Genomic DNA, 55,645 nt, shown 5'->3' with positions numbered 1-55,645 from the left:
TCAGGAAGTGTCCGCCGAGGCCCGCCGTGGTGAGCGCTTCGACCCGCCGCTCAACCAGGCTGAGCTTGCCTTCTACGACGCTGTGGCCCACCGCGACATGGCCGAGCTCATGGCTGGCGGCGACGAGACGCTGGCGGAGATCGCCCGCGCCCTGGTCGCCGACATCCGCAAGAACCTGTCCGTCGACTGGCTGTCCCGCGAGCCGGTCCGTGCCAAGCTTCGCAGCCGTATCCGCCGGGTCCTCGCGAAGTTCGACTACCCGCCGGAGGAGGAGCGCGAGGCTGTCGACCTCGTCCTCAAGCAGATGGAGACGTTCGCCCAGGAATGGGCTCCCAAGGCCAAGGTGTGAAGGCAACGCCGAGCCGCGTCGAGGTCGGTGCCTCCAACGTGCGCCAGGCGATCTTGACGTCGAGGCCGTCGGATTGTTCAGGGGGCGTGGTGGGCGGCGATGAGCAGAGGCCGAGCACCGTCCCCAGTCAGCCCAGCGTTCCTACCGGCGCACGGGGAGCGCCGTGGAAGACCTGTCGGGTGTGCCATTCGCGGTGCCATTCAGCAACGGATGGAAGACCCGACTGTGGGCCTATTAACGGCCGCCCAGCCAGCGCGAGCACATGCTGCCGGCTCGCCTCACTGCGGCCGACGAAGCACTGCGAGACGAGGATGCGGTGCCCCTCGCCCAGGCCCAGGATGCCCTTGTCGAAGAGCTTGTGGTGCAGCGAGCAGAGACAGAGGCCGTTGTTGACCTCGTCCGGCCCGTCGTGGGACCACCACCGTACGTGCGCGGCCTCCAATCCGACGCTGCTCGCGCCGAGCATCCCGTCGTAGCCGCAGAAGGCGCCCTGGAACTCATACGCCGTCAGGACAAGCTCGCGCATCCGACGGTCACGCTTCCGCCGCGCAGCAGTCTCCGCTTCACCCAGCAGCCCAGCCACGGGCGAGGTCTCGGCCAGCTCCAGGTCGAGACCAACGGCCTCGCACAGATCGGTGTGCAGCGACGGCGGGAAGTTGACGTCCAGCAGCACGCTGGCCGGCCGCCTCAGCAGCGAAGGCTCCCTGCTGAGTGCTGTCCGCAACTCGGGGACGAGCCTGCCGGTGACGCCGCTGGACCGGAGGACCCGGACCCCGCTCCCCCGGACTGCCTTGCCCGCGGTCGTTCCTGACCTCCCACACGCCGTCAGTGACCAGATGGTGGAATGGATAGGCGGGCGACGTCGGGTTCGGTGGTCCGTACTCGACCAGCAGCTGCTTCAGCTCCTCCTCGACCACGCTGTAACGCAGTTCGCTGTCGGCATCCTGCTGGAAGCTGCCGAGCGCGTACAGCAGTAACAACGGCTTGTGTGGAGCGCGGACCTCGTTGTTCTTCCACTGCCGGAGCTTCGCCACCTGATCGAGCCAGTCCATGGCCGCCAGCGTAGATCGTGGCACTGACGCCAACACCGTTGTGGTGTTTGGCGCCTGGCCCCCGAAGGGGTGGCCGGTAGTCAAGTCGAGCCGACCGAACGAATCAGTCTGGATCTAATGAAATACCCGTTCTCGGAGCTTCGAGGCGTGATTGACCGATTCAAGATCGCCAGCGGCAGGCCGCCGGTCATCATCAAGCACCTCCTGCGCGACCAAGCTGGCCGGAGGTCACTCCGCCGACGCCGGCCACGCCCGTATTCGCTGACAAAGCGTCACTGGCGTGTGTAGTGGAGCCTGGGAGCCCGGATGAGGTCGAGAGTGAAGCTCTTGGGCGTCGAGTCACCTCTGTCAGCTGAGGACAGCGTTAGCTGGTAGCCCGGGCCAGCGTGGGTGCGTGATCCGGTCCTGACCAGTCGGTTGTACGTGCCTCGACGCCAGAGGTGCAGGTGGCCACACACACGGGTGAGCCGAAGCGAACCCGGTACATCGGAGCAGACGAACATGCCTAGATCCGCGTGCCTGTCAGCACCGGCCTGTCCGCCATCAACGGTCTGATGGTTCGCCTCCCCGGGGTCCCCTCGGGTCGTCTCCACCGCCTTGGCGAGCATGCTCTCCAGATGACCGATGGACTCCCCTCGGAGTTCGGCGCGGAGCGATGCCGCAACACGGTCTGCCGCGACGGTGCGGCTGTTGGACAGGCAGACAAGACGTACGCCCGTCGCGTCCAGGCGAGCTGCTGCCGAGAACCCCTGCTCGTGGCCGTAGTGGAAGACAGCGCGCCGCCCGGGCCGATCATCTGCGTACAGGCCGGCCCCGTACAGGTAGGGGAGCTGGTCCGCTGCCATGTACCGAAGGTTGTTGGCACGGGGCAGCTCTGCACCGCTGCGGTGCCAGCGGGTACCGAGGTGGTCGAGCCAGCGGTCCAGGTCGGCCGGGGTGGTCCACAGAGCGCCGGGGCCTGGGAGTGCAGCTGGCCGAGCGGTGTGCTGCCAGCCGTCGGGGGTGGGCTCGTAAGCGCTGGCGGCGTTCGCGACGACCTGCCGCGGATCGGTCTTGAAGTGGGTGGACGTCATACCGAGCGGGAGGAAGAGCTGGGCTCGGGCAACGTGGGCAAGGTCGGCTCCGTGGACGGCTCTGAGGATCTCGGCGAGCAGCAGGTAGTTGGTGTTGCTGTAGAGGAACCGGCCTGCTGGTACCGCCCGTTGCTGCTGGCGGTAGGCGAGGTTCACCAGGTCGTCGACGGTGTAGTGATCCAGATCGCGGAAGCCCACGAGGGAGAGCAGGGACTCGACGTCGCGCAGACCAGAGCCGTGGGTGATCAGGTCGGCGATGGTGATGTCGCCGATGCGGAGCAGAGGAAGGAAGCTCGCGACCGGCTGGTCCAGCGCGAGCTGGCCGGCCTCTACGGCCAGAAGGACGAGGTGGGCGGTGATCTGCTTGGCGACGGAGCCGACGTTGAAAGCGGTGTCCGGGCCGATCGGGACACCGTGTTCGAGGTTGGCCATGCCGGCCTGCAGTTGGATCACGCCTGCACGGGGACGGCTGACCAAGATCGAGACGCCGGGTGCCGCACAGAGCTGAGCCGTCGCCGACAGGCTGCGGGAGCGGGGGTTCACAGACCGAGGGCCTGGTTGTGAACGTTCTGGAGGCGCGAGCGCAATCCATCGTCGCTGATCAGTTGAAGGGCGCGGGCATGGTCGTCGCGCGTGCTGGTGAGCAGGGTGCGCTGCTTGGCGAGGTAGGCAGCGAGGAAACGACGGAGGTCGCCGCCGGTGTGGTCGAGGACGCGGGCGGTGTAGATCACGGTGAGGGGAAAGGCCCAGCACGCGTGGAGGAAGCCGAAGGCCGGCCGGACGGTCTGCTTCCACGGTGAGTAGAAGTGCACGTCATCGCCGATCTTGCAGGAGGTGGCGGCGAGGGCGTCGTTGAGCCAGTTGTGTCCAGCCTCGTGGATCAGGTCACGAGCGAGAACGACGGGGTCCCCGACGTGGTCGAGGAAGACCGTGCCGGGCAGACGAGTGATCGTCCAGCTGTCGAGGGTGTCACCGAGCTGCTTGGCGCGGAGCAGGCACAGGACGACGGCGTGGGCGGCGAGGAGTTCGGCGAAGCCGTTGCCGGCAGCACTGGCATAGGCGGATGCGGCCAGACTGCGCAGGTTGAGGGGCGCGCGCGAGGTCTCGGGGCGGAGTACGTAGTACGGGGTCTCGGAGATCGGGGACCGTGGCAGGTCGGTGAGAGCAGGACTGAGCACGACGCGCGGGCCGACGGCGGTCGGGGTGAGCTTCTCGCTGATGGCCGCGTCGGGGTTCGCGACGTACCAGTCGAACGACTCGGAGTCGTGGATCCGGGCCGCGGTCTCGGAACCTTCGAGGACGTGGTGCGCCAGGGCGTAGTCGAAGGCGGCGTCGCCGGCCGGGGGCGGCGGCGCGGTCGGGTGGGTGATGCTGCGGATCTTCGCGATGCGGCTGCGGTGCAGGCGGTTGATGGGAGGGAAGTCGAAGTCGACTGGGGCGTCCACGGGTCTCCTCCTGGTCGTGGTGGTCTGGGCCCTGGGGCCGGACCAGATGGCCGGCCCCAGGAGTGATCAGTGCTGATGCTCAACGCTCCAGCGGTAGTTGGTGATCAGACGGCGTCGCCGTCGGTGGTCGGCCAGCCCTCGGCCGAGACGCTGGAGGTGTGGGCGGTGGTGCGGACGGTGTCGTCCTCGCCGCGCAGGTCCTCGACGGCGGCGAGGAAGTCGCCGAAGCGGTTGGTGGTCTCCATGTGGATCTCTCTTTCTCGGGTTGATGGTTGGAGCCGAACGTGTGCCTGCTGGTGCTCGGTTCCAGGGCGGTGGTCTCGCCCTGTTCATAGGGCTGTCCTCCTCTGACTCAAGCTGGCCCAAGGTCAGGCCAGCTGGCTGGCCTGCCGAAGGGCGTTTCGCAGCTCGGTCATGGCGGGCCGGTCGGCCGGGGTGTGGGCCAGCGCGACCGTGATCATGGCTCCGACGCCACCAGGGATGGCGGGGGCTGAGGCGGAGTGGAGCCTCGGGATGTCCGCCACGAGGTAGCGGTAGGCGAGGACGGCGAGGCTGAACACGTCAGCGGCCGGCGTGGCATACGCGTACTCGGCGGCGTACTCGGGCGGCCAGTGGACCTCGGGTCCGCGAGAGGCGGGCCCACGCGGCGCGTCGATACGGCGGGCCGCTCCGAGGTCGGTGACCAGGCCGCGTCCCCCGTGGATCAGGATGTTCTCCTGGTAGACATCCCGGTGGACGATGCCCCGCTGGTGGAGGTTGTTCAGCCCGTCGGCAGCATCGGCGAGGATGCCCAGTCCTTCGGCGAGCGGCGCGTCCCCCATGACGGAGCGGAAGTTGCCGCCTTCGCAGTAGGGCATGGTGTACCAGTCGAAGCGCTCGCAGCTTCCGCGTTCGAGCAGCGGGACGACGTGGTCGCTGCCACCGGCGGCCCGGGTGAGTTCCGCCTCATGGTGGAAGTCCTCCCGGGTCAGCGCCCGTTCGGCCTCGGTCAGCTGGGCGTACCAGTAGAAGCCGTAGGCGGCGGGCCTGGTGGCGTCGTCGAGTTCGGCGAGCACGTGGTTGCTGCCGAAGCCGGCCTTCAGCGCGACCGGCAACTGACCGGGACGGCTGGCCTTGACGAGCGTGCTGGCCCGGGTGAAGGCGAGCAGGTCGTGGACGTGCCAACCGGCCTCGCGGACCTGGTCAAGGACCCATGCTGCGGGGTGGAGGGGGTTCAGGTTCATCGGCGAACTCCTGGGAGCGGGACTGCGAGGCAGGGGCGACACGCAGCTCGTCAAGGCAGAAGGCGGCCAGGTGGTCGAGATCGGCCGTGGTGGTGCAGGGGTGTCGCAGGACCGGTAGTCCGGTCGTCGCGGCCCAGGCATCGGCGGCTTGCTCGTACAAGTCGGCGAGTCGGTGGGCCGTGTCCGGGTCCTCGGCGAAGCGCCGAGCGGTGGCCCTGGTGGCGATCCGGGTGTTGCAGGTCGTGGGTGGGGTGGTCAGCAGGACGGTCAGCCGGGGCCAGGCGGCGGTCTGCTCGGCGAGGCGTTCGACGAAGGCGTGGACGGGCCACGGGTGGAGCAGTGCGAGCAGGGCCGCGGTGGAGAGGGTGAGCCGGTCGGCGATCACCGGTCCGGCGGTGGTGGCCGGGGTGAGGATGAAGCGGGCGTGGAGGGCGAGGTCCCAGCAGGCGGCTTCTGACGCCTCGTCGGGGCTGGCGGCCGGCTGACCGGCCCGCATCCGAGTGAGGGTCCGAGTGGCGGTGGGCGAGAGCCAGGAGAACTGGCCGGTGTGGCTGGCCACGATGCCCTGGGATCGGGTGTCGTCGAGGAGGCGGTCGCGCAGGGTGCTCTTTCCGGCACCCGCGATTCCTTCGAGGGCCAGGAGCACCGCGTTCACCTCCGGGTGGTGGTGGGCTCGGCGATGAGCCAGCTGATGAACTTGGCGGCTCGGCCGCTGCTGACGGGGAGCGTGCCGTGACTGAGCTGGGATCCGTAGAGCAGGGCGGTTCCGGAGGCGGGTTCGACGTGCCAACGGGTGCGGGGCATCCGTTGGAACCAGGAGGCGGAGTTGTCCGCGCCGTCGTTGGCGAGCCACATTCCGTCGGCGTAGCCGTGATCGGTGGCGTCGGCCAGCGAGGTGTCCCAGAGCTGGTCACTCGCGGCGGTCTCGACGTAGAAGGCACCGCCCGCATCGGCGGGGGTGATCACGACGCTGATGCCGGCGATCTGGCGGGGCCAGGCGAGTGGGTCGAGCGCGATCCCGTCGAGGTGGCTGGTGATGTGCTGGCCCGACCCGTACTCGACGTACGTCCAGGGACGGCAGGCGGTGATGGACGGCATGACACGGGAGAGGGCCGGACGGGCCCGGTCGAAGGCGTGCTGGAGCAGCTCCTCCGCCTCGTCGGGGATCTTGGGGATCTCGGTGCGGCCGGCGGGCTCATAGACGGCCATCGCTTGCTCGGCGGTGTGGCCGGGGATCTCGTGGATGGAGACTCGGCGCTCGCTGCTGAAGTGGGCGCGGCCGCCAGTGGCCAGGAAGTCGTTCATCAGGGTGACCAGGTGCTGCTGCTCGGCGGGGTCGATGAAGTTCTCGACGCTGCCGAAGCCGACGGTCTCGGCGATGTGGATCAACGGTTGTTCCTCCTCGTCTCGAGTACGCGGTGGATGTCGTCCACGGCGGTGCAGTGGTTGAGCCAACTGACCACGGGGCGGCTGGCATTGGAGAGCGGGTCCTGCCACAGGGCGAGCAGTTCACCGGTCAGCGGCAGTTCGTCCGGGGTGGGCAGGAGAGGGCTGCCTACGCTGCTGAGGGACGCCAGGGCGGGGCAGGCGGAGGCGTGTTGGGCGGCGAAGGCGTGGGCTAGACGGGCGGCGCCTGCGGTCCGGCAGACCACCCGGGTGGCGGTGTCCGGTCGGGAGCGCTGGTAGGCGTGGTGTTCAGTGACGAGCCAGGCGTCCGTGATGGTGGCTCCGGCGGTCGCGACCCGGCAGGCGGCGCAGCAGCTGCCGTCCCGATCGGGGCAGGGGGCGTGGTGGCCGGGCAGGGTGGCGGCGATCTCGTCGAGGGCGCTCCAAGCGGTGGTCGCGAGCAGGCCGTAGGCCGTGCGCTGGCGGACGTCGGCACGGTGGTTGCAGCACGCCTCCGCGGGGCCGAGTGCCGGAGCTTCCCGACGAGCAGGGGCGATGAAGATGGTGTGGAAGTAGACGATTCGTCCGAGGAGCTGGTGCAGCGTCACATCGGTGAGCGCCGTGTTCACCGGCTCACCAGTCCGGTGTGGACCGGCTGCGGGCAGGCACAGATCGGGTCGAAGCTTGGGCCGTCGATACGCAGGGCCTGGTCGAGGACGGTGGTGGCGGCGGCCAATTGCGCGAAGTAGGCGTCCCAGGTGTAGTCGTCGGCCTTCTGGAGGGCCAGGTCGAGGACCGGTGAACGGGTACCGGTGGTCTCGCAGGTCAGCTCCGCGCGGCCGAGGGTGATCGAGACGGCCGGCGGAAGGTCGGGTGTCGCCGCGGCGGCGGCACGGCACAGGGCGGCGGCGGCCCGCGCGCATTCTTCCTGGTCGCGGGGGAGGATGCCGGCCTTGCGGTGGTGCGGTTCCCGTTCGAGACCGGTGTAGGCGTGGCCTTCGCAGCTGTCGTAGGTGATGAGGCCCCAGCGACGGGTGAGCGTGTGGACGACGGGCCATACGCCCGGTTCGATGGCGTCGCGCCACTGGGGGTGCTTGGGGTCGAGGTCGTCGGCCTCGTGGACCCCGGGCCGTCCAACCGTGTTGATGTTGCCGTGGTTGCCGGTGTGCAGCCTGACGGCGGCGTGCGGCGAAGTGGGGTCGTCCCAGCGGGCCAGGAAGCCGGACACGTCCCGCATGCTGTTGGGGGTGCGGGGGCGCCAGCGCAGAGTGCGGCACTGGGCGCCGTCGGGGTGAGCCGGCTGGGCGAGCAAGGCTGCGATGCCGTCGATCATGCGCATCCGGTAGTCGCAGTAGGCGTCCTGGTCGTCGGCGAGGTCCATGCGCCAGCGGGTGGCGATGCAACCTCCACCGCAGGTGGCGCGGTAGTCGCAGGTCGTGCAGCGGTTCATCAGCGCCTTGCCCTGGTTCAGGAGGTTGGAGCGCTGCTGGGCCTCGGCGACTTCCTGTTGCCCGTTCGTGGTCTCCAAGAGGGTCAGCCGGGCCTGTGGCCAGGGGAGTTCGTCGCAGCTCCCGAGGCGCCCGTCAGGGTAGAGGGTGAAGACGTGGTCGCACTTGAGGTCGGAGAAGTGGCAGAAGCCGCTGCCGAGGCCGCGGAGGCGCCGGATGGTTGAGACGGCCGGCTCCAACTTGAGCCGGGCGAAGTGACCCGCGCTGATCCAGCGGGCGGTGGCGGCGAGGACGAACTCGGCGTACTCGTCGGGGTGGATCGCCCAGGCCGGTGGGTTGTTGGTACTCACGGCGTCCTGCTGGAGCACGCGGCTGTTCGGAGTACGGCGGCTCTTCGTCGCCGTGGGCCGGCGGACGGCGCCATCGAAGCACGGGACGAAGCTGACGGCGTTGACCGAGCCGAAGGCGGCCAGGTGGTCGAGGACCTCGTCCGCCCGACCGAGCACCGCAGGGGTCACGGCGGCGATCACGCCCACGCGGCGGCCCCGCTCGGCGAGCAGCTTCAATGCTCGGGCCACCCTGGGGTAGATGGGCTTGCCCCTGTAGTCGACGCGCCAGGCGTTGCCCCGGGAATCGCCGTCGAGGGAGATCCCGATCTGCAACCCCGGGTAGTGGGCATCGAAGAGGTCCAGCCAGTCCTCGTCGAGCTGGACACCATTGGTCTGCAGGCTCACGCGGACGACCTGCGGCATGTGCGCGAGCTGCGCGAGGATCTCGGCGAGGTGCTCCTTGCCGGCGGTGAGCGGCTCACCGCCGTGGAGCTCGACGGCGAGGCGGCGGCCCCGGAAGACCTCGGCCAACTGCCCGATCTGGGCGGCGCCGACCCGTGCTCCTCCGGGGGCCTCCTTGCGCTTCTCGTAGCAGTAGAGGCAGTCGACGTCGCACTCCTCACCGCGCACCTTGACGATCACCGACACCGCGGTGCTGGTGTCGTCGGCGTCCAGGTTCCGGTAGAGCTGGTCGATCCCCGGGTGGTGCTGTTCGGTGGTGCGGTGCATCAGCGGCCTCCTCAACTGCCGTGAGCGGATGGGATCAGTCGTACAAGCGCCCCAGCAGGGCGCCCTGCCCGGACTGGAGGATGTGGGCGGCCTCCAGCGGGACCCAGAAGCACTCGAAGTGCGTGGGCTCCTGCTCGCCGTCGTGGTCCTCCTGGCTCGTCCACCGCTCGGGCGTGGGCTCGGTGAGCTCCAGGTGGAAGACATGCCGGCGCTGGATCTCGAACCGGTAGGGGCTGATGTCGTACTCGGTCTCACCGAGCTTCCGGACGATCTTGAAGTCGGTCAGCCCGGTCTCCTCGCGGGCCTCGCGCAGGGCGGCGGCTTCCGGGGTCTCCCCCGGTCGGATGCTGCCGGCCGGGACCTGGATGCCGACCTCCTCGTAGCTGTAGTCGGTGTGTCGGAAGACCAGGAGTCGCCCGTCGCGCACGACGTAGACGAGGACCTTGTCCTTGGTGACCTTCTCGGGCATGGCTGGCGCCTCTCTCTTTGGCGTAGGTGGCCGAGCTGGACGCAGGCTCGATCGAGGCGTCCGGCTTTCAGCTACGGCCTGACTCGAAGCCGGTCCGGAGCTGCGGGAACCAGTGAGTCTATGGGCCTGATAGGTCATCAACTTCCGACAGTCGCAGCGCGATCGACTCACGGTCGGAAGCGCCTCGATAGGCGGATCCGCTCCCCTCGCCCAAGGCGTTGAGCAGGAGGAAGGACACCCGCTTTCCCAGTGGAAGCCTCACCACCGTGAGCTCATCCACCAGCCTGCTCAGCAGGAGCAGCCCCCTGCCGCCTACCGCGTCCTCGTCAGGCTGCTTGACCGCCGGCAGCGCGTCGTCGAAGTCCCTCACGGAGACCCGCACGCCGTCGCCACTCTCCTGCATCTCCAACTCACACCCGCCGGCCGTGTGCTTGTGGACGTTGGTCAGCAGTTCGGTCACACCGAGCGCGACGACGTCCGACAACTCGGCCAAGCCCCAGAGACGCAGGTGCGAGCATGCGATCTGCCGGATCAGCGCCATCGCCTCGGGGTGGACACCCGGCAGCGCAACCCGGTAGTGCCAGCTCAACCTCGCTTCCGTGATGGGCATTTGCTCCTCCTCGGCCGATGGGGTTCGGTCGCCGTTCCGTTCGAGCCGGACGGCTTCGATTCGCATCTCGAAATTCGCCCACCGCCCGCCGGTCGCGGTGTGTACTGGGTGCACGACGTTGTGGAACCATTCAGCGCCATGGCGAGGCTCCGGGACCAGCCCGGCATGCAGACAGCCCGCGTTGTCCACATCAGCTGCTGAGGGGGTGAGATGCCACAGCGACCAAGGGAGTTGAAGCCAGCCCGCTCGGCGCGGGACTGGTTGGGCGCGGAGCTCCGCTACTGGCGCACGCTGCGCCGGCTCTCGCAGGACGCGCTCGGTGCGATGGTGCATGTCAGCGGTGATCTGATCGCCAAGATCGAGAAGGCACAACGCCCCTGCGCACCGGACCTCGCCGCCGCCTTGGACGCCGCTCTCGACACGGGAGGCGTCCTGTCGCGCTTCCTGGAGCTCCTCGACGGCGATGTGGACGCCCGGCGCCCTGATGCGGACAACTCGCCGGACAGGAAGTCAGCTTCGCCTCGCCCCAGCGCGGGCGGGGCGTCCGCACCAGACGGGCGGAGCGATCCTCCCGTGCCGGCGCGGGTCACTGACACCGCCGCTCTCGGAGCAGCCATGACACTGATGAACGGTGACGTGCGGGTTGCCTGCCGTGCTCCCGACGGGAGAATCATCTTCGTGACCCTGCCGCGTCGTGCGCTTCTCCGAGGTGCCGCTGCCGTCGCCGGCACCAGTGCACTCCCACTGCCCGCGTCGTCCGACTCAGCTGCACCAATCACGCCCGAGCCGACCGACCTGCTCGCTGCCGACGTGCACCCCGTGGAGAACTTCCGGGTCCTGAGACGGTCACTGGTCGAATGCGACAACTTCCTGGGTCCACGTGAAGTGGTCGCCAGCGTCCAGGACCACATCCGGCAGATACAGCGTCTCCGTGAGGTGACGTCCGGCAGGGACCGGCAGGACCTGATGCAGGTCCAGGCGGAGTACGCGGAGTTCTGCAGCTGGCTGTTCCAGGACAGTGGTGACTTCCGTGCGGCCCAGTACTGGGCCGACCGCGCCATCGAGTGGTCGACCGTGGCCGGCGACCACGGCCTGACCGTCTACACCATGGCCCGGAAGTCCCAACTCGCCGGCGACATGAGCGACCCGCTCGACACCGTTGACCTGGCAGAGGCCGCGCAGCGGATAGCACCTCCGCGTAGCCGCCTGCTTGCCATGGGCGCCGTGTACGGCGCGCACGGGCACGCCCTGCGCGGCGACGAACACGCCAGCCAGAACGCCTACGACCAGGCACTGGAGGTCGTGGCACTGCCGAATGACGACGAGACCTTCCGCGGCCGGTGGCTCGACGCTGCCTACGTCGAGGCGCAGCGGGCCCGCTCGCTGTCCGCCCTCGGCAACCACCAGGAGGCCGTCGCCGGCTTCGATCGCGCGATCCGTTGCCTCCCGGCCTCGTACCGTCGCGACCGCGGTGTCTACCTGGCTCGCGCCGCCGTGGCCCAGCTCCACGCCATCGGGCCGGAGGCGGCAGCCAGCACCGGCTCGGCCGCGCTGGCGATCGCGACGGCGACCGGGTCAGCCAGAATCTTCACCGAGATCGCCAGCCTCGATGCCCAGTTGCGACCATGGGGCGCGGTGACTGAGGTGGCGGAGTTCCGGGAAGCGCTCGACAACGTCCTGTTGCATGAAGTGTGATCGGTCCACGCAGACGTCCCACCGCACCAGCCGAAAGAAGGAAGCCCTCATGGCCGACCGTCCGTACGTCCTCCTGAGCGTCGCCACCTCCGTCGACGGCTACATTGACGACACGTCAGCCACCCGCCTCCTGCTTTCGAACGCCGACGACTTCGATCGCGTGGACCAGGTCCGCGCCGAGTCGGACGCCATCCTCATCGGCGGCAACACCCTGCGCAGTGACAACCCCCGGCTGCTGGTGAACAGCGATCAGCGCCGCGCCGACCGCGTGGCGGCCGGCAAGCCGGCCTACCCGCTCAAGGTGACCATCACCGCCAGCGGCGACCTCGGCCGCGACCTCAAGTTCTGGCACTTCGGCGACCAGAAGGTCGTCTACACGACCGACTCCGCCGTGGCCAAGCTGCGCGAGGAACTCGACGGCCTGGCGGACGTCGTCAGCACCGGTCCCACGGTCGACTTCGGTGCCCTGCTCGACGATCTCGGCAGCCGCGGGGTCGAGCGCCTCATGGTCGAGGGCGGCGGGCAGATCCACACCCAGTTCCTGTCCCAGAATCTCGCGGACGAGGTGCACCTCGCCGTCGCCCCGCTGCTGGTCGGCCAGGCCGAGGCTCCCCGGTTCGTACACCCGGCCGAGTACCCGGGTGGCTCGGCCAGCCGGATGAAGCTCCTCGGCGCCACGACCGTAGGCGACGTCGTCCTCCTGCGGTACGCGCCCAAGCAGCGCACCGCCTGAATCACACGCTCGGGGCGAAGCTGTTCCCTGGAGTCCACGAGCTGGGGCCAGGTATTGCGGCCCTCGGCTCGGCGGATCCGGCAGTACCCGCAACTGATCCAACGCACCGAAGGACGGCGATGACGGACGACAACCAGTCGCAGGGCACGGCGGGCTTCCTGATGGAGATGGGGATGCTCAAGCGGGCCAAGCGGTCCGGCTGGTGGATCGCCGGCGTCAAGGACCCGGAGACCATCGCTGAACACAGCTTCCGCACGGCGGTCGTCGGTGCCGTGCTCGCCATGATGGAGGGCGCTGACCCGGCCAAGGTGGCGCTGCTCTGCACGTTCCACGACACCCAGGAGACGCGGATCGGCGACATCCCCCACATCGGCCGCCGCTACCTCACAGCCGCCTCCAACGAGAAGGTGACAGAGGACCAGATCAGCGCGGCGCACCCTGCTGTGCGGGCCGGCATTCAGGCGATCGTGGCGGAGTACGAGAACGCCGGGAGCCTCGAAGTGACCGTCGCCCACGACGCCGACAAGCTCGAGTGCCTGATCCAGGCCGTCGAGTACCGCGAGCAGGGGTACCAGAACGTCCAGCCCTGGATCGACACCAGCCTCGACAAGCTCAAGACCAAGTCCGCCCGCACCCTGGCCGAAGCGGCGCTCACGATGAGCTCGCTTGAATGGCAGAAGGTGTACCTGGGCTGAGCTCGCGGCAGCACAGGAGCCGTCGCTGGCACCCCCTGTGGGCAGCCGCCACGGCCGATTTGCTGAACCAGGCCGACGAAGTGGCCCGGTACATCGACCTGCGACTGCCCGGATGCCTGAGGAACTTCAGCCAGACCAGCGTGGCGCTGCACCGGGTATCGGCCGCGGTGGCCTTCGCACTTGAGATTCCGGTCAGGCTTTCCGGGTGGTCAACATGGCAGCAAGCGACTCCAGCTCACGAAGCAGGTGGTCAGCCGAGACCTCTTGGCCGGTCGCGGACATAGCTGCTGACGCGTTCTCAGCGGCCTTTCCAAGAACCTCCGCCGTCCATTCGGAAGCGTTGGCGGGGAGCAGCGCCATCGCGATCTTCAGGGCTGTCTTACCGGGCCCACTCTCCGACCGACGCGGTGTTGGCCACAGGGCGGTCCCCTCGAATACCTCACGAATCAGCGGCACAGTCTCATCAGGTACCCGGAACCCGCTGGCCAATGACGGCTCTGCTTCCGAGCCATAAACGGTCTGGAGCAGGAACGGCTCCTCCCCGGTCAGAGTGCCCCACTCCTGCAGTTCCTTGGCGATCGTGCTGAGCGGCCTTGTGAAGCCCTTCAACTGTCGGTCAGCTGGGTAACCTGCGAGCTCGTACACCGTTGCACGATCAACGAAGCCATTGTTCGCGGCGGCTGCGACAACTACCTTCGCCTGTACCTGGTACCGACCAGCGAGCTGCTTCAAGAAGTTCTGGATGGACTCGACGGTCCAGCCCGCAGCAGTCGACTCGGCCTCAGCCTCGACGGCACGCAGCTGATTCAGGTCATTGACCGAGGCTTCCTTTACCTGCAGGTCGAGGATCTGGTCTGCCCATGTGAGCAGATCACCCGGGGAGAGCATGAAGAGCCTCACCCCGGCATGGTGTCGCATCTCAGCGACCAGCTCCATGCGCGGACGCGCCGGGATGTCCCCGTTACGCAGGTTCCACCAGTCTTCCTTGGCGTCACCAGTTACCAGCAGCACATCGCAGCCCTTGCTCGCGGCCGCGTCGAGCAGCTGGGCCCAAAGGATGTAGTCTCCCGCAGCCTGCTCCGCAGACTTGGTCTTGAAGTCCTCATACCCTGGCGGGACTTCGTCGTCCGCTCTCCTCTGAGCCTCCTGGACGGCCTTCGCGTGGTCTTCCGGCGACAGCGGCTCTCCGACACGCCCCTCCAGCAGCGGCCGAAGGTCGGCCAGCACCGGGTCGGTATCCGTGCTCGCCGTGCCTTGGAGGGAATCGGTCTCCGCCTGAGTTTCGATCAGGTTCTTGGCCTCGTCGATCGCCAGAGTGAGCTTCTCGATCACCTGGTCGATCTGCTCGGAGACCTCGGCATTGCTCTTCAGATGAACAGCAGCGGCCCACCGCTCAAGCGCGTCCCGCGCCGACCGAGGAACCTTCTCCAGAGCCGCCTGAGCCTCCTTGGCCTTGCTTCGGTGATGATGGCGGATCGAGCTCTGCTCGCGGTTTCGCCAGAACTCGACCAGGACCTGGTACGGAATCCACAGCCGCTCCTGCAGCTTCTTCAGCACTGCGAGTGTGTCGAGCCGCGTCTGTTCATTCGACCGGTAGAGGTTGAGGAGCACGTTGGCATCCAAGACCACCATGCCCGTCTCGAAGATGCGCTTGTAGTCGTCCTGCAAAGGGCTTTGGTGCGCCTCATCGCAGTCGAAGATGCCACGCGGTGGCCGGACCGACGCATCAGAACCCTGCATGCTGGATCGCACCCCTCTTCGGCGCCTTCCCCACCCGGAGGCGCATCGCGAGCATGGTAGGCGACATGCCGACTCAGCGTCCCCTGTTTCCAGCCACCGGCCCCACCAACTTTCGGTCCTGTCAAACCTCTACAACGAGATGCCGGCGTTCATCATGCTCGGCGATCCAGCGCCAGCGCTCAGATCACGCGAGTCCACCCCACCAAGCTCGCAACGTAGATCACAAAAAACTTGATCTTCCGGTCCGAGACGACCAGCGCCCCGCGACCAGAAGGGGACCGGGCTCACTGAAGCCAGTGGCGCTGTGGCACGAACCTGGCACGCCAACCCCACCCCGGTCCAGACAACAAGAAAGCCCCAGGCCACTGACCTGGGGCTTTCCTTCTGAGCGGGCGACGAGAATCGAACTCGCGCTATAAGCTTGGGAATCAGTGCTCCTGCGCCGCAGATCTGGCCCCTGAGCTGCGGAAACGGTGCTGCCACGCCACCCTGACTTGGCTTCAATTGACCGCACTTTACCGGCGCTCTCTGCCCGATCTGGTGCGCATCTGGTGCGCCGGCGACCGGGCGAACTCGCGCCGTCAGCGGCCGCCGTCGGGCTTCCGGGCTGCCAGGTCGACAACAGCTACTCCGGCTTCAAGCATGTTGACGACGACCAAGCCCAACGGACGGTCGGTCTCGAAGACCCAGACTGTCAGCGAGCTGGCCCTCCTCATCCGGCGAGGACTACCGCTGTCAGCCTCCCGCAGCTCGAACCGATCACGCTCAGTCATCCGCGTGGCCTCAATACTCGCGTAGGCAGAGCTCTGACATGACGCTTCTCCTGACCGAGCCACCGCCCGCCCACCGACTGCTATTGCCCACACGTCGATGCCGGCCAACCACCTTCTCGTGCAACTTCCACGACCCGCCCGCCAGCCCAAAGCGGCCCCGTGCAGTCCTGAACCCTCCTCAGCGACCCTCCAGACCATCCGAGTCCCGGGCCGTCGCCGGCTGGCGCACCCACTCTCCGCCACCTACTGCCCGGCCTGGGCACATCCGACGCACGCAAGATCAACCGGACTCCCCCTCAACAGCGGGCCTCTCCATGTGCCGCTCGTTACGCTCAAGCCAACCACCCAGTTCAGAGAACTGCTTGTGAGTCGGGGCAGAAGCAGAACCCGGCACCCCTCTCCACCGCGACCAACATGCCAGGCAACGCATTGGACCAAACCTGAGACAGTCAGCATCAAATTGTGGGACGATGCCCCGAGGCGCAGATCCAAGAGTAGGAGGTGGCCATGCTTTTGAGGTTCCGAGTTTCGAATTCATACTCGATTCGAGAAGAACAAGAATTGACCCTGATTTCCATGGGAGAAATCGACGGGTACGCCACCACTCCAATCGCTCAAACCTCAGAGTCCACTCTTCCCGTCCTTGGCATTTTCGGACCAAATGCATCAGGGAAGTCGAACTTTGCCCATTCCCTGAACCTGATGGCCGGCTCAGTGCGATATTCTCATCGAGAGTCGGGAGCAGAGGACGGGTTTCACCGCCACCCGTTCATGCTTGACCAAGAAAGCAGAAATAGCCCTACAAGCTTTGCAGTCGACTTTGTCGTTGATGGCGTACGACATGAGTACGGGTTCTCAGCCAACGACGAGATGGTCCTAGAGGAATGGCTATACTCATTCCCCGAGGGACGCCAAAGGGTCCTATTTGAGCGGGACCAAGGCCTCAACTTCAAATTCGGCGACACTTTGCGGGGGAGAAAAAAGCTGATCGCCGACGTCACCCGCCCCAACAGTCTCTACCTCTCCGCCGCGGCAGCCAATAATCATCCGCAACTACTTCCCGTCTATCGATGGTTCAGCAAAATTCGAATTGCCTCGAGGTCGAACGTTGCAACTCGGGTCGAAGAGACAGTAAGGATGACAGAGCGCAGCAAGGAACGCGATCTAGTCTTCGCGTTGCTGCGATACGCAGACCTCGGCATCTCCGAGTTCTTTCTTGACGAGTCAGGTGAGGACTCCACGGATAATCCGGACGGATCATCCAATGAAATCACTCGACCTCAATCCGGCAGAAGGCCCCGCGCTAGGATCGGAAAAATGCGAGTGGTTCACCAAGTGCCAGATTTCTCTGAATCACTGCCCGTGTCGATGGAGTCATCGGGAACTCGTGCGTGGATCGAAATCATTGGAATCCTGATCTCCACCCTGCGCGACGGTAGAATCCTCATAATGGACGAAGTGGACGCCCAGCTACACCCACTTCTATCCGCGCAGCTCGTGGGACTTTTCCAGAACCCGTCAATCAATAAGAACGGGGCGCAGCTGATCTTCAACTCGCATGACGTGACTCTGCTGTCTCGCACGTCAGCCGCGCGACTGCGAACAGACGAAATCTGGTTCACCGAAAAGGACCAGTCCGGAGCTACTACTGTGACCCCGTTGACTGAATGGGCGGACGGAGACCAGTTCCCGGAGATCGAAAAAGGCTACCTCATCGGCAGGTTCGGGTCTATCCCGTTCCTTGACGAGTCGCTGATCAAGAAGGCAATCGACTACTAGCCGGGGTGGGCAAATGGCGCGAGCAAGTCGACCTCTAAAGAGAGAAAAGGGGAGGCGTGCAACAAAGCAGCGCTTCTTGATTTATTGCGAAGGCGAGGTGACCGAGCGGGAGTACTTTGAAGGATACAGGCAGCTTTTTAGAAGTGGCAATATTCAAATTAAGCTCGGCGCCGATCACGCTGTACCCCTGCAGCTGGTGAACGAGGCCATATCGCATCAATCTAGGGCGCCTCGATCCGCTGAGGACAAGTTCGAGAAGTATGACCAGGTCTGGTGCGTGATGGATGTCGAGGCCCCGACTCCTCACCCAAATCTCGAAAAGGCACTTTCGCTTGCACGCAAGAACGGTATCAGATGTGCAATTTCCAACCCTTGTTTCGAGATTTGGCTAATTCTGCATTTTGCCAAGATCTCGGGCTATGCAACTACCGCTGAGGCGTGCAAGCACCTTGAAGCGCATAATTGCGGCTACTCCAAGGAGTCGAAGCACATCGACTTCAAAAAACTTCAAGATCGATTTGAGCAAGCGAAGAAGTACGCTCTGGATCTCGAAAAGACTGCCGCAGAATGCATAGTAGCCGGGATCCCAAATCCGTCGACTGACGTTTACAAGCTGATTGATCAGCTAATTAGTCACGCATAGATCTATGCTTCCCCGATGATGAGGCCTCGCGGAGGCTATTCGCACAAGCGCAGGTGGCGGAGCGGTTTTGGCCGGTGTCCTGTCTGGTCTGGGTCCGAGCATGATCGGGGGGCCGTAAGCTGCTGCGACTCGGTCAGGGCTCTTTGGGCCTGACCGCAATTTGGCCGAGTGGCCCCCCGGTCTTGCTCGGTGCGGGTCCTGGTCCGGGCAGGTGGGTAAAACCGCGGAGCCGCCGGCCCCAGCCACCGCGCTGCCCCGTCTTGGCGGTCGCGCCGGGACCGGGCGCCAGCCCGCACGCCCGGCGTCGGCCGCCAGGGGCGGGGCAGCGGCGCGCGCAGGGCGCGCGCCCTTGACCTGGTAAAGCTGAATTCGGCAGTGAGACTGCGTCAATTGTGGGCCATGGCGGTTACAGCGTGACGGTGGCGACTGTGGCGTCGTCGTGGGCCTTGCCGCGGGGCCAGCGCTGGCCGTCAGGGTCGGAGTGTTCGGCAGCGCGGACTTGGCGGATCACCTCGGCCGGTCCGTGGTCGCGGATCAGGGTGAGGGTCTCGGTCCAGTCGGAGAGGATGAACCGGTCGACCAGGCGGGAGGCGCCGTCGCTGAGCAAGCTGAACCCCGCCACCTTGTCCCGCGCGAACGTGCCGGTCATTGCCTCGTGGGCCGCTGCCGGGTCGGCTGCGGCGACCCAGAAACCGCCAGGCCGGTTGCGGTGGGCTCGCATCGCCTCGACGTAGGCGCGCAGGGCGTCGGCATGGGCCTGTGTGCCGGTGGCCTCGGCGTCCATGGGCCGGCGCAGTTCGGCGCCGACCTGGGCTTCGCGGTCGTCGGTGATCGTCAAGTACGCGGGCTTGTCCGACCGGTCGAACACAAGCGAGGAGTCCGCCAGGACCAGGTACTCGATGTCGTGCTCGCGAAGGCGCGTGATGATGACGGTGGCCGACGGCGTGCCCGGGTGGCTGAGGTCGCAGGTGCCGCGGTGGAGTTCGGCAGTCTGCGTAATCGCTCCGGCCAGGCAGTCGGCGAGCGGCTCGTCCAGCCGGTTGGTCACCTCGGTCAGCAGACTGACTCCGAGTCGGGAGACGTACCACGCCACCCCGTGCACGCAGCCGCTGTCCGATCCGGCGGGAGTGCCGGCGCCGTCGAGCAGGACGACGGCGTTCGGACTGGCGGCTACGAAATCCTCGTTCGGGCGGTCGGCGTAAGCGGGCTCGGTTGCGATCTCTATGCGCACCCGCTCAGTGTGCCTCGTGGCGGTAGAACGGCGACAGCAGCCGCACGTTAACGGGCTCGTTGTCGCGGGGGTTGTACTCCACGTTGACCAGAACCGAGAAGCGGCCGGTGCCGACCTGGGAGTAGAGGTCGGCGAGGTCGTTCACAATCAGGTGGATCACGCCGAGGGTGCCCTGTGGGTGAATCCCCGTCAGCACCATGATCAGGCCCTTGCCGTCCGGCCGGGGCAGCCGGCCCAGGTACGCGACGTCCGAGTTGGCAGTCGGCGTGGAGTCCATCCCGGACCGGTACGCGACACCGGCCTCCCGGTCCCGCAGGGTCCAGGGCCCGTCCTCGGCTCGCTCGAAGCAGATCGAGGGGTCCTGGGCCAGCACCCCGGCGACGTGGCTGGAAAGCCGCGGGCCGCAGATGACGATCATGTCTTCGCGGTTCAGGTCGATCTCGCCCCCGACCGGGACGTGCTCGAAGGTCGGGTCCAGCTTGTAGGAGCGGGCCAGGTCGCCGAGCCGCTGCGCGGCGGCGAAGTCCTCGGCGGCGAGGACCGGCCGCGCGTTGCCGGCCTCCTGCTTGAGCGGAGTCGCAATGATCAGGCGCGCATTGCCCAGGAACGCGCCCTCGGGTGCGGGCGCGGACTGCTTGAGCTGGTGGATGCGACCGCGGGTCAGTCCGGCCTCGGCGGCGATCTGGGCGTAGGACAGGCCCTGGTCGTGGAGTTCGGAGATGACCCGCTGGCGGAGCCTGGACAGTTCGGTGACCTCGGTCTGCGCTTCGGCGAGCCGCACGGTGGCGGCCCGCAGGAGCGCGAACGGGTCCTTGATGGCGGCGATCCGCTGCGTCTCTCCCGCCATGGCCTGCTCTCCTCCGTGGGACTCACCGATCAGAGCTGAGTCTAGGGGGATAGACAGGATCAGCAAACGGCAAGACCGGACAGTTTGCTGGGCGTCGGGATTCATCGCGGCTTCTCCGGCGGGTTCTCGTAGCGGGTCAACTGTATAGAGGGCTATACACCCCGAGCTTCCGGCCGCAGCGCGGGCTGCTGCCGATCTTCGTGCTCGGTGAATGTTAGTTCGGCCCACACGGTGTGGCAGTTGTCGACCTCGCTGCGCGCACCCCAGTAGTCCGCGAGCGCCTGGACGATCGCCAGCCCCCGGCCGAAGTCCTCGACCTCGTCGGAGGACCGGAAGCTGAACCTGGACTCGGGCGCCCCGTCGTCCGTGACCGCGATGCGGATCCAGTTCTTGCGGCGGGTGATCTCCAGCCAGACGTGGCCGCCGCGGCCGGACCGGGTGTGGATGATGGCATTGGTGACGAGTTCGGAGGCGATCAGCTCCGCGTCACGCATCTTGGGGTTGCCGGCGAGGGCATCGCGCACCATGGCGCGCGCCGCGCCGACGGTCTCGGGCGCTCCGGGGAACTGAGCGATCCAGGGCATGGCTGACACCTTCCGTTGCAGGAGTGGCTCTGATCAACTACTTTGCGTCAAGCTCGAATCCGAGCTTGAAAGCTAGCATTCGAGGTTGTCAAGCTGATCTGAGGAATCGTGAGGATGGGGGCAGGGTGGGCGACTTGGGTCGGCCGGCATATCTGCGGCTCGCTGATGCCCTGCGCGCCGAGATCCTCTCGGGCCAGCGCCCACCGGGCTCGCGCATCCCCAGCATCGCTGAGCTGCACCGCGAGTACGGGCTGTCCGAGCAGCCGGTCCGCCAGGCGCTGCGCGTGCTCACGGCCGAGGGGCTGATCGAGGGGCGCCCGGGGTCGGGGACGTATGTCCGGGAGCACCCGACGCTCGTGCGGGTGGCGCGCGGTCGCTACCGCACACCCGGAAGTCCGTACGCGACGGAGAGCCGGGCACGGGGCGTCGAGCCGAGCTGGTCGCACGCCTCGCAGAAGACGTACGCGACGGCGGCCCTGGCAGCTCGGCTCGGCGTCGCCGAAGGTGATCCGCTGATGCAGACGCAGTACGTGTTCCGGGGTGACGGCGCACCAACCCAACTGGCGACCAGCTGGGAACCGCTGGCGCTGTCCGGTGGGACACCGATCGCATTGCCCGAGATGGGACCGCTCGGCGGTGAGGGCGTGGTGGTGCGCTTCGCGTCGATCGGGCTCGCACCGACCCGGGTCACCGAGGACGTTGCCGCACGGCCGATCCTGGAAGCCGAGGCGACCTCGCTCGGGGTCCCGCTCGGCACCACCGTGCTGACGATCGAGCGCACGCACTGGGCCGGCGAAACCCCGGTCGAGACGGCAGATCTGGTGATGGCGGCAGACCGGTTCCGACTGGCCTATGAGATCGACGTGCCGCCGGAAGCTGCCGGCGCTGTTGAGCACCCCTGACACCTCACCTGACCTGGCGAACCCCCGGGGTTGCTAGCGTGGTCAGGCAGGGATGCAGCACCGGGCCGCAGGGGGGCAAGCCGACGTGATCGTGATTCCGAAAGTGCTGACCGAACTCCTGCGCGAGCTGCATGCGGAGGTCGCGCGTGCCGTCGCACTCGACTTCGCCGAGCAGTCGATCGATGAGAGCTTCCCCGGCGGTGACGCCCTCGCCGAGGCAGCACTCTCCTACCTCGCAGCCGCTCGCGCGGTTCTGGAGGAAGGTGACACAACACGGCTGGCGGCTGCGCACGACGCCTACTTCGCCGCGCATTCGCTGAGCAGCGTAAGGGCACAGGACGCCAGTTGGATTGCAGCCATTGCAGTCGCGGCCGCGTGCAAGCAGCAGTTGGAGCGGCTCGGTGTCGTGATTCGCGCCACCCGCTACAGACCGACCGTGGTGGACGTTGCGGAGGAGGCCCAGAAGGTCGCGGGGAGGCAGGCGCTTGCGCAGCATGTCGACCCGGTGGCAGTACAGGGAGCGCGCTGGGAGGCGGCCAGGCGGCAGTTGCTGCACCTCATCGCCGTGTCACCATCTCCCGTCTGACCTCCCGTGGTTCCGGGAGGAGTCGGTCGGGCGGCCCTCAACGCGCACCGTCGACCAAGAACCTGCAGCTGGGAACCTGCATGGGCCCGGCCGAGCAGCCCATAGTTCCGGGTAGCCACCCACAGGCGCCCACCATCCCTGACGACACGTCAGGACTGCTGTACATCCCCCTAGACAGCGTGGCGGCGAGTGCCTTACCTTGATGTCCATCCCCCTAGACAGCACTCTCGGGCGGTCGACGCTTCGACTGTCTAGGGGGGTGGACGAGAGGAAGCGTCATGGGCATTCGCGGTGCGATCCCGGTCCGGTTCGAGGACGTGTTCCCGGTGGGAGCGTTCGCCGTCTCCGTGGAGCCGGCGGCGGACTTCGAAGCGAGCAAGAGCGGCGGCAGGGTGCAGGCGCGGGACAAGGCGACCGGGCAGCCGCTGTGGGTGGTCTCGGTGGTGGACCCGGACCCCGAGGCGCGGGACACGTCGGCGCGGGTCAAGGTGGCCGCGGCCGTGCTGCCGGTGCTGCCCGACCCGGCGCCCGGGTTCCCGTTCCGCCCGGTCGAGTTCGAGGGCCTGACGGTCACGCCCTACGTCAACGGGTCCGGCCGGGTGGCCTATTCGTTCCGCGCGTCGGGCGTCCGCGTGCCCGCCGCATCCCGCGCGGCCGCCAAGGGTGCGGCCTGACCGACCGTCCCGGCGGGCGCCGCCCGAAGCCCGGACGGCGCCCGCCTGGTCCAGCAACTCCCAACCACAGCACAGGAAGTGAGGTGAGAGCCATGCGCAACCGCAACGCCAAGAGCACGCTCAAGACCGTCGTGCTCGTCCTGGTGGCCGCCTGGATCGGGTACTCCTGGGCGATCGCCCGGCTGGGCTCCGGCGGCGGCATCGCCGTCCTGGCGCTCTACGTCGCCGGCCCGCTGACCTGGTGGGCCTACCGGACGCTCTCGCTGCGCGCGCGGATCCGTCGCGGCTGGCCGGAGCTGAGCTACGCGCTCGGTCTGTGGCAGCAGGCACCGCTCCCGCGCTTCGATGCGAGCTACGAGTACACCTGGCCCCGGCTCGCACGCTTCCGCAAGCACCCCGACGGCCTCGACGTCCTGGTGGGCCTGCTGCCCGGCCAGGTCCCGGAGCAGTTCGCCGAGCAGGCCCAGGCCATCGCGCACGCCTGGCGCGTGCACCGGGTCGAGGTCACCAGCCCTCGGCGTGGTGCGGTGGTGCTGCGGGCCTGGACCAGTGACCCGCTGGCCGTGCCATTCACGGACGCGACCCCGGGCACGCGCCCGCCGAAGCCCACCCTGCGCCAGCGGCTGCGGGCCTGGTGGAACGCTGCCACGACCCAGGCAGCGCGGAGCCGATTTCGCCTCCGCCACCTGGCCGTTCAGGCACTGCACACCCTCGAAGCCGCTTGGTCGGCTTCGGCCCTGGGCCTTCCGGGCGCTCGTCGCGTCCCTGCGGCACTCGCGCCGACTGGCGGTGCTGGCCCGATCGCTGCACCAGGAGACGGCACTGCGCCCGAACCGCTGGTCGAAGCAGGGCCGCAGTGGCGGGCGGTGACCATCGGCATCCAGGAGAACGGGGCACCCTGGCGGCTGCGACTGCACGGCACGCACGTCCTGGTCGCTGGGGTGACCGGTGCCGGGAAGGGATCCGTCCTGTGGGGTGTGGTCCGCAAGCTCCTGCCCGCCGTCGCTGCCGGGCTGGTGCAGATCTGGGCCCTGGACCCCAAGCGCATGGAACTGTCCTTCGGCATCGGCCTGTTCACCAAGTACGCCTCCGACCCGGAACGCATGGTCGAACTGCTGGAAGAGGCAGTCGAGCGGATGCAGGAGCGGGCCCACGCCTTCGCCGGCCGCCTGCGCACCCACACCCCCTCCCCCAACTTCCCGTTCATCGTCCTGCTGGTGGACGAGCTGGCGTTCCTGACGGCCTACCAGCCGGACCGCGACCTGCGCCGCCGGGCCGAGGCAGCCATCGCCACCCTCACCAGCCAGGGCCGCTCGGTCGGCTTCTGCCTCGTCGGCGCACTGCAGGACCCCCGCAAGGAGGTCATGAACCTGCGCAACCTGTTCCCCGACCGCATCGCACTGCGCCTGGACGAAGCAGCCCAGGTCGACATGGTCCTCGGTTCCGGCACCCGCGACCGCGGCGCGCTCGCCGACCTGATCTCCACCGACCCGTTCATCGGCGCCGGCGTCGCCTACGTCCGCAACGAGACCAGCCCGGACCCGGTCCGTGTCCGCGCCGCCTACGTCAGCAACCGCGAGATCCGCGAACTGGTCGACCAGTACTGCCCCGACGCTTCGATCCACACACTGTCTAGCCCCCTCGACACCAACGTCCACGGTCTCCCCGCCCAGCCCGAAGAAGGTGCCGCGTGATCATCAACGCCTCCCTCGTCGTCCTCCTCGGCCTCGTGATCTACCTCCTGATCCGTCAGAAGGCTCTGCGGGTACTGGACCTCCTCCTCTGCGGCACCTTCGGCTTCCTGCTCGCCAGCACCGGAGCCGCGACCCTCATCCGCCACGTCCTGACCTGGATCGCCACCGCCCTCGGCCAGCTGCACCCCTGATCGGAGACCCGGATGACCACCCCCGACAACCGCCCGCTGCGCAACTACCCCGTCGCCGAACCCGACGGCGGCAATGACCCGCGGTTCAGCTTCGGCCTGCTGGTCGATGTGGCGATCCGACTCGAAAAGGCCGGTTACCCGCCGATCGACTCCGGCGACGACCTCATCCGCCTCTCCCTCGCCCTCCTCCGCTTCTGCTACGCCACGGAGGAGCGTTGACCACACCCACCCGCGCCGAACGCGCCCGCATGCCGCTGGCCCGGGACGTCCTGCAGGCGGTCGCCGAGGAGAACGGCGTCTGCATCCGCCCGGTGGCCGTGCGTCGCACGGACGTCCTGACCGGCGAGACCGAGGTCGTCGACATCCCCTGCGGCGCCACCCGGGCCAGCATCTGCCCCACCTGCGCCGAACGGAAGCGCCGACTGCGCGCCGCCCAGTGCCGCGAAGGCTGGCACCTCACCGCAGAACCCGCCCTCGACGCCGACCCCGCCAACGACGAACAGCGCTTCCTCGCCGGACTGCGCGCCGACCTGACGAAGGCTCACGCCTGCGCCACCGGCGCCGAGGCCGACGAACTGGCCTCGCTCCTGGTCGACGTGGACGAGCAGCTCGCCGACAGCGGCATGCGCGGCACCCTCGCCCCGGCCGGCGCCGCCCGCCGGGTCCGCTCCACCAAGCGCCGCCAGGACACCCCGGACCTGCCCCGCCGCACCGTCGAAGCCCGCACCCTCGGCAAGGCGTACACCACGCCCGACGGCAAGGCGTTCCGCCCGTCCCTCTTCCTGACCCTCACTCTCCCGTCCTACGGCCGGGTCCGCACCGACGGCACCCCAGTCGACCCGGCCGCCTACGACTACCTCCGCGCCGCCCGCGACGCGCTCCACTTCCCCAAGCTCATCGACCGGTTCATCCAGAACCTGCGCCGCTTCGTCGGCTTCGACGTCCAGTACTTTGCCGTCGTCGAACCGCAACGGCGCCTCGCCCCGCACCTGCACCTCGCCCTGCGCGGGACCATCTCCCGCGCGGACCTGCGCCGGGTCGTCGCGGCCACCTACCACCAGGTCTGGTGGCCGCCCTGCGACCGCCTCCGCTACACCCCGGAGACCGCGCCGACCTGGTCGCCGGAGCACGAGGGCTACACCGACCCCGCCAGCGGCGAGCCGCTGCCCACCTGGGACCAGGCCCTCGACGACCTCGACGCCGCCCCGGACGCCGAGCCGCTGCACGTCGGCCGCTTCGGCACCCAGCTCGACGCGCAAGGCGTGCTGATCGGCTCCCCCGAGGCCAACCGCTGCATCCGCTACCTCACCAAGTACCTGACCAAGAGCGTCGCCGAGTGCCACACCCCGGCCGGCGACCCCGAACAGGCCCACGTCGACCGCCTCGCCGCGGCCCTCCAGCACGAACCGTGCTCGCCGACCTGCGCCAACTGGCTGCTCTACGGCGTCCAACCGCGCAACGCCAGACCGGGTCAACGCGCCGGCGCCTGCCGCGCCCGCGCCCACAAGCGCGAACACCTCGGCTACGGCGGCCGCCGCGTCCTGGTCTCCCGCAAGTGGTCCGGCAAGACTCTCACCGACCACCGCGCCGAACGCCGCGCCTGGGTCCTCGACCTCCTCGGCCGCACGGACCAAGCCCCGGACCCGCACCGCTACCTCTGGGCCGTCGTCCGCCCCGGCGACCCCGACATCGCACCCCTCGCCACCCGCCTCCTACGCGCCGTCGCCGAACGCGTCCGCTGGCGCGAAGCCCTCGAGACAGCCCGGTCCCGCGCCGAGGGCCAGACCCACCCGACCACCACGCACGAAGGGAAAGCAGCATGAGCCAGCCCGACCGACTCCTGAACCTCGCTCAGGCAGCCGAACTGCTCGCCACCACCGAGCGGTTCCCCCGCCGCCTGGTCGCCGAACGCCGCATCGCCTTCGTCAAGGTCGGCCGCCACGTCCGCATCCCCGAGTCCGCCCTGACCGCGTACATCGCCGCGCGCACAGTCCAGCCGGTCACCGCCCGCCGCTCCGGCCAGAGGCGGGCTGCCTGATGGCCAACAACAAGGGCTACAAGCGGAGCTTCGGTGCAGTGCGCCAGTACCGCTCCGGCCGATGGACCGCCTCCTACCTGGCACCGGACGGCCTTGAGCAGCGCTCGCCGGAGACCTTCGAGACGAAGAAGGCAGCGGAGACCTGGCTCTCCCAGATCGAGGCCGATCTGAGCCGCGGCGACTGGCGCGACCCGAACGCCGGCAAGGTGGCCTTCGAGGAGTACGCCGTGCAGTGGGTCGCCGAACGCGGCCTGGCCGCCACCACGGCGAGCCTGTACCTCCAGCTCCTCAAGAAGCACATCGTGCCGACCTTCGGCGCCTGGAACCTGGACGAGATCACTCCCCCACGCGTGCGCACCTGGCGGACCGAGCGGCTCGCCGCCACCGGCCCGACCGTCGTGGCCAAGGCGTACCGGCTGGTCAAGGCCATCCTTGAGACGGCGGTCGACGACGAGCTGATCCGCCGCAACCCGTGCCGTATCAAGGGCGCGGGCAAGGAGTCGGCGCCCGAGCGTCCCATCGCCACCATCGACCAGGTGGATGCCGTGGCCGACGCCATGGGTCCGCGCTGGCGCCTCATGGTCTACATCGCCGCGTACGGGCCCGCCCGGCCCGAAGAGCTGGCCGAGCTGCGCCGGTTCGACGTGGACCTTGAGACGGTGGGGGTCCGCGTCCGCAAGGCGGCGCCCGAACTGACCAATGGCAAGCGCGTGGTGGGCGACACCAAGTCCGAGGCGGGCAAGCGGTTCATCGTGCTCCCCGGCTTCCTGCAGAAGGAGCTGCAGCGGCACTTGGACTGGTACGCCGAGAAGGCGCCGGACGGGCTGCTGTTCGTCGGGGAGCGGGGCAAGCCGTTCCGGCGCTCGACGTTCGGGCGCAAGTGGGCCAAGGCCCGGGTCCGGGCGGGCCTTCCCGCGGACTTCCGGTTCTACGACTTGCGCCACACGGGGCACACGCTCGCGACCCGCTCCGGGGCCACGTTGAAGGACACCATGGTGCGCGCCGGCCAGTCCTCGGAGCGGGCCGCCATGATCTACCAGCACTCAGACCTCGACCGTCAACGCGAGATCGCCGCCGCCCTGGACGCCCGTGTCCAGGCACACCGAACGGCTGCCCGGGAAGCATCTGGTGCGGATCTGGTGCAAGACCCCTGACCCGGTCCAGACAACAAAGAAGCCCCAGGCCGCTGACCTGGGGCTTCTTGCTGGAGCGGGCGACGAGAATCGAACTCGCGCTATAAGCTTGGGAAGCTCATGTTCTACCATTAAACTACGCCCGCGTGACGACCCGTCAGGAACGGCTCGATCATGCTCCACTGTACCCCATCCCGGCGGTGGCTCTGAACATCGGCGAGCCATGGTGGGTGATGTCCGGAAGGTCCCCTAATGTGACGCTGTCGTCGCGCGGCTTCGGCCGTGGCTCTGGCAGGCGTGGTGTGGGAAGGGGATCGATGGAGCGGCGGACAGTGGTTCGTTGTGCCGAGGGGCACGTGTTCAGTACGAGTACGTTTCCGATGCGGAACCTCGGGGTCGGGCGGCTCGGGCCGGGGCGGTTGATCCGCTGTCCGGGGTGCGGGCGGCTGCGCAGTTCGGTGCCGGCGGACCTGAGTGCGCTGTCCGAGGGGCAGCTGGCCCGGGTGCTGCGTTCGGTGTAGCGGTGGCTGCCCGCGGGCCCCGAGCCGGTGGCGGGAGGGGCCCGACGGGTGGGCGGGAATTGGGAGCGGGGCGCCGAGCACGTACCCTCGTGGCGTGCTGCTCTCCGACAAAGACATCCGCCATGAGATCGACAAGGGTCGGGTCGTGATCGACCCGTTCGACCCTGCCATGGTCCAGCCCTCCAGCATCGACGTGCGGCTGGACCGATTCTTCCGGGTGTTCGAGAACCACCGGTACCCGCACATCGACCCGGCGCAGGAACAGCCGGACCTGACGCGACTGGTGGAGCCGGAGGGCGACGAGGCCTTCATCCTGCACCCCGGCGAGTTCGTGCTGGCCTCCACCTACGAGGTCATCTCGCTGCCGGACGACGTGGCCTCCCGGCTGGAGGGCAAGTCGAGCCTGGGGCGGCTGGGCCTGCTGACCCACTCCACGGCCGGCTTCATCGACCCGGGCTTCAGCGGTCACGTGACCCTGGAGCTGTCGAACGTGGCGACCCTGCCGATCAAGCTGTACCCGGGCATGAAGATCGGGCAGCTCTGCCTGTTCCGGCTCTCCTCGCCGTCCGAGCACCCGTACGGCTCGGAGCGGTACGGCTCGCGCTACCAGGGGCAGCGCGGACCGACGCCGTCCCGCTCCTTCCTCAACTTCCACCGCACCGCGGTCTGAGCGCTGCGGTCTGAGCACCGCGGTCTGAGCACCGCGGCTCAGGTCACGCTCGCCCCGACTCAGGCCCGCTTGGGCCGGGTCACGGCGACCAGCTCACTGCCGTCCTCGGCCAGGGTCAGCTCCGTCTCCAGCGCGCTGAGCTGGCCCAGCCGGTGCAGGTGGCTGCCGCCGCAGGCGATGGTGGCCGAGCCCTGGGGCAGCTCGCAGTGCCAGCTGCGCCGGGCGGTCAGCTCCGGGCCCGGCACCTCGATCCGGACCGGGGCGTCGGCGGCCACCCAACCGGCCAGGCGCCGGTTGACGGCCTCGGTGAGCGCGGGCAGCGCCTCGGCCAACGCCGGCAGCTCCTCCACCGCGTCCACGGTGAAGCCCTTCTTCCGCAGCGACTTGCCCAGGCGGTAGGTGTCGGTGCTGGCCTCGGTGTCCATCACCGAGGAGGCCATCGCCAGGCTGTCGAAGTCCGGGTGGCCGAACGCGTCGTTGCGCCCCGGGTCCTTGCGCCAGCGCGGCGCCAGCGCCTCGTTCAGCGCCAGGGCCAGCAGGTGGCAGCCGGTGTGCGCGGCGGAGACGGCCAGTCGGCGCTCGGCGTCGACGGCCAGCGCGACCGGCTCGCCGACCACGGCGCCCGGGTCCTCGGCGAGCACGTGCAGCACCAGCCAGGACCAGGCCTCGTCGCCGCGCCGCACCGGGATGTCGCCGCCCACCAGCAGCTCGCCGCCCTCGGGGCCGACCGCACCGGTCAGGCAGTCCAGCACCGCGAGCTCGCGCCCGGCCACGGTCAGCGTGCCGGTGTCGGCGGGCTGGTCGGGCCAGGTGTGGTCGAGCGGGTGGAACGGCGTCTCGGCGGTGACGACGCCGAACCGGCCGTCGCCGAACGGGTGCACGGCGAGCACGGTGGACTCACCGGTCACGGCTCCACCGGGGAAGCTGACGCGGGTGGTGGCGAGGGTCATTCAGGAACTCCGTACGTATGAACAGATGGTCGGCCGAGCAGTGCTCAGCCGAGCGTCGGCAGCTTGAGCAGCACCAGCAGGGCCAGCAGCTGCAGCGAAGCGGCACCGACCGCCTTGCCCCAGGGTAGGTCGTGCACCCGGCGCAGCATCGCACTCAACAGGTAGCCGCAGCACAGCCAGGTGGCCCAACCGACCGCCTGCACCACCGAGTTGTCCGAGGGCAGGAAGAGCGCCAGCAGCAGCCGGGGCGCGTCCGTGGTCCAGCCGATCAGCACCGCCAGGCCCACCGTGGCGGGCAGCGGACCGTCACCACCGAGTTGGCGGGCCAGCGCGAAGGTGACCGAACCCAGCATCAGCCCGGCCAGTGTGAAGCCGATCGCCGCCCCGGCCAGCGACCAGAGCGCCACCACGAAGGTGGACTTGAACACCTCGTCGTGGGTGCTGCCGAAGCCCAGCACGGCGAGCGCGCCGTAGAGCAGCGAGACGCTGACCGCGGGCAGCCAGAGCTGGTGGTCGCGGACCAGGTCGAAGGTGCGGTTGGGGTGCCGGTACAGGCCGGTCAGCAACTGCCGCCAACGCGGCCGCGGCCCGGTCGCCCGGGGGGCGGTGCGGCCGCCGGCCCGGTAGGTGGCCACGCTCTCCCGGCCCTCGCCACCCTGCTCGGCGCCGTAGCCCTGCCCGTCGTCCCCGTAGCCCTGGCCGGGCGCGCCGTAACCCTGCTCGGCGCCGTAGCCCTGCCCCTCGTCACCGTGCCCCGCCCCGCCCTGCCCCTGCTCGCCGGGGAAGTACCCCGCGGGGAACGCCTGGGTGAAGCCGGGCCGGTCCCCCTGGTACGGGTCGCCGCCGTACTGGTCCTCCCCGTACGGCGCCCCGCCCCACCCGCTCTGATACCCGTTTCCAGCCACCCTCCGAAGGTACCCAAAAAGAGCAACCGGGGCCCGGGCACCCGCACAGTTGCAGCAGGGCTGTGACGCGCGCCGCGTCACAGCCCGGGTGCGAACGCGCCGGCGGCTGCTCCGGCGGCTGCTGGAGCGGCTACTTCTGCAGCACCGATCCGTGCACCGCAGCCGCCGAGGTCTCGCCGGCGGGGCAGCCGCCGGGGCCCGCGGTGGTGCGCACGGCGCCCATCGGCAGCCGCACGCCGCAGGCGATCCGGATGCCGTTCGGCAGCTCGTTGTCCGACTCCACCACGGCGCCGTCGCCGATCACCGCGCCGTCCAGCACGGTCCGCTCGCCGATCACCGCGTAGGCGCCCACGATCGAGTCCTTCACCACCGCGTCCGCGCCGACCACCGCGCCCGGCAGCACGACGCTGCCCTCGACGATCGCGCCCGCGGCCACCGCCGCGCCGTCCGACACCACGGTGCCCGAGCTCAGCACGGCCGCCGGGTCCACGGTGGCGCCGGGCAGCAGCAGCGCGTCGCCGGTCGGGCCGGGGACCGCCGGGGAGTCCACCCGGCCGAGCACCAGGTCGGCCGAGCCGCGCACGAAGGCGGCGGGGGTGCCCAGGTCCAGCCAGTAGGAGGTGTCCACCACCCCGCGCACCAGGGCGCCGGAGGCGAGCAGCTCGGGGAAGGTCTCGCGCTCGACCGAGACCACCCGGCCGGCCGGGATCCGGTCGATGACCGAGCGGTTGAAGACGTAGCAGCCCGCGTTGATCTGGTCGGTGACGATCTGCTCGGGGGTCTCCGGCTTCTCCAGGAACTCCAGCACCCGGCCGCTCTGGTCGGTCGGCACCAGGCCGAAGGCGCGCGGGTCGGCCACCCGGGTCAGGTGCAGGGTGACGTCGGCGCCGGCGGCCACGTGGCCGTCGCGCAGCGCGGCGATGTCCAGGCCGGAGAGGATGTCGCCGTTGAAGATCAGCACCGGCTCGTCCGGGCCGCAGGTCAGCCCCTCGGCGGCGTTGCGGATCGCCCCGCCGGTGCCCAGCGGCTCGACCTCGGTCAGGTAGACCAGCTCGATCCCGTACGGGGTGCCGTCGGCGAAGTGCTCCTCGAAGACCTCGGCCAGGTAGGAGGTGGCCAGCACCACGCGGGTCACACCGGCCGCCGCGGCCCGGGCCAGCTGGTGCGCGATGAACGGCACACCGGCGACCGGCAGCATCGGCTTGGGGGTGTGCGTGGTGAGCGGGCGGAGCCGGGTGCCCTGACCGCCGACCAGCATGATCGCCTGGGTCATCTGTGCGTTTCTCCCCTTGAACGGGCAGCGACCTGACCTGTGGTCTCGGCGGCCGGATCGCTTGGGTGCTTGGTGCTTGTCGGAAGCCAGACGTAACGGAAGCAGCCTGCCCCGGGCGGATACCACCCGGGGCAGGCATCATATGTGAGCCTCCGAGCCGTGAGCACATTCGCGCACGGCCCGAACAGCCACCCTAGTCGGCGGTCGGCGCCGGTCCGGCCGCCGGGGCGCCGGGCTAGACCTCTGCGGGTTCCTCGGCCTGCTCGACCGGCGTGGCCTTCACCGAGTCCAGCAGCAGCTGCGCCACGTCGACCACCTTCAGGTGCTCCTTGGCGGCGCCCTCGTTCTTCTTGCCGTTGACCGAGTCGGAGAGCATCACGAGGCAGAACGGGCAGGCGGTGGAGACGATGTCCGGGTTGAGCGACAGCGCCTCGTCCACCCGCTCGGTGTTGATCCGCTTGCCGATCCGCTCCTCCATCCACATCCGCGCGCCACCGGCGCCGCAGCAGAAGCCGCGCTCCTTGTGACGGTGCATCTCCTGCTGGCGCAGACCGGGGACCTTGTCCATGATCTCGCGCGGCGGGCTGTAGACCTTGTTGTGGCGGCCCAGGTAGCACGGGTCGTGATAGGTGATCAGGCCCTCGACCGGGTTGACCGGGACCAGCTTGCCCTCGTCGATCAGGTGCTGCAGCAGCTGGGTGTGGTGGATCACCTCGAAGTGCCCGCCGAGCTGCGGGTACTCGTTGGCGATGGTGTTGAAGCAGTGCGGGCAGGTGGCGACGATCCGCTTCTTGGGCGCGTCCTCCAGGGCCGCGTTCAGCGTCTCGACGTTCTGCGCGCCGAGCATCTGGAACAGGAACTCGTTGCCCAGGCGGCGGGCGGAGTCACCGGTGCAGGACTCCTCCTTGCCGAGGATGGCGAACTTCACCCCGGCGGTGTGCAGCAGCTCGGCGAAGGCCTTGGTGGTCTTCTTCGCCCGGTCCTCCAGGGCGCCGGCGCAGCCGACCCAGTAGAGGTACTCGACCTCGGCCGGCTCGATGTCCTCGCCGATCACCGGCACCTCGATGCCGGTCTCCTTCTTCAGCTCCTTGACCCAGTCGAGCCGCGCCTTGGTGGCCAGGCCCCACGGGTTGCCCTTGTTCTCCAGGTTCTTGAGCATCGTCCCGGCCTCGGTCGGGAACGAGGACTCGATCATCACCTGGTAGCGGCGCATGTCGACGATGTGGTCGACGTGCTCGATGTCCACCGGGCACTGCTCGACGCAGGCGCCGCAGGTGGTGCAGGACCACAGCACGTCCGGGTCGATGACGCCGTTCTCCTCGGCGGTGCCGATCAGCGGGCGCTCGGCCTCGGCCAGCGCGGCGGCCGGCACCCCGGCCAGCTGCTCGGCGGAGGCCTTCTCCTCGCCCTCCAGGTCCTTGCCGCCGCCGGCCAGCAGGTACGGCGCCTTGGCGAAGGCGTGGTCGCGCAGGCTCATGATCAGCAGCTTGGGCGAGAGCGGCTTGCCGGTGTTCCAGGCGGGGCACTGCGACTGGCAGCGACCGCACTCGGTGCAGGTGGAGAAGTCGAGGATGCCCTTCCAGGAGAAGTGCTCGACCTGGGAGACGCCGAAGACCGCGTCGTCCGCCGGCTCCTCGAAGTCGATCGGCGCGCCGCCGGAGGTCATCGGCTGCAGGGCGCCCAGCGCGACCGCGCCGTCGGCGTTGCGCTTGAACCAGATGTTCGGGAAGCCCAGGAAGCGGTGCCAGGCGACGCCCATGTCGATGTTGAGCGAGACCGTGATCATCCAGATGAAGGAGGTCGCGATCTTGACCGTGGCGATCGCCCAGATGAGGTTGTGCAGGGTGCCCAGGCCCAGCCCGGAGAACGCCTTCACCAGCGGGTACGAGACCAGGTACGCGGCCGAGTAGTGGTCGACCCCCTCCAGCGCGCCCTCCAGGCCGCGCAGGGTGAGGATCGCCAGGCCGATGACCAGGATCACCGTCTCGACGAAGTACGCCTGGCCCATCCGCGAACCGGCGAACCGGGACTTGCGCCCGGCCCGGTTCGGCAGGCTCAGCTGGCGGATCACGATCAGCACCGCGATGCCGAGCGTGGTCAGGATCCCGATCAGCTCCTCGAACACCAGGTACGGCGTCCAGTCGCCGATCACCGGGATCACGAAGCTCGGGTCGAAGAGCTGGCCGAAGGCGGTGACCAGGGTGAGGATCAGGGTGTAGAAGCCGACCGCCACGAACCAGTGGGCGACACCGACGATGCCCCACGTGTTCATCCGGGTGTGGCCGACGAACTCCCGGGCCAGGGTCAGGGTGCGGGCCACCGGGTCGTTGATCCGCGCCCCGGCCGGCACCGGCTGGCCGAGCCGGACGAACCGGTAGATCGACGCGATGGCACGAGCGAACAGCGCCACGCCGACCACGGCGGTGCCCAGTGAGATGACGATCGCTGCTAGCTGCATCCGGCTCTCCGTACTCCACGGCGTGAGGGCAAGTCGGTCAAGTGTACTCGTGGGTAACTTAACCACCCACCGGGCGGACCTTATCGCCCGGTAGCACCGGTTCAGAAGCTGTTCAAGGTATGGCGGCAGTCACGTAGGCCGATAGTCGCCCATTCGGGGGCAAACCTGACCGGGGGACGACCCAGGTCAGGAAAGTTGAGCGACTCGGACTCATGGCTGTTGACTCGCCCGGACCCCTGGGGCATGCTTGAGTGCGTACAGCTCAACTCTTCCGTGGAGGTATCTACGATGGCACGCGCGGTCGGTATCGACCTCGGCACGACGAACTCGGTCGTCAGTGTTCTCGAAGGCGGTGAGCCCACCGTCATCACCAACGCCGAGGGCGCCCGGACCACGCCGTCCGTCGTCGCCTTCGCCAAGAACGGCGAGGTGCTGGTCGGCGAGGTCGCCAAGCGCCAGGCGGTCACCAACGTCGACCGGACCATCCGCTCGGTCAAGCGCCACATGGGCACCGGGTGGAAGATCAACCTGGACGGCAAGGACTTCAACCCGCAGCAGATCAGCGCCTTCATCCTGCAGAAGCTGAAGCGCGACGCCGAGTCCTACCTGGGCGAGACCGTCACCGACGCGGTCATCACCGTCCCGGCGTACTTCAACGACTCCGAGCGCCAGGCCACCAAGGAGGCCGGCGAGATCGCGGGCCTGAACGTCCTGCGCATCGTCAACGAGCCGACCGCGGCCGCCCTGGCCTACGGCCTGGACAAGGACGACCAGACGATCCTGGTCTTCGACCTCGGTGGCGGCACCTTCGACGTCTCGCTGCTGGAGATCGGCGACGGCGTCGTCGAGGTCAAGGCGACCAACGGTGACAACCACCTCGGTGGTGACGACTGGGACCAGCGGGTCGTCGACCACCTGGTGAAGGTCTTCCAGGCCGGCCACGGCGTCGACCTGTCGAAGGACAAGATGGCGCTGCAGCGCCTGCGCGAGGCGGCCGAGAAGGCCAAGATCGAGCTCTCCTCGTCCTCCGAGACCACGATCAACCTGCCCTACATCACGGCCTCCGCCGAGGGTCCGCTGCACCTGGACGAGAAGCTCACCCGGGCCCAGTTCCAGCAGCTGACCACGGACCTGCTGGAGCGCTGCAAGGTCCCGTTCCACAACGTGATCAAGGACGCCGGCATCTCGCTCTCCGAGATCGACCACGTCGTCCTGGTCGGTGGCTCGACCCGCATGCCCGCCGTCTCCGAGCTGGTCAAGGAGCTGACCGGCGGCAAGGAGGCCAACAAGGGCGTCAACCCGGACGAGGTCGTGGCGATCGGCGCCGCGCTGCAGGCCGGTGTGCTGAAGGGCGAGGTCAAGGACGTCCTGCTGCTCGACGTCACCCCGCTGTCCCTGGGCATCGAGACCAAGGGCGGCATCATGACCAAGCTGATCGAGCGCAACACGACGATCCCGACCAAGCGCTCGGAGATCTTCACCACCGCCGAGGACAACCAGCCCTCCGTGCAGATCCAGGTCTACCAGGGCGAGCGCGAGATCGCGGCGTACAACAAGAAGCTCGGCATGTTCGAGCTGACCGGCCTGCCGCCGGCCCCGCGCGGCCTGCCGCAGATCGAGGTCACCTTCGACATCGACGCCAACGGCATCATGCACGTCGGCGCGAAGGACCTCGGCACCGGCAAGGAGCAGCGGATGACCGTCACGGGTGGCTCCTCGCTGCCCAAGGAGGACATCGAGCGGATGACCCGCGAGGCCGAGCAGTACGCGGAGGAGGACCACAAGCGCCGCGAGGCCGTGGAGACCCGCAACCAGGCCGAGCAGCTCGTCTACTCCACCGAGAAGTTCATCGCCGACAACACCGACAAGCTCCCGGCCGACGTCAAGACCGAGGTCGAGGGCGCGATCGGCGAGCTCAAGGAGGCCCTGAAGGGCGAGGACATCGCGGCCATCCGCGAGGCCTCGGAGAAGGTCTCCACCACCGCCCAGAAGCTGGGTCAGGCGCTCTACGCCGACGCCCAGGCCTCGGGTGCCGCCGCGGGTGCCGAGGCGCCCAAGGACGCCGCCGACGAGGACGTGGTCGACGCCGAGATCATCGACGACGAGAAGCCCAAGGGCGGTGCGGCATGACGGAGAAGCCGCAGGGCGTGGAGCCCGGCGACGACTCCAACGCCGACGACGCCGTCATCCAGGCCGCCGAGGAGGCCCTCAAGGCCCTCTCGGGGGACGGGGACGAGGCGCTGACCGCTGCCAAGCGCGAGGCGACCGAGCGCACCGCCGACCTGCAGCGGCTGCAGGCGGAGTACCAGAACTACCGCAAGCGGGTCGAGCGGGACCGTCTGACGGTGCGCGAGATCGCGGTCTCCAACATCCTGGAGTCGCTGATCCCGGTCCTCGACGACATCGGCCGGGCCCGCGAGCACGGCGAGGTGACCGGCGGCTTCAAGTCGGTGGCCGAGTCGCTGGAGACCGTGGTGGCCAAGCTGGGCCTGCAGCAGTTCGGCAAGGAGGGCGAGCCCTTCGACCCGAACCTGCACGAGGCCCTGATGCACAGCTACTCCTCGGAGGTCACCGAGGACACCTGCGTGCAGGTGCTGCAGCCCGGTTACCGGATCGGCGAGCGGATCATCCGCCCGGCGATGGTGGCGGTGGCCGAGCCGCAGCCCGGCACCCAGTCCACCTCCGGTGGACCGGACGCCGACGGCCCCGCGGCCCCCGAGGCTGACGGTGCGGCCGAGAACTGACACGCTGTGCACTGCGGGGTCGTGCGTCACCACCGGTGACGCGCGGCTCCGCAGTGCCGTATCGATCACCAACGGGAGGTGGCTGAAGTCATGAGCACGAAGGACTACGTGGAGAAGGACTACTACAAGGTCCTCGGCGTGCCCAAGGACGCCAGCACCACCGAGATCAAGAAGACCTACCGCAAGCTCGCCCGGGAGTTCCACCCCGACGCCAACAAGGGTGACACCAAGGCGGAGGAGCGCTTCAAGGACATCTCCGAGGCGTACGACGTCCTGTCCGACGAGAAGCGCCGCAAGGAGTACGACGAGGCGCGCAGCCTCTTCGGCACCGGCGGCATGCGCGGTCCGGGCGGCGCCGGCAACGGCTACAGCTTCGACTTCGGCGACCTGTTCACCGGTAGCCAGGCCGGTGGCAACGGCGGGATCGGCGACATGTTCGGCGGCCTGTTCAACCGCGGCGGGCGGCAGGCCCAGCCGCGCCGCGGCGCCGACGTCGAGACCGAGGTGACGCTCAGCTTCGAGGAGGCGGTGGACGGCGCCACCGTCCCGCTGCGGATGACCAGTCAGGCCGCCTGCCGGACCTGCGCCGGCACCGGCGCCAAGGCCGGCACCACGCCGCGGGTCTGCCCGACCTGCGTCGGCGCCGGCACGGTCAGCCGCGGCCAGGGCGCCTTCGCGCTCTCCGAGCCCTGCCGCGACTGCAAGGGCCGCGGCATGATCGTCGACGACCCCTGCCCCGACTGCCACGGCAGCGGCCGGGCCAGCTCGGCCCGCACCATGCAGGTGCGGATCCCGGCCGGGGTGCAGGACGCCCAGCGGATCCGGCTCAAGGGCAAGGGTGCCCAGGGCGAGCGCGGCGGCCAGCCCGGTGACCTCTACGTCACCGTGCACGTCACCGCGCACCCGGTCTTCGGCCGCAAGGGCGACAACCTCACGGTGACCGTGCCGGTCACCTTCCCCGAGGCCGCGTTGGGTGGCACCATCGACGTTCCCACCCTGAACGGCCCCTCGGTACGGCTGCGGCTGCCCGCCGGCAGTGCCAACGGCCTGACCCTACGGGCCCGCGGCAAGGGCGCCACCCGCAAGGACGGCACCCGCGGCGACCTGCTGGTGACGGTCGAGGTGACGGTGCCCCAGCAGACCACCGGGGACGCCCTGAACGCACTGGAGCAGTACCGCGACGCCACCGCGTCCGAGGACCCGCGTGCCGCCCTCTTCAAGGCGGCGGAGGGAGCGTGATCTGAGATGAGCCCCGACGACCCCGGTATCGGCGCAGGCCTCGGCGAGGGCCTGCCCGGCGGCCCCGCCCCGCGCCGCCGCACCACCGCCTCGGCCACCTACGTGCTCACCGAGGAGACCCCGGTGTACGTGATCTCGGTGGCCGCCGAGCTGTCCGGACTGCACCCGCAGACCCTGCGCCAGTACGACCGGCTCGGTCTGGTCTGCCCCGACCGCACCGGCGGCGGCGGTCGGCGCTACTCCGCCCGGGACATCCAGCAGCTGCGCGAGGTGCAGCGGCTCTCCCAGGACGAGGGCATCAACCTGGCCGGGATCAAGCGGATCATCGAACTGGAGAACCAGGTGGCCGCCCTGCAGGCCCGGGTCGCCGAGCTCGCCGCCGCCGTCGAGGGTGCCGGTGCCGCCCTGCAGGCCCGGGAGGCCGCGGTGCACGCCTCGTACCGGCGCGACCTGGTCCCGTACCAGCCGGCCGCGCAGTCGAGCGCGCTGGTGGTGTGGCGGCCGCGGCGCTAGTGGTATCGGGCTACATGCCTGGTTGGCGCCCCGTTCGGCGGCGGGGTGCCAACTCCGGCCGGGCATGCGTAAAGTGCTGCCCGGCGAACTGGAATCCAAAAGGCCCGGAAGGGGGGACCCTGGTATGAGCCCGCGCGACTGGGGCAAGTCCGAGCTGGGGGACTCCGAGTTCTTCTCCGCCGAGGCGAAGTCGCTGTATCTGCGAGTCGTGGCAGCCGGCGGCACCATGGAGATTGACGACCCATTGCTCGACGCCGCAAAAAATGAGCTGGCTGAGCTGGGTCTATTGGTGATCGGCCAAGAAAAGCCGGAGACCGTCACGGTCATCGATCCGAATCGGCTCGCCACCCGTCTCAGTTCGAGTTGGCAGAAGCAGGCGCTCTCCCTGCTCTCCCAGGCGGTCGCCCTGCCGGCGGCCGTCCAGGAGCTCGCCCAGGCCTACCAGGCCGTGCAGCGCGACGTCCGCCCGGGCGGGGCGGTGGAGCACATCCACGGACTGATCGAGATCAACGAGCGCGTCGGCATGCTGGTGGACAGCGCCCAGTTCGAGGCGCTCAGCGCCCAGCCGGGCGGCAGCCGGCGGCAGAACCTGCTCGGCCCGGCCGTGGCCATGGACCGGTCGCTGCTGCAGCGCGGCGTGGCCCGGCGGATCGTCTACCACCCCAGCGCCCGGTACTCGGCGCCCACCCGCCAGTACGTGGAGCAGATCACCGAGGCCGGCGGCGAGGTGCGCACCCTTGAGGAGCCGTTCACCCGGCTGTTCATCATCGACCGCCGGGTCGCGGTGATCCCGGTCAAGGGGGACACCGAGACCGCGGCCTTCATCAGCGACGAGGCGATGATCGCCTACCTGCTCGACTCGTTCGAGCGGCTCTGGGAACGCTCCAGCCCGTTCCTGGGCGCCACCGAGGTTCCGCCCGAGGTCATTTCGCGGATGCGGACCAACATCCTCAGGATGATGTCCCAGGGCATCGGTCACAGAGTCATCGCCCGCAACCTGGGCATCAGTGAACGCACCCTGGCCCGGCACATCGCCGACTTCCGCGAGGAGTACAACTCCGAGACCCTGTTCCAGCTCGGCTGGCGCATGGCGCTGAACTCCCCCGACCTCCACTTCGAGGACGAGGAGCCCGGCTCCGACCCCGAGGGTTGAGCCGGCCGCGGATCCCGGGTCAGACCGACAGGGCGTCAGCACTCTCGCTGTCAGCGGAACGGGAAGCACCCCAGATCAGGTCCACCGGCGTCGCAGCCGCCCGGGTCGGCCCCCAGATCAGGTCGGCCGGCACGGCGTCCGCCCGGTTGGCCGAGAGCCCCCAGATCAGGTCGGCCGGGACGGCGTCCGCCCGGTTGACGGCGAGCTTGCCCCAAATCAGGTCGGCCGGCACCGCATCGGGCCGGGCGGCCGAGAGCCTGCCCCAGATCAGGTCGGCCGGCACGACCCGCGCGGGCGCTGCCGGCCGGGCAACGACCGCCGGGGAAACGGCACCGGATCCGCTCCGCGACAGGGCGACCGGCGACGCGGCGGAGGTGCTCACGAGTGCGGCCAGCCCAATGGAAGCCAGAGCGGCACACGCGAGCGCACGGGTGACTGCTCGGGATTCACGACGCATGCTGGGCCTCCTTGTCATGTTCCTGATATAAACAACGTCTAGTACAGTCCGCTCCGGTCATTTCATAGGAACGGGCAAAGGCTTATCAAAGCCACTGCCTTCAGTCGAGGCAAGCTTGCTCATGGCCGGACGCGTGGCATTCCGCTGCCTGGCAGAAAGATGACAGGCCGTCGACGGCGAGTCCTTGACTGTCCACTGTCTGCCAACCATGTCATCCAATCGCCAGACGGCGAGATGACATACCGGCGCTGTGGACGCGGCCCGGGCCCAGCGGAGACGATCAATAGGCATCACCCCCTGGTGGCCAGGCATTCACGAGACGCGACCGCGGAACGCCCCGAGGAACCGCCGACCATCCGGGTGTTTCACCTTCGTTCGCCAGGCAGTTCCTGCAGCGCCTGCGTAGACCACACTCCGCAGGACCGTCAACTTCCCCCGGAGCCATTCGCCATGACTGAGCCCTACATGCGCCAGCACGCAGTCCAGGCCCCCGAAGGGCGCCGGGCCCGTGTCTTCCTCGCCGCCCCCCTGATGCGGCTGACCGGGCCGGCCGACAGTGTCGTCACCCTGGCCAGCCGCACCCGGCTGACCGCGCTGCGCAGTTCGCTGCTGCGCAGTGGTGCCGCCGTCTTCAGCGCGCACCACAGCGACGCCTGGACCGTCGAGGGCCGCGCGCCCGAGCCGCGGGTGCCGTCGGACTTCCGCGCCATGCAGACCGCCGACCTGGTCTTCGCCTACGTCGGCTCGCCGCTGTCGGCCGGCGTCTCGCTGGAGCTCGGCTGGGGCTCGGCGCTGCGCAAGCCGATCGTGCTGCTGGTGGACGAGGCGATCACCCACAACCCGCTGATCGCCACCATCGAGCAGGTCGCCCCGGTGCTGCCGCTGGTCTTCGACGACACCTGGTCGCAGGAGAGCCTGCGCCACATCGTGGAGACCGCGCTGGACTGGGCCGGCATGGCGCTGTCGCTCCGCGAGGGCTTCTGGACCGCCCCCGGCGAGTTCAGCCCGCTCTCCTCGCACGTGGACCCGTACGGCAGCTGGCCCAACTCGGGCGCGGCCACCGGCTGACCCGCCTCACTCGGGCGGCAGCGCACCGGCCCGGGCCTGCCACCCCAACTGGAAGAGCGTCCGCGCCTCGTACCGCTCACGGAGCTCGGCGATCCGGGCCGCCACGGTCCGCTCGCTCAGGCCGAGCCGGCTGCCGATGGCACGCTGGGTCAGACCCTGGGCGAGCATGGCGATCAGCGGCGCGTCGCCCGCTGCCACCGGCGACTCCCAGCGGACCCGCTCGGCACGCTCCCAGTCCCGCTCGAACATCGCGACCACCATCCCGACCACGGCCGGGTCCTCGATGACGGCGGCGCTCCGGTCGGCGGGATCGCCGGCGAGCACCGCGACGCTGCGGTCGAACACCAGCATCCGGCGGAAGTCCTCGTCCAGGACCCGGATCCGGCCGCCCAGCGCGGTGGCCCGCGCCGCGTAGTCCGCGGTCGCCGGGTCGGTGCGGGCACCGGGCTGGTAGAGGGTGCGGATCGCGACGCCGCGACCGCGCAGGTCGGCCGCGTCGACCAGGGCCACCCGCAGCGAGCCCGGCGGCCGGGCGCCACCGGGCTGCATGCTCAGCACCTCGGTCCGGCTCCCGACCACCAGCCGCCTGATCCGCTGCTCGATCGCGGCCGGCTCGTCCAGCCGGGAGATCCCGGCCCGGTCGGGCGAGGCCGGCGGAGTCCGGTCGTAGGCGAGTGCCAGGTCGGCCAGCGTGCCGGCCACGGCGTCCGCCCGGCTCATCAGCTCGGCCGCGCGGCTGCGCAGCCCGCGGCGCAGCCGGGTCCAGGCGTCGCGCGGGTCGATCACCAGCCACCGGCCGTCCCAGATCTCCAGCACCAGCCCGGCCTCGGCCAACTGCCGCAGGGCCGGCTGGTCGGCCGCCGGGAGCTCCGGGGCCCGGAACACCCCGCCCGCCGCCAGCAGCCGCAGGTACAGCTCCCGGGCTGCCTCGTCCGGTCCCGGTGCGCCGTTCACCCCGACCGCCGTTCACCCGCTGCCGCGCGCATCAGCCAGCCCAGCTGGAAGAGGGTCTGGGCGTCGTACTGCTCGCGCAGGCGGGAGATGTGGCCGGCCACGGTGCGTTCGCTGACGCCCAGTCGGGTGGCGATGATGCGCTGGGTCAGGCCCTGGGAGAGCATCCGGCCGACCTGGATGTGGACCGGCAGCGCGGCGGGGTCGGGGGTGGTGGTGGACCAGGGCACCGGCTCGGCCCGCTGCCAGTCGCGCTCGAACATGCCGACCAGGAAGGCCACCACCGCGGGGTCGTCCACCATCGCCATGCCGGTGTAGTCGACCACGGTGGGGATCATCGCGGTGTGCCGGTCGAAGATGGTCATCCGCTTGAAGGACTCGCCCAGCACCCGGAACCGGGCACCCAGCTCGGTGGCCTCCAGCACGTAGGCGGTGGTCGGGCCGTCGGACCGGGCGGCGGGTTCGAACAGGCAGCGGCCGGCCCCGCCCCGCTCCAGGAACGGCCGGGTGCGGCGGGCCGACTGGGCCAGCACCGGGGTGGGCAGCGCGCTGCCCGGCTGGGCGGTCAGGATCTCGTCGGTGGCCTCGGCGAACAGGGCGTCGAGCCGGGCGTTGATCTGCTCCGCGTCGTGCAGGTGCAGCACCTCGCCGGAGCGGTCCACCGTGCGGGCCGTCAGGTCGTAGGCGCGGCTGAGGTCCTCCAGCAGGGCGGGCATCTCCTGGGCCTGGACCAGCAGCCGGGTGCCGGCCGAGCGGAGCTCCTCGCTGAGCCGCCCGCCCACCACCCGGGGGTTGACGGCGACGAAGACGCCCTCGGCGGGCTCGGCGAGCAGCAGACCGCGCTCCAGCAGTTCGGCGACCAGCGGCCGCTGCTCGACGGCCACCTCGGCCATCCGCAACCGGCCGCCCTCGCCCAGCACGCCCAGGTAGAACTCCCGGGCCGGCTCGCCCGGCAGCGGCAGCGGGCCGGCCGGCGGGCCGGCGGGCAGCTGTGGTGGCGGCCCGGCACTGCTGCTCTCGGTCATCGCTCGCTCTCCCCCGTCTCGTGGTGCGTGCCTGCCCCGTCCAACCCCGCCGCGCCGTCCGGGGGTTCCTCGGGCGCCCCGCGCATCAGCCAGCCGAGCTGGAACAGCGTGCGGGCCCCGTGCCGGTTGCGCAGCCGGGCGATGTGGCCGGCCACGGTCCGCTCGCTCAGCCCGAGCCGGCGGGCCACCCCCTGCTGGGTGAGCCCCTGCGCGAGCAGTGCGCCGACCCGGCCGGCCACCGGGGCGGAGCGTTCGGCGATCTTGACCTCGGCCCAGCGCACCGTCTCGGCCCGGGTCCAGTCCCGCTCGAAGACCCGCAGCAGGTGGGCCACCACGGCCGGGTCCTCGACGAAGACGGCGGTGCTGGCGTCCTCCACCGCGGGGATCACCGCGAGCGAGCGGTCCAGGATGAAGGTGCGCGGGAACGGCTCGTCCAGGATCCGCACGCTGCCGCCGTGCTTGGTCACCTCCGCCGCGTAGCAGACGGTGGCGGGGGCGGACAGCGCGCAGGGCTGGTAGATGGTGCGCATCCGGCCGCCGCGCTGCAGGAAGGGCAGGTCCTGCTGGAGCGCGGTGTCGAGCAGTTCGGGCGGCCGGTGCCCGGGCTGCACGGTGATCAGCTCGTGCCGGCACTCGGAGACCAGCTGGAAGATCCGCTGCTGGATGTTGGGCAGGCCCCGCACGTACTCCGCCACCGGGCGGCCGGTCGGCGGCGCGGCCGCGGACCGCTCGTAGGCCCGGATCAGGTCGCCGTACCGCTGGTCCACGCCCTCCGAGTCGACCAGCAGCTGCACCGCGCGGGCCCGCATCTCGGCGCCGAGCCGGACCGTCAGGGCCCGCGGGCTGACCGCGATCCAGGCGGCGGCGTGCGGTTGGCGGATCAGCAGGCCGAGCGCGACCAGGCGGTCCAGCACCGGGCGGTCGACCGCGGTGGTCTCCCGGTCGGTCAGCCGGCCGCCGGCCCGCAGCACGGCGAGGTAGCAGGCGCGCTCGGCCCCGGTCAGTTCGGGAGCGGGGTCCGCGGCGGACGGCAGCGGCGGATCGGCGGTGGTGTCGGGCACCCCGTCCCCCCTGCGCGCTGGACCGGCAGCGGTCGAACGACCGCCTCGGGCGCATCATCTCATCCGGTGCGCCGCAGTTCCGCACAGGGCCCCGGAGGCCGCCCGCCCCCCGAGCGGGCCGCCCCGGGCGTTCGCGTCCACGTGCGCGGATCCGGCCCGGAGCCAGGGACCCACAGTCTCCTGTGCTCCGGGCGGATCCACTTCACCACGCCAAATCCGAGGTGCTTCCAGCGAGGCGGAGCAGCAACGCCTCGCTGGTACCGGAGCGGGAACCATCACCACATATGGTCCTCCGCCCGGCGTTCCCCCGTCCGTCCCACAGATACCTCTGCCCCTGCGCGACGAAGGAGAACGAGTCACCACCAACGGGTTGCGGTTTCCCGGGCGGCTTGGCGTGTCCCCAGCCTCACAGCGCGCGGACCAGCGGACAAGGGCCGCCCTCCTTCACGTTCCCGCAACTGCACGAACGTGCACGCGAGGCCGGAGAAGGTCCGTCCACACACGGCTGAGCTGCGGCTATGACAGAACGTTCGGTCTGCGCTACCTGCCGGCCCGGCCGGGCGCGTCAGTGCAGCACCACCCGGCCGTCGGCCCGCCGCACCGCGCCGTCCAGCGCCTGCGCCCCGGTCACCCGCACGTACGGGGAGACCCTGGTCGCCACCAGCGCCCGGTGGGTCAGCGACCAGTCGTCGGCCCACACCTCGGAGCCCAGCTCGACCAGCCGGGCCAGCTCCGGGATCCCGTCCGAACAGGCGGCGAAGACCCCGTCCTCCACCAGGTAGAGGATCACCCGGTCCCCGGCCTCGGCCAGCGAGAGGGCCTCCTTCACGAACCGACCGGCCTCCGGCTTCCCCCAGACGGCCTGACTCTCCACCATGACGTGCGAACGCCCCGCCATCGCGTGCTCCTCCCCGTTGTCCCCCGCATCCCCGGTTGTCAGGCTCGCAAAGCGGCCCCGGGCAGGACAAGGCGCCGACCACTGCAGTTTTCCGCAGCTGCGTGATCGTGCAGACGAACCGTCAGGTCCCGTGTCAGTCGGCCGTGTTGTCGCCGCTCCCGCGCATCAGCCACCCCAGCTGGAACAGCGTCTCCGCCTCGTACTCCTGGCGCAGCCTGGCCAGGTGCGCGGCCACGGTGCGCTCGCTCAGGCCGAGCCGGTTGGCGATGCCGCGCCGGCTCAGCCCGCAGGCCAGCAGCCGGGCGATCCGGTCGGCCACCGCGCCCGGGTCCGGCGCGGCGTGCGCCGAGCCCCAGGCCACCCGCTCGGCGCGCTGCCAGTCCCGCTCGAAGAGCTCGACCAGCAGCTCCACGGCGGTGTGGTCGGAGACGAAGGCGGCACTGCCCATGTCGGCCGAGGCGGGGATCACGGCCACCGACCGGTCGAAGATCAGCATCCGCTGGAAGTCCTCGTCCAGTACCCGGATCCGGGCGCCGTACGGGGTGACGGCGGCGGCGTAGGCGGCGGTGGCCGGATCGGTGCGGGCCACCGGCTGGTAGAGCGTGCGCATCGCCCCGCCGGACCGCAGGAACGGGATGTCCTGGGCCATCGCCCAGGCCAGGTGGTCGGCCGGCTTGTCGCCGCCCGGCTGGGCGGTGAGCATCTCGGTGGCGGTGTCGGCCACCAACTGGGCGATCCGGTGCCGGATGCTGTCCCGGTCGTGCACCGTCTCCACGGTGCCGGTGCGGTCGATCCGGCGCGGCGCGGCGTCCCAGGCCTGGGCCAGCTCCTCCAGCTGGCCGGGCAGCTCGTCGGCCTGCCGGAGCAGGTCGGCCGCCCGGGAGCGCAGCGCGCCGGCCGCCCGGCCGAGGAAGGCGCGCGGGCTGACCGCGGAGTAGAAGGTGCCGCCGGGCAGGCCGCGGACCAGGCCCAGGGCGAGCAGCCGGGCCAGCGCGGGCGCGTCCGCGGTGTCCACCTCGGCCGACTTCACCCAGCCGCCCTCGGCCACCACCGCGAGGTAGAGCTCGCGGGCGGCCGGGTCCAGGGCGAGCAGCTCGCCGAGCGCGTCCGCCACGCCGCCCTCCCCCCTGACCCGCCGTCAGCTCCTTGACTGTCCGCCGCCATCCTGCCAGCAGGTCCGAACGGACGCGAGAGGGGGTGAGCGAACGCTCGTTCCCGTCCGCCCCTCAGGCCGCCGCGCGCAACAGCCGCCCGGCCCGCACCGCGCTCACCGTACGGGTCCCGGCCACGGCCCAGCCGGTCAGCAGCAGGACGTAGAGGGCCGCCGCCAGCACGCCGAACCCGGCGAAGCCGGTGTGCCGGGCGAGCCCCGCGGCGCCGGTGACGCAGGTGCCCAGCGGGAAGGTGAAGGCCCACCAGGTGAGCCCGAACGGCATCCGCTGCCGCACCAGCGCCCGCAGGTTGGCGGTGCCGGCCACCAGCAGCCACAGCACCGCGAAGCCGATCGCCGCCGTGCCGTAGAGCAGCGCCAGGCCGAGCGCGGCCGGGGCCAGCGCGGGGGCCGTGCCGCGGGCGGCGTCGGCCAGCTGGTTGACCGCGGTGGTGGACTGGCCGAGCGGGCCCAGCACCAGGAAGAGCGAGGGGGTGAGCAGCACGGCGGGCAGCTTGCTGTGCACCAGGCCGGCGAAGACCACCGGCAGCACCACCAGGGTGGCCAGCAGGCTGGCGCCGAACAGCGCGTAGCAGCCGTAGAACAGGGCCGGCCGCAGCCCGGCGGGCAGGTGCGGCAGCAGCGCCGGGCCGAGCGCGGCGGAGACCATCGGGGCCACCACCGGCAGCAGCCAGGTGGGGTTGGCGCGCAGCGCGTCCACCCGGTGCCGGGTGACCATCAGGTACGGGATGCCGGCCGCCACCAGCACCGCGTAGAGCGTGCCGACCGTCCACAGCGCCGCGTCCAGCGCGACGGCCGGCCCGGTGCCGATCACCCGGGCGCCGACCGCCAGGGTGCCGTAGCCGACCGCGAGCAGCGCCATCGGCGGGCAGCCGTAGAAGACCGCGGTGCCGGGCTCGTCCAGCAGCTGCGCCCGGGCCGCGTCCCGGTGCCGGGACAGGTGCACCAGCCGGGCCGCCACCAGGGCCGCCAGCAGCGCCACCGACAGCGCCCAGACCAGCTGTGCGAAGACCTCCTGCCCCGGCACCCGGTAGGGCAGCGCCAGGGCGGCGTTGGCGGTGATCGCGGTGCCCATCACCGCGGCGTACCAGTTCGGACCGAGCCCGCTCAGGTCGAGCGGCGGTCGGACGGCGGGGCGGCTGAGCGCGAGGGTGACCATGGCCCCACCCTCCGCCCGGTCCGCGCGTGCCGGTAGCCGTCCGCACTCGATGACGACATAACCTGACCCTATGGCCCTGTCTCCCATGGTCCCCGAGTTGAGCGCGCTGGAACTGCTGCTGGCGGTCGCCCGGCACGGCAGCGTCGGGCAGGCCGCGGCCGAGCTGGGGATCAGCCAGCCGGCCGCCAGCGCCCGGATCAAGGGCATGGAGCGCCAGCTCGGCGTGGCGCTGCTGGTCCGCTCGCCGCGCGGCTCGCGCCCCACCCCGCAGGGGCTGCTGGTGATCGAGTGGGCCCGCCAGGTGATCGAGGCGGCGCAGGCGCTGGACGCCGGGATCGCGGCGCTGCGCGAGGACCGGGACGCCCGGCTGCGGGTGGTCGCCTCGCTGACCGTGGCCGAGTACCTGATGCCGGGCTGGCTGCTGGCGCTGCGCGCGGCCCGCCCGGACACCGCCGTCACGCTGCGCACGGCCAACTCGGCCGCGGTGGCCGAGCAGGTGCTGGCCGGCGAGGCGGACCTGGGGTTCGTGGAGGGCCCGGGCACCCGCAGCGGGCTGGCCGGCACCGTGGTGGCGACCGACCGGCTGGTGCTGGTGGTCGCACCGGGCCACCGCTGGGCCGGTCGGCGGGCGCCGGTGAACGCCGCCGAGCTGGCCGCCACCCCGCTGGTGCTGCGCGAGCCGGGCTCGGGCACCCGCGACGTGCTGGACCGGGCCCTGCTGGCGGCCGGGGCCGGCCGGGCCACCCCGCTGCTGGAGCTGGCCTCCACCACCGCGCTCAAGGCGGCCGCGCTGGCCGGGGCCGGTCCGGTCTGCCTGAGCGAGCTCGCGGTCGCCGACGAACTGGCCACCCGCCGACTGGTCGAGGTCCCGCTGCACGCGCTGGACCTGCGCCGACCGCTGCGCGCGGTCTGGCCGGCCGGCCGCCGCCCGGCCGGGCCGGCACGCGACCTGTTGTCCTTTACCAAGAAAACCTGAGCGCGCTAGACTCAACTTAGCTGCCTCTCATCGAGGCACCCGGACACCGTTGACGACCGTCGGTACAGCAACTGGAGGAGCGCACCCACCGTGGCCATGGACGCGAGCAAGTTCACCACCAAGACCCAGGACGCCCTGTCCGTGGCGATCCGGCAGGCCGGCAGCGCGGGGAACCCCGACGTCAGGCCGGTGCACATCCTGCTCGCGCTGCTGGAGCAGCCCGAGGGCATCGCCCGCCCGCTGCTGGAGGCGGTCGGCGCGGACGTCGGCCAGCTGATCGGCGCCGCCCGCCAGCAGCAGCGCGCCCTGCCGGCCGCCCAGGGCGCCACCGTGGCCGCCCCGCAGCTGGGCCGGGACACCCTGGCGGTGCTGGAGGACGCCGGGCGGCGGGCCGACAAGCTGGACGACGCCTACGTCTCCACCGAGCACCTGCTGGTCGGCCTGGCCGCCGAGGGCGGCGCGGTGGCCGAGCTGCTGGCCCGCCAGGGCGCCACTCCCACCGCGCTGCTGGACAGGTTCACCGAGGTGCGCGGCTCCGGCAAGGTCACCTCGCCGGACCCGGAGGGCACCTACAAGGCACTGGAGAAGTACGGCACCGACCTCACCCAGGCCGCCCGGGACGGCAAGCTCGACCCGGTGATCGGGCGCGACCAGGAGATCCGCCGGGTGGTCCAGGTGCTCTCCCGCCGCACCAAGAACAACCCGGTGCTGATCGGCGAGCCCGGCGTCGGCAAGACCGCCGTGGTCGAGGGCCTGGCCCAGCGGATCGTGGCCGGCGACGTGCCCGAGTCGCTGCGCGGCAAGCGGCTGGTCGCCCTGGACCTGGGCGCCATGGTGGCCGGGGCCAAGTTCCGCGGCGAGTTCGAGGAGCGCCTCAAGGCGGTGCTGAACGACATCAAGCAGAGCGACGGCCAGGTGGTCACCTTCATCGACGAGCTGCACACCATGGTCGGCGCCGGCGCCGGCGGCGACTCGGCGATGGACGCCGGCAACATGCTCAAGCCGATGCTGGCCCGCGGCGAACTGCGCATGGTCGGCGCCACCACGCTGGACGAGTACCGCGAGCGGATCGAGAAGGACCCGGCACTGGAGCGCCGCTTCCAGCAGGTGCTGGTCGGCGAGCCCAGCGTGGAGGACTCGATCGCCATCCTGCGCGGCCTCAAGGGCCGCTACGAGGCGCACCACAAGGTGCAGATCGCGGACGCCGCGCTGGTGGCCGCCGCCACCCTGTCCAACCGCTACATCACCTCCCGGTTCCTGCCGGACAAGGCGATCGACCTGGTGGACGAGGCCGCCTCCCGACTGCGGATGGAGATCGACTCCTCCCCGGTGGAGATCGACGAACTCCAGCGCGCCGTCGACCGGTTGCGGATGGAGGAGCTGGCGCTGGAGAAGGAGTCGGACCCGGCCTCGGTCGACCGGCTGGCCCGGCTGCGCCGCGACCTGGCCGACAAGCAGGAGCAGTTGAGCGGTCTGACGGCCCGCTGGGAGCAGGAGAAGAAGAGCCTGAACCGGGTCGGCGAGCTCAAGGAGCGGCTGGACGGCCTGCAGAGCGCCCTGGAGCGGGCCCAGCGCAACGGCGACTTCGAGCAGGCCTCCAAGCTGATGTACGCCGAGATCCCGGCCGCCGAGCACGAGTTGACGGAGGCTCAGGAGAAGGCGCAGGACCAGGACCAGAGCGCGTCGATGGTCAAGGAGGAGGTCGGCCCGGACGACGTGGCCGATGTGGTGGCCTCCTGGACCGGCATCCCGGCCGGCCGGCTGCTGGAGGGCGAGAGCGCCAAACTGCTCCGGATGGAGGAGGAGTTGGGCCGCCGGCTGATCGGCCAGCGGGAGGCCGTGCAGGCGGTCTCGGACGCGGTGCGGCGCACCCGGTCCGGCATCGCCGACCCCGACCGGCCGACCGGCTCCTTCCTCTTCCTCGGCCCCACCGGCGTCGGCAAGACCGAACTGGCGAAGGCGCTGGCCGACTTCCTCTTCGACGACGAGCGGGCCATGGTCCGGATCGACATGAGCGAGTACGGCGAGAAGCACTCGGTGGCCCGGCTGGTCGGCGCCCCGCCCGGCTACGTCGGCTACGAGGAGGGCGGCCAGCTCACCGAGGCGGTCCGCCGCCGCCCGTACAGCGTGGTGCTGCTGGACGAGGTGGAGAAGGCCCACCCCGAGGTCTTCGACGTGCTGCTGCAGGTGCTGGACGACGGCCGGCTCACCGACGGCCAGGGCCGCACGGTGGACTTCCGCAACGCGATCCTGATCCTCACCTCCAACCTGGGCAGCCAGTACCTGGTCGACCCGACGGTGCCCGCGGCCGCCAAGAAGGAGCTGGTGCTGGAGTCGGTCCGGTCCTCCTTCAAGCCGGAGTTCCTCAACCGGCTGGACGACATCGTGGTCTTCGAGCCGCTCGGCTCCGCGGAGCTGAGCCGGATCGTGGACCTGCAGGTGGCCAAGCTGGGCGAGCGGCTGCGCGAGCGCCGGCTCACCCTGGACGTCACCCCGGCCGCCCGCGACTGGCTCTCGCTGACCGGCTACGACCCGGCCTACGGCGCGCGGCCGCTGCGCCGGCTGATCCAGTCGGCGATCGGCGACCAGCTGGCCAGGGCGATCCTGTCCGGCCAGGTGCACGACGGGGACACCGTGGTGGTCGAGCGCGACGAGGTCGGCGACCGGCTCACCGTGCGCTCCGCGTGACCTCCGGCGCACTCTCCGGCCACCGCCACCCGGTGGCCGGAGAGCCTGTGCCCAGCGCTCGCGATGAGGCAGGATGGAGACATGGAAGGGGGCGGCCCCGCGGCCACCGGCCACCCTCGATTTTGCACCTGTGAAGGGACCTCCCCGTGAGCATTGACCCGTCGTCGATCCCGTCCTTCGGCGCGCCCCAGCCCCCGGCCGGTGGCGGCCGTCCGGCCGGTCCGCCGCCGATCGTGGTCCCGGACCAGGCCCTGGTGACCCAGTTGCTGGACCAGATGCAGCTCAAGCACGTGGTGGACGACGAGGGCGACCTCACCGCCCCCTGGGAGGGCTTCCGGGTCTACTACATGTTCCGCGGCGACCAGAAGGAGCTCTTCGCGGTCCGCTCCTTCTACGACCGGCCCTACACCCTCGAGCAGAAGCCCGAGATCCTGGACCTGCTGGACGAGTGGAACCGCGAGACCCTCTGGCCGAAGGTCTACACCCACACCCACGAGGACGGCGTCGTCCGGCTGATCGGCGAGTGCCAGATGATCGTCGGCACCGGCGTCAACCTGGACTACTTCGTCACCACCACGGCCAACTGGACCCAGGCCGCGGTCGGCTTCGAGCAGTGGATGGTCGAGCGCCTGGGCCTGCAGAAGGACATCGAGGGCGAGGAGGGCGACGCCGCCGAGGACGAGGGCGACGCCGAGGCCTGATCCGCGCACCCCACCGACCGGCCCGGCCCGCCCTCCCAGCGGGCCGGGCCTCGGTGCGTCCGGCCGCGCCCCGGCCCGGCCACGGTGTGTCGGGGCTTGTCCGGGGTGGTCCGGCGAGGCGAGGATTGGGCGCCGACGACCAGGTGTGAGGAGCCGCTGATGAGCGCGAGGCCACTGTTGAACCGCCGTCTGGCGGGCATGGGGACGACGATCTTCGCCGAGATGTCCGCCCTGGCCACCGCCACCGGCTCGATCAACCTCGGCCAGGGGTTCCCGGACACCGACGGTCCCGAAGAGGTCCGCGAGGCCGCGGTGCGGGCGCTGCGCGACGGCCGCGGCAACCAGTACCCGCCCGGCCCCGGCATCCCCGAGCTGCGCGCCGCCGTCGCCGAGCACCAGCAGCGGTTCTACGGGCTGGCGTACGACCCCGACACCGAGGTGCTGGTCACCGCCGGCGCCACCGAGGCGATCGCCGCCGCCCTGCTGGCCCTGCTGGAGCCGGGCGACGAGGTGATCGCCTTCGAGCCGTTCTACGACTCCTACGCCGCCTGCATCGCCATGGCCGGCGCCACCCGGGTCCCGCTGACGCTGCGTCAACCCTCCTTCCGCCCGGACCTGGACGAGCTGCGCTCGCTGGTCACCCCGCGCACCCGGCTGCTGCTGATCAACACCCCGCACAACCCCACCGGCACCGTGCTGCACCCCGACGAGCTGGCCGCGATCGCCGCACTCGCCGTCGAGCACGACCTGCTGGTGATCACCGACGAGGTCTACGAGCACCTGGTCTTCGCCGGCGCCCACCACCCGCTCGCCGCCCTGCCCGGCATGCGCGAGCGCACCGTCGCGATCTCCTCGGCCGGCAAGACCTTCTCCTTCACCGGCTGGAAGGTCGGCTGGGTGACCGCCGCCCCCGAGCTGGTCGCCGCCGTGCGCACCGCCAAGCAGTACCTGACCTACGTCAGCGCCGGCCCGTTCCAGTACGCGGTCGCCGAGGCGCTGCGGCTGCCGGACGCCTACTTCGAGCAGTTCCGCGCCGACCTGCGCCGCAAGCGCGACCTGCTGGCCGGCGGCCTGGCCGAGGCCGGATTCCGGGTGCACGAGCCGGAGGGCACCTACTTCATCACCACCGACATCACCCCGCTGGGCGAGAAGGACGGCGTCGAGTTCTGCCGCTCGCTGCCCGGGCGCTGCGGCGTCGTGGCCATCCCCAACCAGGTGTTCTACGACACCGTCGAGGCCGGCCGCCCGCTGGTCCGGTTCACCTTCTGCAAGCGGGACGAGGTGCTGCTGGAGGCGGTGGGCCGACTGCGCCGGCTGTAGCTCGATCTCCGACCCGTGCGGCGCGGGTCAGCCGCGCCCGTGCCACTCCCCCGATCCCAGCGGGAGGTAGCCCTGGCCGTCGCAGGCCGAGCAGGTCTGCAGCACGAAGCCGGTACCGGTGAGCAGGCAGGCGCGGCCGTCCCGGTGCAGGTGCGGGCGGGCACCGCCGCGGACCCGGGTGCGGGTGCCGTCGTCGCAGCAGGGGCACGGCATCCGGAACTTGACGTACTCCCCGGGCCGGTCGGCCCGCTCGTCGTCGGTCATACCGGAGTCCTTCCCCGGCACCGCCCGTCACACCCGTGCCGGGCGGTGCCGGCCGACGGGCTGTCACAACGGATGGCTGTCACCCGGAATCCGGATCCCCATTCCGTCGGCGCCGCACCGACGCGAAGATGACTGGAGCCGTTGGTCAGGCTACGCACGGCCGGTGGTTTCCGTGGTCCGAGGGGGAGTTCGCATGGTGTCGATCGGCTCGCAGCTGCCGCGCGCGGTGGCGTTCTGGCTGCTCGGCTGCGTCCTGGGGCTGTTGCTGTTCGCCTCCGCCGCGCCCTCGCCGCTCTACGTCATCTACCAGCAGACCTGGCACTTCTCACCGCTGGTGCTGACCGCGGTGTACGCGGCCAACGCGCTCGCCCTGCTGGTCACGCTGCTCTTCGTGGGTTCGCTCTCGGACCACCTGGGGCGGCGCCCGGTGCTGCTGGCCGCGGTGCTGGTGGAGCTGGCCTCGATGCTGCTGTTCGCCGAAGCCCGCGGCCTGGCCTGGCTGTTCGCCGGCCGGATCGTGCAGGGCGTGGCCACCGGAGCGGCCACCGGTGCGCTCAGCGCCGCGCTGATCGACCTGCAGCCGGCCGGCAGCCGGCTCGGCGCGCTGGTGACCAACGTGGCCTCGGCCGGCGGGCTGGCGGTGGGCGCGCTGTGCACCGGGCTGCTGGTGGCCTACGGACCGGCGCCCACCCGGTTGGTGTACTGGCTGCTGGTGACCGCCTTCGCCGCGGCGCTGCCGCTGCTCGCGGTGCTGCCCGAGACGGTGCGGCCGGACGGCGGCTGGCGGCGCTCGCTGCGGCCCGAGGTGGCGGTGCCGGAGCAGGTGCGCGGCGCCTTCGTCGCACTGCTGCCCTCGGTGCTGGCCACCTGGGCGCTGGCCGGGCTCTACCTGTCGCTCGGCGGCTCGCTGGTCCACTCGGTGCTGCACCTGCACAGCCTGCTGGCCGGCGGGCTGGTGATCCTGGCCCTGCAGGGCACCTCGGCGGTGGTCGCGGTGGCGGCCCGGGACTGGTCGGTGCGGCGCGCGCTGGTGGTCGGGCCGGTGGCGCTGGTGCTCGGTGTGGCACTGGCCCTGGTGGCGCTGCGCACCGGGTCGGTGGCGCTCTTCTTCGCGGGCAGCGCGGCCGCCGGGGTGGGCTTCGGCCCGTCCTTCTCGGGGGCGCTGCGGACCCTGACCACGCTGGCCCCGGCCGACCGGCGGGCCGAGGTGGTCACGGCGGTCTACGTCTCGTCGTACCTCGCGCTGAGCCTGCCCGCCGTGGCGGCCGGGCTGGCCGTGTCGCACTTCGGGCTGACCACCACGGCGACCTGGTACGGCGCGGCGGTCTGCGTGCTGGAGACGCTGGCGCTGGTCGGCACCCTGCGGCGGCGCGAGCCGGCCGCGGCGGCGACCTCGGCCCCGGCCGCGGCACCGGCCGCGGTGCCGGCC

At 70.2% G+C, this 55,645-nt stretch carries 53 protein-coding genes, 1 tRNA gene and 2 pseudogenes (1 of these 56 cut by a window edge); 28 read left to right on the top strand and 28 right to left on the bottom strand.

The features are described from left to right. Positions 1–349, top strand: the end of a protein-coding gene (locus tag ACFW1A_RS02650; protein ID WP_380402862.1) for a type I restriction endonuclease subunit R. The gene continues 2,873 nt to the left of window position 1, outside the view; 349 of the gene's 3,222 nt are visible here — the last part of the coding sequence; its start codon lies beyond the left edge, outside the window; the stop codon is at positions 347–349. A 127-nt stretch (positions 350–476) separates the two neighbouring features. On the opposite strand, the pseudogene ACFW1A_RS02645 reads toward ACFW1A_RS02650, so the two are convergent. The 11 genes and pseudogenes from ACFW1A_RS02645 to ACFW1A_RS02595 all read right to left on the bottom strand — a co-directional run bounded on the left by ACFW1A_RS02645 (position 477) and on the right by ACFW1A_RS02595 (position 10,179). Continuing rightward, positions 477–1,401: pseudogene (locus tag ACFW1A_RS02645) on the bottom strand (phosphorothioated DNA-binding restriction endonuclease). Between the two features lie 272 nt (positions 1,402–1,673). Further along, entirely contained in the window at positions 1,674–3,017 is a 1,344-nt protein-coding gene (locus ACFW1A_RS02640) for a serine hydrolase domain-containing protein (RefSeq protein ID WP_380402859.1), read from the bottom strand. Continuing rightward, positions 3,014–3,919: an aKG-HExxH-type peptide beta-hydroxylase gene (locus ACFW1A_RS02635; protein WP_380402856.1), complete on the bottom strand. Its 906-nt coding sequence runs from the start codon at positions 3,917–3,919 to the stop codon at positions 3,014–3,016. The genes ACFW1A_RS02640 and ACFW1A_RS02635 overlap by 4 nt, the downstream gene beginning before the upstream one ends. A 104-nt stretch (positions 3,920–4,023) precedes the next feature. After that, positions 4,024–4,164 carry a hypothetical protein gene (locus ACFW1A_RS02630; protein WP_380402853.1) on the bottom strand — a complete coding sequence of 47 codons (141 nt, stop codon included), beginning with the start codon at positions 4,162–4,164 and terminating at the stop codon, positions 4,024–4,026. A gap of 123 nt (positions 4,165–4,287) precedes the next feature. After that, on the bottom strand, positions 4,288–5,142 hold the full coding sequence (locus ACFW1A_RS02625) for a protein kinase (RefSeq protein WP_380402849.1): 855 nt from the start codon (positions 5,140–5,142) through the stop codon (positions 4,288–4,290). Further along, positions 5,102–5,797: a hypothetical protein gene (locus tag ACFW1A_RS02620; RefSeq protein WP_380402846.1), complete on the bottom strand. Its 696-nt coding sequence runs from the start codon at positions 5,795–5,797 to the stop codon at positions 5,102–5,104. Before ACFW1A_RS02620 ends, ACFW1A_RS02625 begins: the two co-directional genes overlap by 41 nt. After that, complete coding sequence (locus ACFW1A_RS02615) at positions 5,794–6,531, bottom strand: hypothetical protein (RefSeq protein WP_380402843.1); 738 nt, start codon at positions 6,529–6,531, stop codon at positions 5,794–5,796. The genes ACFW1A_RS02620 and ACFW1A_RS02615 overlap by 4 nt, the downstream gene beginning before the upstream one ends. After that, entirely contained in the window at positions 6,528–7,157 is a 630-nt protein-coding gene (locus ACFW1A_RS02610) for a hypothetical protein (protein ID WP_380402840.1), read from the bottom strand. Before ACFW1A_RS02610 ends, ACFW1A_RS02615 begins: the two co-directional genes overlap by 4 nt. Beyond that, positions 7,154–9,034, bottom strand: coding sequence for a radical SAM protein (locus ACFW1A_RS02605; RefSeq protein ID WP_380402837.1), 1,881 nt, complete (start codon positions 9,032–9,034; stop codon positions 7,154–7,156). The genes ACFW1A_RS02610 and ACFW1A_RS02605 overlap by 4 nt, the downstream gene beginning before the upstream one ends. 34 nt (positions 9,035–9,068) lie before the next feature. Next, positions 9,069–9,503, bottom strand: a complete 435-nt coding sequence (locus ACFW1A_RS02600) for an NUDIX domain-containing protein (protein ID WP_380402834.1) — start codon at positions 9,501–9,503, stop codon at positions 9,069–9,071. 118 nt (positions 9,504–9,621) lie between these two features. Next, positions 9,622–10,179, bottom strand: a complete 558-nt coding sequence (locus tag ACFW1A_RS02595; protein ID WP_380402831.1) for an ATP-binding protein — start codon at positions 10,177–10,179, stop codon at positions 9,622–9,624. Positions 10,180–10,344: 165 nt separating this feature from the next. Between ACFW1A_RS02595 and ACFW1A_RS02590 the strand changes: the two genes are divergently transcribed. The 3 genes from ACFW1A_RS02590 (at position 10,345) to ACFW1A_RS02580 (ending at position 13,236) form a co-directional block, all read left to right on the top strand. Next, the gene (locus ACFW1A_RS02590) at positions 10,345–11,808 is read left to right on the top strand and encodes a helix-turn-helix domain-containing protein (protein ID WP_380402829.1); all 1,464 of its coding nucleotides are present in this window, start codon (positions 10,345–10,347) and stop codon (positions 11,806–11,808) included. Positions 11,809–11,857: 49 nt separating this feature from the next. After that, a complete protein-coding gene (locus ACFW1A_RS02585) occupies positions 11,858–12,541 on the top strand; it encodes a RibD family protein (protein ID WP_380402826.1) in 684 nt (227 codons plus the stop codon). 119 nt (positions 12,542–12,660) lie between these two features. Further along, positions 12,661–13,236, top strand: a complete 576-nt coding sequence (locus ACFW1A_RS02580; RefSeq protein ID WP_380402823.1) for an HD family hydrolase — start codon at positions 12,661–12,663, stop codon at positions 13,234–13,236. A 192-nt stretch (positions 13,237–13,428) separates the two neighbouring features. Here the strand turns inward: ACFW1A_RS02580 and ACFW1A_RS02575 are convergent, their stop codons facing one another. Further along, complete coding sequence (locus ACFW1A_RS02575) at positions 13,429–14,976, bottom strand: PIN domain-containing protein (RefSeq protein WP_380402820.1); 1,548 nt, start codon at positions 14,974–14,976, stop codon at positions 13,429–13,431. Between the two features lie 1,349 nt (positions 14,977–16,325). On the opposite strand from ACFW1A_RS02575, the gene ACFW1A_RS02570 reads away from it, so the two are divergent. Both ACFW1A_RS02570 and ACFW1A_RS02565 read left to right on the top strand, forming a co-directional pair. Continuing rightward, positions 16,326–17,528 (top strand): ATP/GTP-binding protein, encoded by a 1,203-nt coding sequence (locus tag ACFW1A_RS02570; protein WP_380402817.1) that lies wholly within the window; start codon positions 16,326–16,328, stop codon positions 17,526–17,528. Between the two features lie 13 nt (positions 17,529–17,541). Beyond that, on the top strand, positions 17,542–18,171 hold the full coding sequence (locus tag ACFW1A_RS02565) for an RloB family protein (protein ID WP_380402814.1): 630 nt from the start codon (positions 17,542–17,544) through the stop codon (positions 18,169–18,171). Positions 18,172–18,577: 406 nt separating this feature from the next. Here ACFW1A_RS02565 and ACFW1A_RS02560 read toward each other — a convergent pair whose 3' ends face one another. The 3 genes from ACFW1A_RS02560 to ACFW1A_RS02550 form a co-directional block, all read right to left on the bottom strand. Next, a complete protein-coding gene (locus tag ACFW1A_RS02560; RefSeq protein ID WP_380402811.1) occupies positions 18,578–19,402 on the bottom strand; it encodes a protein phosphatase 2C domain-containing protein in 825 nt (274 codons plus the stop codon). Positions 19,403–19,406: 4 nt separating this feature from the next. Beyond that, on the bottom strand, positions 19,407–20,249 hold the full coding sequence (locus ACFW1A_RS02555) for a sigma-70 family RNA polymerase sigma factor (protein WP_380402808.1): 843 nt from the start codon (positions 20,247–20,249) through the stop codon (positions 19,407–19,409). 152 nt (positions 20,250–20,401) lie between these two features. Next, positions 20,402–20,833 carry an ATP-binding protein gene (locus tag ACFW1A_RS02550; RefSeq protein ID WP_380402805.1) on the bottom strand — a complete coding sequence of 144 codons (432 nt, stop codon included), beginning with the start codon at positions 20,831–20,833 and terminating at the stop codon, positions 20,402–20,404. 125 nt (positions 20,834–20,958) lie between these two features. On the opposite strand from ACFW1A_RS02550, the gene ACFW1A_RS02545 reads away from it, so the two are divergent. The 9 genes from ACFW1A_RS02545 (at position 20,959) to ACFW1A_RS02505 (ending at position 28,072) form a co-directional block, all read left to right on the top strand. Further along, positions 20,959–21,735 carry a GntR family transcriptional regulator gene (locus ACFW1A_RS02545; protein ID WP_380402802.1) on the top strand — a complete coding sequence of 259 codons (777 nt, stop codon included), beginning with the start codon at positions 20,959–20,961 and terminating at the stop codon, positions 21,733–21,735. Positions 21,736–21,820: 85 nt separating this feature from the next. Then, positions 21,821–22,321 carry a hypothetical protein gene (locus ACFW1A_RS02540; protein WP_380402799.1) on the top strand — a complete coding sequence of 167 codons (501 nt, stop codon included), beginning with the start codon at positions 21,821–21,823 and terminating at the stop codon, positions 22,319–22,321. Between the two features lie 278 nt (positions 22,322–22,599). Next, on the top strand, positions 22,600–22,995 hold the full coding sequence (locus tag ACFW1A_RS02535) for a plasmid replication, integration and excision activator (RefSeq protein WP_380402796.1): 396 nt from the start codon (positions 22,600–22,602) through the stop codon (positions 22,993–22,995). Positions 22,996–23,087: 92 nt separating this feature from the next. Further along, entirely contained in the window at positions 23,088–24,689 is a 1,602-nt protein-coding gene (locus tag ACFW1A_RS02530; RefSeq protein ID WP_380402793.1) for an FtsK/SpoIIIE domain-containing protein, read from the top strand. Then, a complete protein-coding gene (locus ACFW1A_RS02525; protein ID WP_380402790.1) occupies positions 24,686–24,880 on the top strand; it encodes a hypothetical protein in 195 nt (64 codons plus the stop codon). Before ACFW1A_RS02530 ends, ACFW1A_RS02525 begins: the two co-directional genes overlap by 4 nt. A 12-nt stretch (positions 24,881–24,892) precedes the next feature. After that, positions 24,893–25,099 (top strand): hypothetical protein, encoded by a 207-nt coding sequence (locus ACFW1A_RS02520; RefSeq protein ID WP_380402788.1) that lies wholly within the window; start codon positions 24,893–24,895, stop codon positions 25,097–25,099. Then, positions 25,096–26,703 (top strand): replication initiator, encoded by a 1,608-nt coding sequence (locus tag ACFW1A_RS02515; protein WP_380402785.1) that lies wholly within the window; start codon positions 25,096–25,098, stop codon positions 26,701–26,703. The genes ACFW1A_RS02520 and ACFW1A_RS02515 overlap by 4 nt, the downstream gene beginning before the upstream one ends. Further along, positions 26,700–26,918 carry an excisionase family DNA-binding protein gene (locus tag ACFW1A_RS02510; protein ID WP_380402782.1) on the top strand — a complete coding sequence of 73 codons (219 nt, stop codon included), beginning with the start codon at positions 26,700–26,702 and terminating at the stop codon, positions 26,916–26,918. Before ACFW1A_RS02515 ends, ACFW1A_RS02510 begins: the two co-directional genes overlap by 4 nt. After that, the gene (locus ACFW1A_RS02505) at positions 26,918–28,072 is read left to right on the top strand and encodes a tyrosine-type recombinase/integrase (protein WP_380402778.1); all 1,155 of its coding nucleotides are present in this window, start codon (positions 26,918–26,920) and stop codon (positions 28,070–28,072) included. The genes ACFW1A_RS02510 and ACFW1A_RS02505 overlap by 1 nt, the downstream gene beginning before the upstream one ends. 51 nt (positions 28,073–28,123) lie before the next feature. Here the strand turns inward: ACFW1A_RS02505 and ACFW1A_RS02500 are convergent. Continuing rightward, positions 28,124–28,197 (bottom strand) — tRNA-Gly (locus ACFW1A_RS02500). Positions 28,198–28,368: 171 nt separating this feature from the next. Between ACFW1A_RS02500 and ACFW1A_RS02495 the strand changes: the two genes are divergently transcribed. After that, positions 28,369–28,572, top strand: a complete 204-nt coding sequence (locus ACFW1A_RS02495; RefSeq protein ID WP_380402901.1) for a hypothetical protein — start codon at positions 28,369–28,371, stop codon at positions 28,570–28,572. Positions 28,573–28,666: 94 nt separating this feature from the next. Beyond that, positions 28,667–29,242 (top strand): dCTP deaminase, encoded by a 576-nt coding sequence (gene dcd / locus ACFW1A_RS02490; protein ID WP_380402775.1) that lies wholly within the window; start codon positions 28,667–28,669, stop codon positions 29,240–29,242. A 59-nt stretch (positions 29,243–29,301) separates the two neighbouring features. Here the strand turns inward: dcd and ACFW1A_RS02485 are convergent, their stop codons facing one another. The 4 genes and pseudogenes from ACFW1A_RS02485 to ACFW1A_RS02470 form a co-directional block, all read right to left on the bottom strand. Continuing rightward, positions 29,302–30,192, bottom strand: coding sequence for a metal-dependent hydrolase (locus ACFW1A_RS02485; RefSeq protein WP_380402773.1), 891 nt, complete (start codon positions 30,190–30,192; stop codon positions 29,302–29,304). 44 nt (positions 30,193–30,236) lie between these two features. Then, entirely contained in the window at positions 30,237–31,097 is an 861-nt protein-coding gene (locus ACFW1A_RS02480; RefSeq protein WP_380402770.1) for a Yip1 family protein, read from the bottom strand. 208 nt (positions 31,098–31,305) lie between these two features. Continuing rightward, positions 31,306–32,370 (bottom strand): annotated as a pseudogene (locus ACFW1A_RS02475) (sugar phosphate nucleotidyltransferase); the annotation flags it as partial. 235 nt (positions 32,371–32,605) lie between these two features. Further along, the gene (locus tag ACFW1A_RS02470) at positions 32,606–34,828 is read right to left on the bottom strand and encodes a (Fe-S)-binding protein (protein ID WP_380402767.1); all 2,223 of its coding nucleotides are present in this window, start codon (positions 34,826–34,828) and stop codon (positions 32,606–32,608) included. Between the two features lie 288 nt (positions 34,829–35,116). Between ACFW1A_RS02470 and dnaK the strand changes: the two genes are divergently transcribed. The 5 genes from dnaK (at position 35,117) to ACFW1A_RS02445 (ending at position 40,477) form a co-directional block, all read left to right on the top strand. Beyond that, complete coding sequence (gene dnaK / locus ACFW1A_RS02465) at positions 35,117–36,958, top strand: molecular chaperone DnaK (RefSeq protein WP_380402765.1); 1,842 nt, start codon at positions 35,117–35,119, stop codon at positions 36,956–36,958. After that, positions 36,955–37,572, top strand: a complete 618-nt coding sequence (grpE, locus tag ACFW1A_RS02460) for a nucleotide exchange factor GrpE (protein WP_380402762.1) — start codon at positions 36,955–36,957, stop codon at positions 37,570–37,572. The genes dnaK and grpE overlap by 4 nt, the downstream gene beginning before the upstream one ends. 90 nt (positions 37,573–37,662) lie before the next feature. Continuing rightward, on the top strand, positions 37,663–38,811 hold the full coding sequence (gene dnaJ / locus ACFW1A_RS02455) for a molecular chaperone DnaJ (RefSeq protein WP_380402759.1): 1,149 nt from the start codon (positions 37,663–37,665) through the stop codon (positions 38,809–38,811). A 6-nt stretch (positions 38,812–38,817) separates the two neighbouring features. Then, positions 38,818–39,324 carry a heat shock protein transcriptional repressor HspR gene (locus tag ACFW1A_RS02450; protein ID WP_380402756.1) on the top strand — a complete coding sequence of 169 codons (507 nt, stop codon included), beginning with the start codon at positions 38,818–38,820 and terminating at the stop codon, positions 39,322–39,324. A 124-nt stretch (positions 39,325–39,448) separates the two neighbouring features. Then, positions 39,449–40,477, top strand: coding sequence for a hypothetical protein (locus tag ACFW1A_RS02445; RefSeq protein ID WP_380402753.1), 1,029 nt, complete (start codon positions 39,449–39,451; stop codon positions 40,475–40,477). 19 nt (positions 40,478–40,496) lie between these two features. Here ACFW1A_RS02445 and ACFW1A_RS02440 read toward each other — a convergent pair whose 3' ends face one another. Continuing rightward, positions 40,497–40,934, bottom strand: coding sequence for a hypothetical protein (locus ACFW1A_RS02440; RefSeq protein WP_380402750.1), 438 nt, complete (start codon positions 40,932–40,934; stop codon positions 40,497–40,499). A gap of 450 nt (positions 40,935–41,384) precedes the next feature. On the opposite strand from ACFW1A_RS02440, the gene ACFW1A_RS02435 reads away from it, so the two are divergent. Continuing rightward, positions 41,385–42,002, top strand: a complete 618-nt coding sequence (locus ACFW1A_RS02435) for a hypothetical protein (RefSeq protein WP_380402748.1) — start codon at positions 41,385–41,387, stop codon at positions 42,000–42,002. Positions 42,003–42,008: 6 nt separating this feature from the next. On the opposite strand, the gene ACFW1A_RS02430 is transcribed toward ACFW1A_RS02435, so the two are convergent. From ACFW1A_RS02430 to ACFW1A_RS02405, 6 genes are all read right to left on the bottom strand, one after another. Further along, positions 42,009–42,956 carry a LuxR family transcriptional regulator gene (locus ACFW1A_RS02430; RefSeq protein ID WP_380402745.1) on the bottom strand — a complete coding sequence of 316 codons (948 nt, stop codon included), beginning with the start codon at positions 42,954–42,956 and terminating at the stop codon, positions 42,009–42,011. Continuing rightward, positions 42,953–43,978 carry a LuxR C-terminal-related transcriptional regulator gene (locus tag ACFW1A_RS02425; RefSeq protein ID WP_380402742.1) on the bottom strand — a complete coding sequence of 342 codons (1,026 nt, stop codon included), beginning with the start codon at positions 43,976–43,978 and terminating at the stop codon, positions 42,953–42,955. The genes ACFW1A_RS02430 and ACFW1A_RS02425 overlap by 4 nt, the downstream gene beginning before the upstream one ends. Next, positions 43,975–45,039 carry a LuxR C-terminal-related transcriptional regulator gene (locus tag ACFW1A_RS02420; protein WP_380402739.1) on the bottom strand — a complete coding sequence of 355 codons (1,065 nt, stop codon included), beginning with the start codon at positions 45,037–45,039 and terminating at the stop codon, positions 43,975–43,977. Before ACFW1A_RS02420 ends, ACFW1A_RS02425 begins: the two co-directional genes overlap by 4 nt. 565 nt (positions 45,040–45,604) lie before the next feature. Next, on the bottom strand, positions 45,605–45,937 hold the full coding sequence (locus tag ACFW1A_RS02415; RefSeq protein ID WP_380402734.1) for a hypothetical protein: 333 nt from the start codon (positions 45,935–45,937) through the stop codon (positions 45,605–45,607). A 133-nt stretch (positions 45,938–46,070) separates the two neighbouring features. After that, positions 46,071–47,051 (bottom strand): LuxR C-terminal-related transcriptional regulator, encoded by a 981-nt coding sequence (locus ACFW1A_RS02410; RefSeq protein WP_380402729.1) that lies wholly within the window; start codon positions 47,049–47,051, stop codon positions 46,071–46,073. A gap of 112 nt (positions 47,052–47,163) precedes the next feature. Beyond that, positions 47,164–48,267: a C4-dicarboxylate ABC transporter gene (locus ACFW1A_RS02405; RefSeq protein WP_380402726.1), complete on the bottom strand. Its 1,104-nt coding sequence runs from the start codon at positions 48,265–48,267 to the stop codon at positions 47,164–47,166. A gap of 70 nt (positions 48,268–48,337) precedes the next feature. Between ACFW1A_RS02405 and ACFW1A_RS02400 the strand changes: the two genes are divergently transcribed. The 4 genes from ACFW1A_RS02400 (at position 48,338) to ACFW1A_RS02385 (ending at position 53,952) form a co-directional block, all read left to right on the top strand. After that, positions 48,338–49,243 (top strand): LysR family transcriptional regulator, encoded by a 906-nt coding sequence (locus tag ACFW1A_RS02400; RefSeq protein ID WP_380402723.1) that lies wholly within the window; start codon positions 48,338–48,340, stop codon positions 49,241–49,243. Between the two features lie 96 nt (positions 49,244–49,339). Continuing rightward, the gene (gene clpB, locus ACFW1A_RS02395) at positions 49,340–51,931 is read left to right on the top strand and encodes an ATP-dependent chaperone ClpB (protein ID WP_380402898.1); all 2,592 of its coding nucleotides are present in this window, start codon (positions 49,340–49,342) and stop codon (positions 51,929–51,931) included. Between the two features lie 146 nt (positions 51,932–52,077). After that, a complete protein-coding gene (locus tag ACFW1A_RS02390; RefSeq protein ID WP_380402720.1) occupies positions 52,078–52,632 on the top strand; it encodes a YbjN domain-containing protein in 555 nt (184 codons plus the stop codon). 159 nt (positions 52,633–52,791) lie between these two features. After that, a complete protein-coding gene (locus ACFW1A_RS02385) occupies positions 52,792–53,952 on the top strand; it encodes a pyridoxal phosphate-dependent aminotransferase (RefSeq protein ID WP_380402717.1) in 1,161 nt (386 codons plus the stop codon). A gap of 27 nt (positions 53,953–53,979) precedes the next feature. Here the strand turns inward: ACFW1A_RS02385 and ACFW1A_RS02380 are convergent, their stop codons facing one another. After that, complete coding sequence (locus ACFW1A_RS02380; protein ID WP_380402714.1) at positions 53,980–54,216, bottom strand: hypothetical protein; 237 nt, start codon at positions 54,214–54,216, stop codon at positions 53,980–53,982. Positions 54,217–54,409: 193 nt separating this feature from the next. On the opposite strand from ACFW1A_RS02380, the gene ACFW1A_RS02375 reads away from it, so the two are divergent. Continuing rightward, positions 54,410–55,645: MFS transporter (locus ACFW1A_RS02375; protein WP_380402711.1), on the top strand; the 1,236-nt coding region annotated here is incomplete at its 3' end.

It is taken from the genome of Kitasatospora sp. NPDC058965 (assembly GCF_042741245.1).
In the GTDB taxonomy this organism is placed as follows: Bacteria; Actinomycetota; Actinomycetes; order Streptomycetales; family Streptomycetaceae; genus Kitasatospora.
Note: the sequence above shows the minus strand (reverse complement) of the source record. Positions and strands in the feature narration are given on the sequence as shown.

What these genes read in the sequence shown, in the direction of transcription:
- ACFW1A_RS02630 (WP_380402853.1), bottom strand. Translation starts at nt 4,164, where the DNA reads ATGGAGACCACCAACCGCTTCGGCGACTTCCTCGCCGCCGTCGAGGAC.
- ACFW1A_RS02625 (WP_380402849.1), bottom strand. Translation starts at nt 5,142, where the DNA reads ATGAACCTGAACCCCCTCCACCCCGCAGCATGGGTCCTTGACCAGGTC.
- ACFW1A_RS02605 (WP_380402837.1), bottom strand. Translation starts at nt 9,034, where the DNA reads ATGCACCGCACCACCGAACAGCACCACCCGGGGATCGACCAGCTCTAC.
- ACFW1A_RS02600 (WP_380402834.1), bottom strand. Translation starts at nt 9,503, where the DNA reads ATGCCCGAGAAGGTCACCAAGGACAAGGTCCTCGTCTACGTCGTGCGC.
- ACFW1A_RS02595 (WP_380402831.1), bottom strand. Translation starts at nt 10,179, where the DNA reads ATGCGAATCGAAGCCGTCCGGCTCGAACGGAACGGCGACCGAACCCCA.
- ACFW1A_RS02585 (WP_380402826.1), top strand. Translation starts at nt 11,858, where the DNA reads ATGGCCGACCGTCCGTACGTCCTCCTGAGCGTCGCCACCTCCGTCGAC.
- ACFW1A_RS02580 (WP_380402823.1), top strand. Translation starts at nt 12,661, where the DNA reads ATGACGGACGACAACCAGTCGCAGGGCACGGCGGGCTTCCTGATGGAG.
- ACFW1A_RS02575 (WP_380402820.1), bottom strand. Translation starts at nt 14,976, where the DNA reads ATGCAGGGTTCTGATGCGTCGGTCCGGCCACCGCGTGGCATCTTCGAC.
- ACFW1A_RS02570 (WP_380402817.1), top strand. Translation starts at nt 16,326, where the DNA reads ATGGGAGAAATCGACGGGTACGCCACCACTCCAATCGCTCAAACCTCA.
- ACFW1A_RS02565 (WP_380402814.1), top strand. Translation starts at nt 17,542, where the DNA reads ATGGCGCGAGCAAGTCGACCTCTAAAGAGAGAAAAGGGGAGGCGTGCA.
- ACFW1A_RS02555 (WP_380402808.1), bottom strand. Translation starts at nt 20,249, where the DNA reads ATGGCGGGAGAGACGCAGCGGATCGCCGCCATCAAGGACCCGTTCGCG.
- ACFW1A_RS02550 (WP_380402805.1), bottom strand. Translation starts at nt 20,833, where the DNA reads ATGCCCTGGATCGCTCAGTTCCCCGGAGCGCCCGAGACCGTCGGCGCG.
- ACFW1A_RS02535 (WP_380402796.1), top strand. Translation starts at nt 22,600, where the DNA reads ATGGGCATTCGCGGTGCGATCCCGGTCCGGTTCGAGGACGTGTTCCCG.
- ACFW1A_RS02530 (WP_380402793.1), top strand. Translation starts at nt 23,088, where the DNA reads ATGCGCAACCGCAACGCCAAGAGCACGCTCAAGACCGTCGTGCTCGTC.
- ACFW1A_RS02520 (WP_380402788.1), top strand. Translation starts at nt 24,893, where the DNA reads ATGACCACCCCCGACAACCGCCCGCTGCGCAACTACCCCGTCGCCGAA.
- ACFW1A_RS02510 (WP_380402782.1), top strand. Translation starts at nt 26,700, where the DNA reads ATGAGCCAGCCCGACCGACTCCTGAACCTCGCTCAGGCAGCCGAACTG.
- ACFW1A_RS02505 (WP_380402778.1), top strand. Translation starts at nt 26,918, where the DNA reads ATGGCCAACAACAAGGGCTACAAGCGGAGCTTCGGTGCAGTGCGCCAG.
- ACFW1A_RS02495 (WP_380402901.1), top strand. Translation starts at nt 28,369, where the DNA reads ATGGAGCGGCGGACAGTGGTTCGTTGTGCCGAGGGGCACGTGTTCAGT.
- ACFW1A_RS02485 (WP_380402773.1), bottom strand. Translation starts at nt 30,192, where the DNA reads ATGACCCTCGCCACCACCCGCGTCAGCTTCCCCGGTGGAGCCGTGACC.
- ACFW1A_RS02470 (WP_380402767.1), bottom strand. Translation starts at nt 34,828, where the DNA reads ATGCAGCTAGCAGCGATCGTCATCTCACTGGGCACCGCCGTGGTCGGC.
- dnaK (WP_380402765.1), top strand. Translation starts at nt 35,117, where the DNA reads ATGGCACGCGCGGTCGGTATCGACCTCGGCACGACGAACTCGGTCGTC.
- grpE (WP_380402762.1), top strand. Translation starts at nt 36,955, where the DNA reads ATGACGGAGAAGCCGCAGGGCGTGGAGCCCGGCGACGACTCCAACGCC.
- dnaJ (WP_380402759.1), top strand. Translation starts at nt 37,663, where the DNA reads ATGAGCACGAAGGACTACGTGGAGAAGGACTACTACAAGGTCCTCGGC.
- ACFW1A_RS02450 (WP_380402756.1), top strand. Translation starts at nt 38,818, where the DNA reads ATGAGCCCCGACGACCCCGGTATCGGCGCAGGCCTCGGCGAGGGCCTG.
- ACFW1A_RS02445 (WP_380402753.1), top strand. Translation starts at nt 39,449, where the DNA reads ATGAGCCCGCGCGACTGGGGCAAGTCCGAGCTGGGGGACTCCGAGTTC.
- ACFW1A_RS02440 (WP_380402750.1), bottom strand. Translation starts at nt 40,934, where the DNA reads ATGCGTCGTGAATCCCGAGCAGTCACCCGTGCGCTCGCGTGTGCCGCT.
- ACFW1A_RS02435 (WP_380402748.1), top strand. Translation starts at nt 41,385, where the DNA reads ATGACTGAGCCCTACATGCGCCAGCACGCAGTCCAGGCCCCCGAAGGG.
- ACFW1A_RS02425 (WP_380402742.1), bottom strand. Translation starts at nt 43,978, where the DNA reads ATGACCGAGAGCAGCAGTGCCGGGCCGCCACCACAGCTGCCCGCCGGC.
- ACFW1A_RS02415 (WP_380402734.1), bottom strand. Translation starts at nt 45,937, where the DNA reads ATGGCGGGGCGTTCGCACGTCATGGTGGAGAGTCAGGCCGTCTGGGGG.
- ACFW1A_RS02405 (WP_380402726.1), bottom strand. Translation starts at nt 48,267, where the DNA reads ATGGTCACCCTCGCGCTCAGCCGCCCCGCCGTCCGACCGCCGCTCGAC.
- ACFW1A_RS02400 (WP_380402723.1), top strand. Translation starts at nt 48,338, where the DNA reads ATGGCCCTGTCTCCCATGGTCCCCGAGTTGAGCGCGCTGGAACTGCTG.
- clpB (WP_380402898.1), top strand. Translation starts at nt 49,340, where the DNA reads ATGGACGCGAGCAAGTTCACCACCAAGACCCAGGACGCCCTGTCCGTG.
- ACFW1A_RS02385 (WP_380402717.1), top strand. Translation starts at nt 52,792, where the DNA reads ATGAGCGCGAGGCCACTGTTGAACCGCCGTCTGGCGGGCATGGGGACG.
- ACFW1A_RS02380 (WP_380402714.1), bottom strand. Translation starts at nt 54,216, where the DNA reads ATGACCGACGACGAGCGGGCCGACCGGCCCGGGGAGTACGTCAAGTTC.